Annotated in this window: 48 protein-coding genes and 1 riboswitch (2 of these 49 only partly in view); of the genes, 28 read left to right on the forward strand and 20 right to left on the reverse strand. The window is 40.2% G+C overall.

Features of this window, described 5'->3' with window-relative positions; all coding sequences use genetic code 11:
- On the forward strand, positions 1-902 hold the 3' portion of the coding sequence (locus J8Z25_RS09740; protein ID WP_250660974.1) for a GGDEF domain-containing protein. Its footprint begins 241 nt before the window's first position; only the last 902 of its 1,143 coding nucleotides appear in the window; its start codon lies off the left edge, out of view; it ends in the stop codon at positions 900-902.
- On the opposite strand, the gene J8Z25_RS09745 is transcribed toward J8Z25_RS09740, so the two are convergent.
- Positions 899-1,873 (reverse strand): LysR family transcriptional regulator, encoded by a 975-nt coding sequence (locus J8Z25_RS09745; protein ID WP_130051316.1) that lies wholly within the window; start codon positions 1,871-1,873, stop codon positions 899-901. The genes J8Z25_RS09740 and J8Z25_RS09745 overlap by 4 nt on opposite strands.
- Before the next feature lie 109 nt (positions 1,874-1,982).
- On the opposite strand from J8Z25_RS09745, the gene J8Z25_RS09750 reads away from it, so the two are divergent.
- Together J8Z25_RS09750 and J8Z25_RS09755 are read left to right on the forward strand one after the other, a co-directional pair.
- The gene (locus J8Z25_RS09750) at positions 1,983-2,924 is read left to right on the forward strand and encodes a sodium-dependent bicarbonate transport family permease (RefSeq protein WP_250660975.1); all 942 of its coding nucleotides are present in this window, start codon (positions 1,983-1,985) and stop codon (positions 2,922-2,924) included.
- An 83-nt stretch (positions 2,925-3,007) separates the two neighbouring features.
- Positions 3,008-3,427 carry a hypothetical protein gene (locus J8Z25_RS09755; RefSeq protein WP_239977618.1) on the forward strand — a complete coding sequence of 140 codons (420 nt, stop codon included), beginning with the start codon at positions 3,008-3,010 and terminating at the stop codon, positions 3,425-3,427.
- Between the two features lie 13 nt (positions 3,428-3,440).
- On the opposite strand, the gene J8Z25_RS09760 is transcribed toward J8Z25_RS09755, so the two are convergent.
- The 3 genes from J8Z25_RS09760 to J8Z25_RS09770 all read right to left on the reverse strand — a co-directional run bounded on the left by J8Z25_RS09760 (position 3,441) and on the right by J8Z25_RS09770 (position 4,654).
- Positions 3,441-3,821 carry a hypothetical protein gene (locus J8Z25_RS09760; protein ID WP_130051313.1) on the reverse strand — a complete coding sequence of 127 codons (381 nt, stop codon included), beginning with the start codon at positions 3,819-3,821 and terminating at the stop codon, positions 3,441-3,443.
- Complete coding sequence (locus tag J8Z25_RS09765; RefSeq protein ID WP_167657825.1) at positions 3,814-4,398, reverse strand: hypothetical protein; 585 nt, start codon at positions 4,396-4,398, stop codon at positions 3,814-3,816. The genes J8Z25_RS09760 and J8Z25_RS09765 overlap by 8 nt, the downstream gene beginning before the upstream one ends.
- A 73-nt stretch (positions 4,399-4,471) precedes the next feature.
- A complete protein-coding gene (locus J8Z25_RS09770; protein ID WP_250660976.1) occupies positions 4,472-4,654 on the reverse strand; it encodes a hypothetical protein in 183 nt (60 codons plus the stop codon).
- A gap of 264 nt (positions 4,655-4,918) precedes the next feature.
- Here J8Z25_RS09770 and sbcB point away from each other — a divergent pair, with 264 nt between their 5' ends.
- A complete protein-coding gene (gene sbcB, locus J8Z25_RS09775; protein WP_250660977.1) occupies positions 4,919-6,364 on the forward strand; it encodes an exodeoxyribonuclease I in 1,446 nt (481 codons plus the stop codon).
- 38 nt (positions 6,365-6,402) lie between these two features.
- Here the strand turns inward: sbcB and J8Z25_RS09780 are convergent, their stop codons facing one another.
- Positions 6,403-7,284, reverse strand: a complete 882-nt coding sequence (locus tag J8Z25_RS09780; protein ID WP_130051310.1) for an NAD(P)-dependent oxidoreductase — start codon at positions 7,282-7,284, stop codon at positions 6,403-6,405.
- A gap of 114 nt (positions 7,285-7,398) precedes the next feature.
- On the opposite strand from J8Z25_RS09780, the gene J8Z25_RS09785 reads away from it, so the two are divergent.
- Together J8Z25_RS09785 and J8Z25_RS09790 are read left to right on the forward strand one after the other, a co-directional pair.
- Positions 7,399-7,914 carry a glutathione peroxidase gene (locus J8Z25_RS09785; protein ID WP_130051309.1) on the forward strand — a complete coding sequence of 172 codons (516 nt, stop codon included), beginning with the start codon at positions 7,399-7,401 and terminating at the stop codon, positions 7,912-7,914.
- A complete protein-coding gene (locus J8Z25_RS09790) occupies positions 7,880-8,863 on the forward strand; it encodes a 2-hydroxyacid dehydrogenase (protein WP_250662027.1) in 984 nt (327 codons plus the stop codon). Before J8Z25_RS09785 ends, J8Z25_RS09790 begins: the two co-directional genes overlap by 35 nt.
- Before the next feature lie 106 nt (positions 8,864-8,969).
- Here J8Z25_RS09790 and J8Z25_RS09795 read toward each other — a convergent pair whose 3' ends face one another.
- A complete protein-coding gene (locus J8Z25_RS09795; RefSeq protein ID WP_167657814.1) occupies positions 8,970-10,295 on the reverse strand; it encodes a sodium-dependent transporter in 1,326 nt (441 codons plus the stop codon).
- Between the two features lie 147 nt (positions 10,296-10,442).
- Between J8Z25_RS09795 and J8Z25_RS09800 the strand changes: the two genes are divergently transcribed.
- Positions 10,443-11,180, forward strand: coding sequence for a 4'-phosphopantetheinyl transferase family protein (locus J8Z25_RS09800; RefSeq protein WP_167657813.1), 738 nt, complete (start codon positions 10,443-10,445; stop codon positions 11,178-11,180).
- Here J8Z25_RS09800 and lysC read toward each other — a convergent pair.
- Positions 11,157-12,536, reverse strand: coding sequence for a lysine-sensitive aspartokinase 3 (gene lysC, locus J8Z25_RS09805; RefSeq protein ID WP_250660978.1), 1,380 nt, complete (start codon positions 12,534-12,536; stop codon positions 11,157-11,159). The two genes, J8Z25_RS09800 and lysC, sit on opposite strands and share 24 nt — an antisense overlap.
- Positions 12,537-12,617: 81 nt before the next feature.
- Positions 12,618-12,790: riboswitch (Lysine riboswitch) on the reverse strand.
- Positions 12,791-12,877: 87 nt separating this feature from the next.
- Positions 12,878-14,128 (reverse strand): sodium:proton antiporter NhaD, encoded by a 1,251-nt coding sequence (gene nhaD / locus J8Z25_RS09810; RefSeq protein ID WP_130051305.1) that lies wholly within the window; start codon positions 14,126-14,128, stop codon positions 12,878-12,880.
- 148 nt (positions 14,129-14,276) lie between these two features.
- Between nhaD and J8Z25_RS09815 the strand changes: the two genes are divergently transcribed.
- The 5 genes from J8Z25_RS09815 to J8Z25_RS09835 all read left to right on the forward strand — a co-directional run bounded on the left by J8Z25_RS09815 (position 14,277) and on the right by J8Z25_RS09835 (position 21,564).
- Positions 14,277-15,551 (forward strand): MksB family condensin complex protein, encoded by a 1,275-nt coding sequence (locus tag J8Z25_RS09815; RefSeq protein ID WP_250660979.1) that lies wholly within the window; start codon positions 14,277-14,279, stop codon positions 15,549-15,551.
- A 2-nt stretch (positions 15,552-15,553) separates the two neighbouring features.
- Positions 15,554-16,099, forward strand: coding sequence for a condensin complex protein MksE (locus J8Z25_RS09820; RefSeq protein ID WP_062564547.1), 546 nt, complete (start codon positions 15,554-15,556; stop codon positions 16,097-16,099).
- The gene (locus tag J8Z25_RS09825; RefSeq protein ID WP_250660980.1) at positions 16,099-18,885 is read left to right on the forward strand and encodes an Mks condensin complex protein MksF; all 2,787 of its coding nucleotides are present in this window, start codon (positions 16,099-16,101) and stop codon (positions 18,883-18,885) included. The genes J8Z25_RS09820 and J8Z25_RS09825 overlap by 1 nt, the downstream gene beginning before the upstream one ends.
- A gap of 122 nt (positions 18,886-19,007) precedes the next feature.
- The gene (locus J8Z25_RS09830; protein WP_130051302.1) at positions 19,008-19,562 is read left to right on the forward strand and encodes a DUF4136 domain-containing protein; all 555 of its coding nucleotides are present in this window, start codon (positions 19,008-19,010) and stop codon (positions 19,560-19,562) included.
- Positions 19,563-19,725: 163 nt separating this feature from the next.
- Positions 19,726-21,564, forward strand: coding sequence for a TonB-dependent receptor (locus J8Z25_RS09835; RefSeq protein ID WP_250660981.1), 1,839 nt, complete (start codon positions 19,726-19,728; stop codon positions 21,562-21,564).
- Positions 21,565-21,737: 173 nt separating this feature from the next.
- Here the strand turns inward: J8Z25_RS09835 and J8Z25_RS09840 are convergent, their stop codons facing one another.
- Positions 21,738-21,986: a YkgJ family cysteine cluster protein gene (locus J8Z25_RS09840; protein ID WP_130052277.1), complete on the reverse strand. Its 249-nt coding sequence runs from the start codon at positions 21,984-21,986 to the stop codon at positions 21,738-21,740.
- 158 nt (positions 21,987-22,144) lie between these two features.
- Here J8Z25_RS09840 and J8Z25_RS09845 point away from each other — a divergent pair, with 158 nt between their 5' ends.
- From J8Z25_RS09845 to J8Z25_RS09870, 6 genes are all read left to right on the forward strand, one after another.
- Positions 22,145-23,317: an efflux RND transporter periplasmic adaptor subunit gene (locus tag J8Z25_RS09845; RefSeq protein WP_130051300.1), complete on the forward strand. Its 1,173-nt coding sequence runs from the start codon at positions 22,145-22,147 to the stop codon at positions 23,315-23,317.
- 3 nt (positions 23,318-23,320) lie between these two features.
- On the forward strand, positions 23,321-26,473 hold the full coding sequence (locus J8Z25_RS09850) for an efflux RND transporter permease subunit (protein WP_250660982.1): 3,153 nt from the start codon (positions 23,321-23,323) through the stop codon (positions 26,471-26,473).
- Between the two features lie 158 nt (positions 26,474-26,631).
- A complete protein-coding gene (locus J8Z25_RS09855; RefSeq protein ID WP_250660983.1) occupies positions 26,632-28,248 on the forward strand; it encodes a L,D-transpeptidase family protein in 1,617 nt (538 codons plus the stop codon).
- Between the two features lie 8 nt (positions 28,249-28,256).
- Complete coding sequence (locus J8Z25_RS09860) at positions 28,257-29,120, forward strand: D-Ala-D-Ala carboxypeptidase family metallohydrolase (RefSeq protein ID WP_250660984.1); 864 nt, start codon at positions 28,257-28,259, stop codon at positions 29,118-29,120.
- 111 nt (positions 29,121-29,231) lie between these two features.
- Entirely contained in the window at positions 29,232-30,185 is a 954-nt protein-coding gene (locus J8Z25_RS09865; RefSeq protein ID WP_250660985.1) for an alpha/beta hydrolase, read from the forward strand.
- Positions 30,186-30,207: 22 nt separating this feature from the next.
- Complete coding sequence (locus J8Z25_RS09870; protein ID WP_250660986.1) at positions 30,208-31,650, forward strand: serine hydrolase; 1,443 nt, start codon at positions 30,208-30,210, stop codon at positions 31,648-31,650.
- A 30-nt stretch (positions 31,651-31,680) separates the two neighbouring features.
- On the opposite strand, the gene J8Z25_RS09875 is transcribed toward J8Z25_RS09870, so the two are convergent.
- Positions 31,681-32,619: a LysR family transcriptional regulator gene (locus J8Z25_RS09875; RefSeq protein ID WP_130051294.1), complete on the reverse strand. Its 939-nt coding sequence runs from the start codon at positions 32,617-32,619 to the stop codon at positions 31,681-31,683.
- Positions 32,620-32,721: 102 nt separating this feature from the next.
- Here J8Z25_RS09875 and J8Z25_RS09880 point away from each other — a divergent pair, with 102 nt between their 5' ends.
- A complete protein-coding gene (locus J8Z25_RS09880) occupies positions 32,722-33,378 on the forward strand; it encodes a nitroreductase family protein (RefSeq protein ID WP_130051293.1) in 657 nt (218 codons plus the stop codon).
- 36 nt (positions 33,379-33,414) lie between these two features.
- On the opposite strand, the gene J8Z25_RS09885 is transcribed toward J8Z25_RS09880, so the two are convergent.
- The 5 genes from J8Z25_RS09885 to dapB form a co-directional block, all read right to left on the reverse strand.
- Positions 33,415-34,458, reverse strand: a complete 1,044-nt coding sequence (locus J8Z25_RS09885) for a S66 family peptidase (protein ID WP_130051292.1) — start codon at positions 34,456-34,458, stop codon at positions 33,415-33,417.
- Between the two features lie 119 nt (positions 34,459-34,577).
- A complete protein-coding gene (greA, locus tag J8Z25_RS09890) occupies positions 34,578-35,054 on the reverse strand; it encodes a transcription elongation factor GreA (RefSeq protein WP_054551507.1) in 477 nt (158 codons plus the stop codon).
- 51 nt (positions 35,055-35,105) lie between these two features.
- The gene (gene carB / locus J8Z25_RS09895; RefSeq protein ID WP_130051291.1) at positions 35,106-38,324 is read right to left on the reverse strand and encodes a carbamoyl-phosphate synthase large subunit; all 3,219 of its coding nucleotides are present in this window, start codon (positions 38,322-38,324) and stop codon (positions 35,106-35,108) included.
- Positions 38,325-38,340: 16 nt separating this feature from the next.
- On the reverse strand, positions 38,341-39,477 hold the full coding sequence (carA, locus tag J8Z25_RS09900) for a glutamine-hydrolyzing carbamoyl-phosphate synthase small subunit (RefSeq protein ID WP_055020805.1): 1,137 nt from the start codon (positions 39,475-39,477) through the stop codon (positions 38,341-38,343).
- A gap of 207 nt (positions 39,478-39,684) precedes the next feature.
- Complete coding sequence (dapB, locus tag J8Z25_RS09905) at positions 39,685-40,482, reverse strand: 4-hydroxy-tetrahydrodipicolinate reductase (protein ID WP_250660987.1); 798 nt, start codon at positions 40,480-40,482, stop codon at positions 39,685-39,687.
- Between the two features lie 294 nt (positions 40,483-40,776).
- On the opposite strand from dapB, the gene J8Z25_RS09910 reads away from it, so the two are divergent.
- Both J8Z25_RS09910 and J8Z25_RS09915 read left to right on the forward strand, forming a co-directional pair.
- A complete protein-coding gene (locus J8Z25_RS09910; RefSeq protein ID WP_130052276.1) occupies positions 40,777-42,090 on the forward strand; it encodes a Na+/H+ antiporter NhaC family protein in 1,314 nt (437 codons plus the stop codon).
- A 91-nt stretch (positions 42,091-42,181) separates the two neighbouring features.
- Entirely contained in the window at positions 42,182-42,964 is a 783-nt protein-coding gene (locus J8Z25_RS09915) for a nucleoside-binding protein (RefSeq protein ID WP_130051289.1), read from the forward strand.
- A gap of 75 nt (positions 42,965-43,039) precedes the next feature.
- Here J8Z25_RS09915 and J8Z25_RS09920 read toward each other — a convergent pair whose 3' ends face one another.
- A complete protein-coding gene (locus tag J8Z25_RS09920) occupies positions 43,040-43,837 on the reverse strand; it encodes a M48 family metallopeptidase (RefSeq protein ID WP_130051288.1) in 798 nt (265 codons plus the stop codon).
- A gap of 192 nt (positions 43,838-44,029) precedes the next feature.
- Between J8Z25_RS09920 and J8Z25_RS09925 the strand changes: the two genes are divergently transcribed.
- Positions 44,030-45,220, forward strand: coding sequence for a Bcr/CflA family efflux MFS transporter (locus J8Z25_RS09925; protein ID WP_130051287.1), 1,191 nt, complete (start codon positions 44,030-44,032; stop codon positions 45,218-45,220).
- Between the two features lie 102 nt (positions 45,221-45,322).
- On the opposite strand, the gene grpE is transcribed toward J8Z25_RS09925, so the two are convergent.
- Together grpE and J8Z25_RS09935 are read right to left on the reverse strand one after the other, a co-directional pair.
- Positions 45,323-45,931: a nucleotide exchange factor GrpE gene (gene grpE / locus J8Z25_RS09930; protein ID WP_054551515.1), complete on the reverse strand. Its 609-nt coding sequence runs from the start codon at positions 45,929-45,931 to the stop codon at positions 45,323-45,325.
- 58 nt (positions 45,932-45,989) lie between these two features.
- A complete protein-coding gene (locus J8Z25_RS09935) occupies positions 45,990-46,934 on the reverse strand; it encodes an HrcA family transcriptional regulator (protein WP_130051286.1) in 945 nt (314 codons plus the stop codon).
- A 120-nt stretch (positions 46,935-47,054) separates the two neighbouring features.
- On the opposite strand from J8Z25_RS09935, the gene nadK reads away from it, so the two are divergent.
- The 4 genes from nadK (at position 47,055) to J8Z25_RS09955 (ending at position 50,776) form a co-directional block, all read left to right on the forward strand.
- Positions 47,055-47,939, forward strand: a complete 885-nt coding sequence (gene nadK / locus J8Z25_RS09940; protein ID WP_130051285.1) for an NAD(+) kinase — start codon at positions 47,055-47,057, stop codon at positions 47,937-47,939.
- 94 nt (positions 47,940-48,033) lie between these two features.
- Positions 48,034-48,597 carry a hypothetical protein gene (locus J8Z25_RS09945; RefSeq protein WP_250660988.1) on the forward strand — a complete coding sequence of 188 codons (564 nt, stop codon included), beginning with the start codon at positions 48,034-48,036 and terminating at the stop codon, positions 48,595-48,597.
- Between the two features lie 68 nt (positions 48,598-48,665).
- Positions 48,666-50,339 carry a DNA repair protein RecN gene (gene recN / locus J8Z25_RS09950; protein ID WP_250660989.1) on the forward strand — a complete coding sequence of 558 codons (1,674 nt, stop codon included), beginning with the start codon at positions 48,666-48,668 and terminating at the stop codon, positions 50,337-50,339.
- A 38-nt stretch (positions 50,340-50,377) separates the two neighbouring features.
- On the forward strand, positions 50,378-50,776 hold the full coding sequence (locus J8Z25_RS09955) for a hypothetical protein (protein WP_250660990.1): 399 nt from the start codon (positions 50,378-50,380) through the stop codon (positions 50,774-50,776).
- A gap of 74 nt (positions 50,777-50,850) precedes the next feature.
- Here the strand turns inward: J8Z25_RS09955 and J8Z25_RS09960 are convergent, their stop codons facing one another.
- Positions 50,851-52,320 (reverse strand): hypothetical protein, encoded by a 1,470-nt coding sequence (locus J8Z25_RS09960; RefSeq protein ID WP_250660991.1) that lies wholly within the window; start codon positions 52,318-52,320, stop codon positions 50,851-50,853.
- A gap of 153 nt (positions 52,321-52,473) precedes the next feature.
- On the opposite strand from J8Z25_RS09960, the gene J8Z25_RS09965 reads away from it, so the two are divergent.
- Entirely contained in the window at positions 52,474-53,571 is a 1,098-nt protein-coding gene (locus tag J8Z25_RS09965; protein ID WP_175081192.1) for an ISAs1 family transposase, read from the forward strand.
- A gap of 510 nt (positions 53,572-54,081) precedes the next feature.
- On the opposite strand, the gene J8Z25_RS09970 is transcribed toward J8Z25_RS09965, so the two are convergent.
- Positions 54,082-55,677 carry a type 1 periplasmic-binding domain-containing protein gene (locus J8Z25_RS09970; protein WP_250660992.1) on the reverse strand — a complete coding sequence of 532 codons (1,596 nt, stop codon included), beginning with the start codon at positions 55,675-55,677 and terminating at the stop codon, positions 54,082-54,084.
- A gap of 312 nt (positions 55,678-55,989) precedes the next feature.
- On the opposite strand from J8Z25_RS09970, the gene J8Z25_RS09975 reads away from it, so the two are divergent.
- Positions 55,990-57,671 carry the 5' portion of an ATP-binding protein gene (locus J8Z25_RS09975; RefSeq protein ID WP_250660993.1) on the forward strand. 361 nt of this gene lie beyond the right edge of the window, so only the first 1,682 of its 2,043 coding nucleotides appear in the window; its start codon is at positions 55,990-55,992; the stop codon falls past the right edge of the window.

Genomic DNA, 57,671 nt, shown 5'->3' on the forward strand with positions numbered 1-57,671 from the left:
GAATTCATGCTTATTGCCAGTCTGACAAAAAATACCAAAGTGCATGTGCATTCGTGCTAGTTTCATCTTCTGCCATATTACTTCCTCTTTATAATCTGCCAATAAGTCAGTTGCTCACAACGGCCATCATTGCAGTATGCTTTGGTTATGCTGCTTTCGCGCTTAAAGAGCTACATGTGAAGCGCATTATGCATTTAGCATTACTCAAGGTATGCTTTGTAATTCATTCTTTAATCATGGCTATACAGTTTTTGCTGCTACTTTCTGATTATCTAGGTTTGTTAAACATAGACTTAAACCAAATAATAGCTGTTATTCTGATAAGTCATATCATTATCACTACCCTAACAGCCATGATTTGGCCACTAATAATGTTTCTAGAATCTGAGCAAACATTGAGTGACCTTGCTAATCGCGATCCATTAACTGATTTATTAAACCGCCGGTCATTTATAACTATTAGTAACAATTATTTAGAAAAAGCAAATAGCAGCCTTACAGAACTCTGTGCTTTGATGATTGATATCGACTTCTTTAAAAGAGTAAATGACCTACATGGTCACGAAACAGGTGATGAAGCACTCAAATGGGTTGCGAACAAGATTAAAAGCCAGCTTCGTGAACACGACTTAGTTGCTAGAATAGGTGGTGAAGAGTTTGCAGTAATACTACCCAATACCAGTCAAGTTAAGGGTGAAATTTTATCTGAAAGAATTCGCTTAGCCATCCACAACGATAGCTTTCACCATAACAACCAAGAAATTAATCTGTCTATTAGCATTGGTATAATCACCCACAAGTCGGGTACTAATAATGTAAATGAACTACTTGCAAAGGCCGATAAAGGTTTATACAAAGCTAAATTAAATGGCCGAAACCAAGTTGTGACAATGGCATTTTAATGGTGCCTTTTTTCTAGCTGAACATTAATGCTCGCATTTAGCTGACTCAGCTCATTATTTACCCACTCTTTGTCTAAGCATTGCTCTAAATTTAACTCGGCAAATTTTAAAAAATTTCGCGCAGCATGCGACAAATGGCGATCGGTTCGCACCACAAAATACCAATGACTCGCTAAGTTCACATCTTGCACATTTAGCATACAAAAGCTGCTATCGTGTGGTGGTAAGACATGACGAGACACGACTCCCAGACCCATGCCAGAGCCGACAGCAACACGAATAGCTTCATTACTTGCCATTTGCACTGTATTACTTAATACAACCCCCCGACTTTGTAGCTCGCTTTCAAACAGCATTCGCGTGGCAGAGCCCTGCTCTCGAAGTAAAAATCGTTCTGAGATTAAATCATGCAATGTAACGTTGTTTTTACTTACAAGCGGGTGATTAGTTGGCGCAATAAATACCAATGGATTTTGTAAAAACCGGCCAGCCTTGGCGTGCTCTAATGAGGGGGGATGACTAAATACATAGATATCATCTTCGCCTCTTTCGAATCGAGCAAGCACCTCAGCACGATTACCAATTTCAAGTGGCAGCTCAACATGAGGGTGTAAGTTACTATAAGGACCTAATAATTTCGGCAAAATATATTGTGCAGTATTCACAATTGCAATTTTACAGCGACCGCGCTCACCACCTCTGAGCTCAGCTAAGTAATCTTGATAATCATCAAAATGACCAAACACCTGCTGACAAGTTTGAAATAACGCGAAGCCAGCTTCAGTAACATGAAGACGCTGCTGGTTAACCATTACTAAAGGTTCATTAACGGTTTCTTGTAGGCGCTTAATTTGTTGCGATACAGTCGGTTGAGTTAAATGTAATTGCCTTGCTGTCTCACTAATTGAGCGTGTTTTTACTACGCACATAAACACTTCAAGTAAACGAAAAGAAATATGTCTCAAGTCCATTAACAAACACCTATAGATAATTATCTATAAAATATTATCATTTATTTAATTATTTACTATGTGAATTTTTAATTAGAATAGCGTCGCTTTTAACCAAGAGGAGAACAAAGTGCCTGATATTGTTGTAATGTTTTTTGTTTTAGGACTCACAGCTGGATTACTTCGCTCTGACCTAAAGATTCCGCAAGCGACTTATGAAACCCTTAGCCTATTGTTAATGCTCACCATTGGTTTAAAAGGTGGTATGGTGCTGCATGGCAATTTGCATTGGCAACTTTTACCTGAAATGGGTGCCGTTTTACTACTTGGCGGTTTGATCCCACTAATGCTTTACCCTGTTTTAAACAAACTGCTTAATTTATCTGTTGCTAATAGTGCAAGTATCGCTGCACATTATGGTTCAGTAAGTGCAGGTACATTTGCGGTCGCTTTAGCTTATGCCGAATCTAACTCGTTAAATGTTGGTGCGGAAGTCACTCTTTATTTAGTAATGCTTGAATTACCAGCGATCATCGTTGGCTTATTACTATACCGTCGCCTTGGGAATGGCTCTGGGCAAAACCTCTCGCTCAAAGCGCTTTGGCATGAAACACTGACGAACAAAAGCGTGATACTCCTTGTTGGTGGTGTAATTATCGGCATGATGTACGGTACACAGCAAGGTAGCCAAGTAACAAGCCTTTTAACAAACAGTTTTAAAGTTGTTCTGGCATTATTCCTACTGGAAATGGGTTTAATGGCTGCGCAAACACTGCGCCCTATTCCATGGCATCACTGGCGTTTAGCATTATTCGCACTTATAACACCAAACCTATTAGGAGCCATTGGCGTCGGTGTTGGTACAGCTCTACAACTGGAATTAGGCTCTGTAGTGATATTGGCAAGCCTTGTTGCAAGCGCTTCTTATATTGCAGCTCCTGCGGCTATTAAAGCAGCTATTCCAGATGCAGACATAGGTTTAGCCATGTTATGTTCCTTAGGGATCACCTTTCCTTTCAATGTATTACTTGGAATTGGTTTGTATCATCAAATAGCATTATTCATGAGTTAAAAATTTAACTCACAATCACTTTATGCATGAGATTTTTTTAAAAGTCGTTTAATATAAATAAAAAAGCAGTGCAAGGACATGCTATGTTCAATCAAACGCTCAGCGCCGAGCAACAGCATGTAAGTGATATTTTTATGCGCTTATGTAAGCTTTGTGAGGTGCAAAACAATGCTGAGTTAGAGCAACATTTATCGTTAACGCCTGGTTTTTGTGTGCAAAGTATCGAACTTGCTTCAGTGCCTTATCAATTGATTGATAAAGTAGCTAAAGCTACGCAAGTTAGCTTTGATTCATTACTTAATGGTTACGAACATAAAACGCTCGCGCTCGATGGACCACTATTAGAAGCAGTTAGTAGCGGTATTATCAAGAGCATAAAAAAGCTATCTATAGCGGGGTTAATTAAGGGTGATAATCAAACTCAAGAAGCACTTAGTCAACTTGCAGAAATTCAGCTTGAACAAATAGAAAAAGAGCTAAAAATACAAAGCCAGGTTAAATAACCTGGCTTTTTAATTAATTCTTACCTTTGTACATTTTGTCGTAAATGTCGGAAATGTTGTTTTTCTCATCATAGTATCGCTGTAACTCTCCAAGCGATAACTCCTTTAGGCTTTCACTATCAAAACCCATTGGCTCTACCAATTTAAAATGAGCTGCTGTTGGAGAATTTTCAATTAAAGCCGCAACCTCATTTTTTAATTCTTCAGCTTTATTAAATAGTTTAATTGCTTTGCTAATATCTGTTTCGTGCTCGGCTTGCAACGTGCACCAAACCACCTCAACAGACTTTGACCTGATTTGATCTTCAAAGATATTCTTGCGCGCGATCAACCATGTACTTGCAATCAGCAAGATGGCTAAAACAGCAATGGCTATATAAATTAGTTCAAGCATTACGATCCCTCGGTAAACTAAATGTTACTATACACCCAAACTTGGTCCGTAATACATCAGGAAAAAGCATTATAAATGATAGTACAAGGCTGATATACAACACAATAAAGCTGTAAACATAATGTATCTGGGCAAATTCTTGCTGCAAATCCAGAACAACAAATTTCACCCAAATAATAAAGTGAGACAGTGTAAGAATAAAGAAAAGCTTTGAAATCTTGAAAAATAAATCATTAAATTTATAACTAAAAATTGTATGAAGTTTATACATCATAAAAAGCATGACTAAATTTGCAATTACAAATCCCAAATAGACATTTTGTGCGCTTGCTGCTGAATTATGATTTTTCACATACTCTAAAGCATATTCCATCATTAAAGCTGTGAACAAATAGTTAGCGCAAACATTTGCAATAGTGATGAAGTTACTAAAAAATTCTTTTTCCTTTAGAGCTTTTCGTAATGAATTAACTAAAGCTATCAAGTAACTAGTTGCGATTACTGCTTGGAAAGAAAATGTATCCGTATATGGCTTAATAACGAGCCACTTATTATAAAGCTCTTGCAGAAACTCCACAGGCGAAAACTCTTTTTTCTTTCATATTAGAATGTTAGATGAAAAAAAACCAGCTCTAGGCTGGTTTTATATATTAGTTTTCTTTCTTTTTAGGATTTAGAATGATGATTCCACCTGAGTTATTCAAATTTTCTTCTTTTTTCTTAGGGTTAAGAATTATGATTCCACCTGAATTTTTAATTTGCTCAACTGAGTTGGTTGAAGCTGGTACAGCGTCGAATGCTAAAGTAGATAGTAATAAAGCTGATAAAGTCATTTTTTTGTTCCTTCATTGTTAAAGATAGTTTTCGTTAGCAAATACCGAGCCACTAAAATACAAATAAGGTAAAAACTAACGACTAGGCTCTATATAAGCATAAAATTAGGCTTTTAGGCCATTTTTTATACTAACCATGTATTTAAAACATACACTGAACAGCCTCGACACCTTTAGCCCTATAATCTAACAAGCCTCTATGCCATAATTCTGTTAATTCAAAAAATAAGTCAAAGCGGCCCGACGCTTAGCAAGGTTTAATGCATGGCATATCCAGAACAACAGCAACCAACAATTTACTGGCACGACTACGAAACATTTGGCGCAAGCCCGCAAAAAGACCGCCCGAGTCAATTTGCAGGTATTCGTACTGATCTCGATTTAAATATTATTGGTGAGCCGTTAATTGAGTATTGTAAGCCAGCGGCTGATTACTTGCCCCATCCTGAAGCGTGTTTAATAACGGGCATCACACCGCAAGTTGCGATGCAAAAAGGCTTGATTGAAGCTGAGTTTATGGCAAAGATCCATGCTGAGTTTAGTCAACCGAACACCTGTGTAGCGGGTTATAACAGCATTCGCTTTGATGATGAAGTCACGCGTTACAGCTTATACCGTAACTTTTATGACCCTTACGAGCGCGAATACAAAAACAATAATAGCCGCTGGGATATCATTGATCTGGTACGAGCATGTTACGCGTTACGCCCACAAGGCATTGAATGGCCGCTTAAAGAAGACGGGTCACCGAGCTTTAAACTTGAACACCTTACTGTTGCCAATGGCATTGAACATGCTGCCGCTCACGATGCATTAAGTGATGTAACGGCAACTATAGCCTTGGCTAAATTAATTAAAGAAAAGCAGCCTAAGCTATATCAGTTTTTCTTTAGCTTACGCTCTAAAAAAGCGCTGGCTGATTTAGTCGATGTGTTTAACATGACACCATTGGTGCACACCTCATCGCGAATTCCGGCAAGTCAAGGCTGCACAAGCTGGATTGCTCCAATGAGCTTTCACCCTGTCAATAAAAACGCCATTATTTGCTTTAATTTGACTGAAGATCCGCAAGTCTTATTAGATTTATCTGTTGAAGAGCTGCGCACGCGTCTTTACACAAAACACAGTGATCTTGGTGAAGGTGAAGCACCTGTAGGCTTAAAGCTCGTGCATTTGAATAAATGCCCTATTCTCGCACCAGCAAAAACCTTATTACCAGAAAATGCAGCTCGATTAGGTATTGACCGCGAAAAATGCTTACAAAATCTCGCCATTTTAAAAGCCAACACTGAGCTTCGCGACAAAGTAACCGAAGTGTTTAATGAACAACGTGATTATGGCGAAACAACAAACCCTGACTATCAACTTTATGATGGCTTTACCAGCCACGCTGATAAAGCTAAATTTGCCATTATTCGAGATGCAAGCCCTGAGCAATTAGCCTCAATGCAGCTTGATTTTGATGATAAAAAGTTTGCTACCTTATTATTTAGATATCGCGCTCGAAACTGGCCTCAAACACTCAGCCAAGATGAACTGGCAAAGTGGCGCCAATATTGTCAAAACAAACTCATGCATGGCGAAGATAACCCATCAATTAGTGGGCAAGATTTCATGATCACACTTGAGAATCTGGCTCATGAAAATGATGATAACGAGAAAAATCTGCATATTTTAAAAGCCTTGTACAATTACGCACAAAGCATGTAATTGAAAACGCGACAATCATTGTCGCGTTTTTATAGGTATTACTTTTTATGTAACGCTTCGATGCGCGCTAATAAACTTGAGGTGTCGTATCGGCCACCACCTAAAGCTTGTACATCAGCGTAATATTGATCAACTGTTGCCGTCATCGGCAAAGTTGCGCCGTTTGCCTTTGCCTCATCAAGAGCAATGCCTAAATCTTTACGCATCCAATCAACAGCAAAACCAAATTCGTATTCGCCAGCCCACATGGTTTTGTAGCGGTTTTCCATCTGCCATGAGCCTGCTGCACCTTTAGAGATGGTTTCAATGACCTTTTCACCATCAAGGCCGGCTTGTTTTGCAAAGTGTAATCCCTCGGCTAAGCCCTGCACCACACCGGCAATACAAATCTGATTAACCATTTTACAAAGTTGGCCAGAGCCTACTTCGCCTAATAATTGGCTAAAGCGACTAAAAGCAGCCATCACAGGCTGAACAACATTAAAATCAGCTTCATCGCCACCAACCATCACGGTTAACACGCCATTTTCTGCACCAGCTTGACCACCAGAGACCGGCGCATCTAAAAATGCAATACCCTGCTGTTTAGCTTGAGCTCCTACTTCACGTGCAACTTCAGCCGACGTTGTGGTGTGGTCTACTAAATAGCTCCCCTCATGCATACTTACAAGAACACCATTTTCACCATAAACAACTGAACGTAAATCGTCATCATTGCCTACACACATGAAAACGATATCAGCACCTTTAGCTGCTTCACTTGGCGTTTCACAATAACTACCTTGATATTCTGAAACCCACTTTTGCGCTTTAGCTGTTGTGCGGTTGTAAACTGTCACGTTGTGACCTGCGTTAGCAAGGTGACCCGCCATTGGGTAACCCATTACACCTAATCCGATGAAGGCGACTTTCATTGACATAAAACTGACCTATTTGAGTGATAAATTAGTAACAATTTCATTATCTCAACCGATTAACTAAAAAGCGAATGAAAAAAAGTTCATTTAAACCAGTCAAAAACACACAGGTAACACATGGATAGTATATATCGTTTCAACGCCCAGCTTGCATCTGGTGAAAATTTTAGCCTTGAATCGCTACAAGGAAAAACAGCGCTTATCGTCAATATTGCCAGTAAATGTAATTTTTCAGTGCAAATGGCAAGCCTTGAAAAGCTCTATCAAGACTATAAACAGCAAGGATTTACTGTGCTTGGGTTTGCATGTAATCAATTTGGCCACAATGAGCCCCTTGATGGCAATGAGCTACAAGCTTTTTATCAGCAGCACTTTGATGTTAGTTTTCCTATTTTTAACAAAGTATTAGTTAACGGCCCTGATGCCCACCCTTTATTTAATCATTTAAAGTGTCATACCCGTGGAATTGCACAAAACCGCGCAATTAAATGGAATTTCACCAAATTTCTTATAAACTCAGAGGGTCAACTCGTTGCGCGATATGCCCCGCGTACCAAACCCGAAACCCTCAAAATGGTGATAGAGAGTAATTTAAATGATGAAACTGGCCTTATTCAGTGCGCAAAAATATGAGCAACCGTTTTTTGAAAGGAATCTAACTGAATTCGCTGACTCTGTTTCGCTCAGTTATTTTGAGCAGTCTTTAAACATCAATACAACTCCTCTTTGTAAAGGCTTCGATGCGGTGTGCGTGTTTGTAAACGATACTGTCGACAAGCACGTCATTGCAGATATGGCAGCTGTAGGCGTAAAAGCAATCTTATTACGCTGTGCAGGTTTTAATAATGTAGACCTTGATGCAGCCAAAGAGCATAACATCAAGGTTTGCCGCGTCCCGGCTTATAGCCCCGAAGCTGTCGCAGAGCATTGTATTGCTCTAATGCTAACGCTCAACCGTAAAACCCACAAAGCCTTTAACCGTGTACGTGAAGGTAACTTTGATTTAAACGGCTTACTTGGCTTTAATCTGTTTAAAAAAACCATTGGGATTATAGGCTGTGGCAAAATCGGTTTAGCTTTAGTGAATATTTTAAATGGCTTTGGGGCTAAAGTACTCGTTTGTGACCCAATGGCAAGTGAAGGCCCTTATACTTTATGTGATTTAGACACATTGCTCACACAAAGTGATGTCATCTCTTTACATTGCCCACTCAACGAGCACACCCATCATTTAATTGATGCCAGTGCATTTAAAAAAATGAAAGACGGTGTTATGTTAATTAACACCTCTCGTGGTGCACTTCTCGATAGCCAAGCATGTATTCAAGCGCTTAAGTCTAAAAAGCTCGGACACTTAGGACTTGATGTGTATGAGCAAGAGTCAGAGTTATTCTTTAAAGATCATCGCGAAGAAATCATGCAAGACGATATTTTCTCACGCCTTATTAGCTTTCCGAATGTGTTAGTGACAGGCCACCAAGGCTTCTTCACCCAAGAAGCGCTTAGCGAAATAGCCTGCACCACACTACAAAGTGCTAATGAAATAAGCCAAGGCTTACCATTAACTAACGAAGTTAGTTAATGAGTGCGTACCTTAGACTAAAAAAGGCGTGAGGTTTAAACCCCACGCCTTTTTACTTTTGTCTTTTACCTCGAAACTAAAAACTTGTAACTCGCAGCTCAAGACTCTATTTCAACAACGCCACGTTCACAAATACTGCTGTCATTAATAACGGGCACACAAAGCGAATATACTGAGCAAACCAATAATGAGGGCCGCTCGAGACTTGATGCAATTTATTACCACGTTGCCATAACCAGCCTACAGTAATGAAATAGAACAGTCCCATTAAAGGAAGTTGGTACTGCGTAAGCACCATAATCACCAAACCAAATAACCAGTCAAAATTTAAGATAATAACTGACGAAGCGATAAAGACGATTAAAGTTACAAATAAAGTCGCTTTTTTGCGCTCTATACTGTGGTTCTCAACTAAAAATGCCACTGGAATTTCAGTTGATGAAATTGTTGATGTAACAGAAGCTATTGACATTAACACGAAGAACAATAAACCAACGAGTAAGCCCATTTGCCCCATAGTACTAAACAGCTCAGGTAAAATTGCAAAAATTAACTGCCCTTCACCTACTAATTTACCGTTGCTAAACACTTCTACACCGTTATGCTGAGCAACAAAAATAGCTGGTATAATCAATAAACCCGCTAAAAAGGCAACCCCCGTATCTAGCAACGCCACTGTTCCGGTTAGTTTAGGAAGGTTCGCATCAGGCTTTAAATATGAGCCATAAACCATCATACAGCCTACACCTAACGACAATGAAAAGAACGCTTGCCCCATTGCCGCAATAATTAAGTTTGCATCAAGAATTTGACTAAAATCTGGCACTAAGTAGGCTGCAAAGCCATCCATCGCACCATCTAGGGTCGCGATATAAGCAATTAAAGCCACTAATAACACTAGCAATAATGGCATTAAACGGCGTGACCAAGTCTCGATTCCTGATTTAACCCCTTTTAAGATAATACTCGCAGTTAGAATAAGCATCAGCGGCGTAAACACAAAGTTGCGTGCCATTGAATCACTATGCAAAAAGTTACTTAACTCAGTAAAACCCAAGAAGCTAGCGATTGGCTCAAGTGCATACGCTAACATCCAACCTGCGACTATCGAATAAAAACTTAACATCACAATTGCACCAAAGAGGCCAATATAGCCTGCTGCAGCGCCCACTTTAGGAGCCGTATCTTGCCATGCATTGGATAATGCTTTTACCGGATTAGCTTGCGCTTGGTGGCCTAAATACAGCTCAGTATAAAGGGCTGGAAGCGCTAATAAGAAGATAACAATGAAGTAAACAAGTAAAAATGCACCGCCGCCATGGTTTGCCGCTTGTGTTGGAAAGCCCCAAATATTACCTAAACCTACCGCCGCACCTGAAGCGGCTAATACGAAACCTAGTCGGCTGTGAAAGCCGTCACGAACTTGTGCCATACATCTATAAATCTGTTATTATTTTTCCTCATTAAACCATAATTACAGCCAACTGCGTAAACTATTTGAGTTGTTCGTGCTCTTACAAGTTCATTTGCTGTAAAAATAAACAAAACTAAATACGAACCCCCGTATAAGCGTTAAATCATGAGCAGCCACTATTTTTCAAACACCTTAGTTATTAATCTGCAGCCGAACAACACGGCACAGCAAATTATGCTTATGGAAGCATCAAACATCGATATTTCAAGCTTAGCTATTGAAAAATTGCTCAGTGAGTTTGAATTATGTGTACTTGAAAAACGCAAAGTGCCCGCAGCTAAACAAGAGTATTTAGCGACTCGCTTAACGTTAAAGTATTTATACAAACATACTTACCCTCATGATGATTTAGCGCTCAATGAAATATCAAGCCAATTTGATGACAAAGACAGTAAGCTGAAACTACATACACCCGTTAGAGAGTCTGTTTGGGCTTGCTTATCTCATTCAAATGGTTTGATAGGTGCTGCCCTCAACCCAGCTCAGCAGCTGCTTGGTTTTGATATTGAACAAAGCAACAAACCTCGCCCTTTTATCAAGCTTGCAAAGCATTTTTATCATCAAGATGAAGTTGACTTAATCAGCAGTTTTGATGCACCCGATGAACAGGCACAGTGTTTTTTTAGAATTTGGACATTAAAAGAAGCCCTTGCTAAGGCAAGTGCTCAGCCGATTGCGAAACTGCTCGCTCCCAATGTATTTGAAGAAATACGTAAACATAATTTCTGCGCTAGCAGTAATTGTATTGAAGGCTTTGACATAAGTGTTGTGGCACAAAAAAGCACTGACTGGCAGTGCTCTTTTATTAGCTTTAGCGACTTACGCCGCGACTTGGCTTTCTAATAATCGGCTGTGAATTGCCTGCACAACGTCATCTGACTCGCTTTGCTCCACCAAAAAGCACAGGTTATGTTTACTTGCACCGTGGCAAATTAAACGAATATTAAAGTCGCTTAATACCTGCATTAAATTCATTTCTTGCTGACGTAATTGAATTTCAGAACCAATTAAAGCCACCAGCGTTAAGTTATTCTCGACCGACACATGACAAAACTCAGAAAGCTTATCTAAACAAGCTTGATCCAGCTCTGGACGTGATGCATTTGGCGCGTTATCCAAAGTAATTGCAACACTAATTTCTGAGGTTGTAACCAAATCAACTGAAATATTAAACTCACTTAAAATGGTGAAAACACGCGCTAAGAAACCACTAGCAAGGAGCATTTCTGGGCTTTTGACTGTTAATAGAATTTGGTTTTTACGCTGTGTTACTGCACGAATACCTGGTTGCTGAGATTTTTCTTTTTCAATCCATGTACCACCTAATTTTGGCTCACGGCTTGAACCAACAAACACACTAATATGACTACGGCTCGCAGGTAAAATGGTTGCAGGATGCAGTACTTTTGCACCAAACGTTGCCATCTCTGCCGCTTCATCAAAACTCAAGCGTGCAATTGGGCTTGCTTTAGCGCATAAACGCGGATCAGTACTGAAAATACCCACAACATCAGTCCAAATATGCACGCTTTTTGCGTTAATTGCTTCTGCAAGTAATGCCGCGCTGTAATCTGAACCTCCACGCCCTAAAGTGGTTGTTTGATTATGTTCATTGCTACCAATAAAACCCTGAGTTACTACAACGTGGTCAGCAAGTAGCGGCACTAAATGCTCTTTAGCAGCCGCAGCGGTTGCTGCAACATTCGGTGTTGCTTTAGCAAATTGGCTATCTGTTTTTAGCACCTTGCGTACATCAAAACGCACCGCATCAAGACCTTGCCCACGCAATACTTGTGTAAATAAATACGATGATAAACGCTCACCAAAGCTAAGTAGCTCATCTTGCTCCGCTACTGACTTAACCCCTTCTGATGCCAGTTTTTGAAAGGCTTTGAGGGTTTCATTAAAGCCATGAGCTAAGTCAGCATCAAGCGATAGCTCAGCTAAAATAGCTTCTTGAATGGCTACCACACCTGTGATGTGCTCGTCACGCTCAGCCGCGCTCAAATCAGCTTTACACAATGCAACTAAATGATTTGTCACGCCAGCACTGGCACTCACAGCAACAATACGAACTTGATTATCAGCACAAATGATTTCTGCGCAGCGGCTCATAGCATCAAAGTTAGCTACACTGGTGCCACCAAATTTTGCAACAACGTAATCTGATTTTGTGTTGGCGGCTAATTGGGTATTCATGTCGTCTCCTTTTGTGGAAAACTATCCACAGTAATTCAAGAAGAACTCGGCAAGGGGGTGCTTTGAAAATAAAGAGTAGTCCATGCCAGAAGCTCTCCACCTAGTTTGGTGACAGTTTTGAGGATTCAGCCCCATAAACCGAAAAGTAACCGTGACGTCCGGCTAATTTTCTCGGCGAGTACTTCCCTCATTAATGGTCATCGGCGTTCGTCACCTCACATTAACTACCTAAGTATCGCACCTCTTCTGAATGTTAAGTTAACACCTGGTTAAAATAACAAAGCCTGCTAAAAAAGCAGGCTTTGAAAGTTAACGTTTAGACGTCTAGCTGTCAAGTTGTTTTATGAAATTAAACTGCCTGCTAAGTGCGACCCGTAATAGCCAACGGTATAAGCAATTAATAAATAAACCGACATTTTAAGATAGCTCATAAAGGTCAGTGCTTTTACTTTACTCATGGCGATAATACCTGCCGCAGAGCCGATAATAAGCATTGAACCACCTACCCCTGTTGCGTATGTAAACGACAACCACTGCTGTGGACTCATCACAATATCTGCTTTTAAAAGTGCTGCAGTTAAAGGTACGTTATCTACCGCTGCTGATAATAGCCCCATCATGTAGTTTGCATACTCAGGCGCCATCAACTCATATAGGTGAGTAAACTTAGCAAGCATACCTACTTCTTTTAATGCACCAACCAGCAATAACACACCTACGAAGAACAATAAGGTGTCGTACTCAATCTCACGAATATAATCGATAATTTTTTTGTTGACGTCTTTTTTGCGCATTAAGAATTGCGCAACCAAAAACATTAGTGATAAACCAAATAAAAAGGTTAAAAGCGGTGGCACATTATAAAGCACACTCAAAGTTAACGTGGCAATAATCGTCGAGAAGAAGATAACCGCAATGGTAATATCTGTTTTTTCAATACGACGAGCTGTTTGCTTTTCAAATACTACATTACCCGACATACCTACAGATAACATTGCCGCAAGCAGTGCAACACTTGTCAGTGCAGGCGCAATTAATAATAGTAAATTAGCAATGGTGACCTTTTCGTCTAAGAAAATCATCAGAGTTGTAACATCACCCGTGATCAACGACACCCCACCCGAGTTAACACTAAATACAATCAAGGTTGCATATTTTATTAATTTTTTAGGATCTAATTTTAGTGACATCACCACCGCAAGTGAAATTAAAGTCGCAGTTATATTGTCTGATATCGATGAAAATAAGAAAGAAAAGCCACCAATCAGAAACATCAACTTTCGTTCACTGATTTGATTTGGCATAATTTTATGAACAATATTCTGGATAAAGCCTTTAGAGTTTAAATACGCAACAAAGGTCATCGCTGCCATTAAAAACAGCCACAAAGTCGCGATCTCTAATATATTGTGATCCAGTTGATGTTGTATGGTTTCTGGGCTTTGCCCATGAATTGGAGAGATAAATAAGATAATCCAGCATAAAGTGCCAAAAAAAAGCGTCGTTTTGGCCTTGTTTACATGGATAATATCCTCTATAACGATAAGCAAAAATGCCACCGCTATCAGGGTTAGGATAAGTGGGGTTACCATGGTGTTTGAACAACCTTTATAATAATGTAAAAATTGTAAGTCGAGTGTTTCGGCGCGGATTCTAGCAGCATAGAAAGCATAAAACTATTATCAATTACATAATTTACTACTAATCGCTAACACCTAAGTCTGAATTTACTGGAGCCTTATGATCCCAGCTAAAAAGTTATTAAATACCCTTACTGGACATTGGGGGGTGTTAGAACTGCTATTTAAACGTTTTAAGATGGCTGATTTCAGTTTGAAAGACGTACAAAATGCGATAAAACAAAAACAACCTTCATGGTCAAATGAACGCATTTATAAGGAAACAAATCGTTTATTAAATCAAGATATTATCATTCCATTAGCGAAATCATCGCAATTAGAAATCAATCGAGCGATTGCTGATTTTGCGACTTTCTTGCTACAAGAAGAACACCTAGGTCTTGCCCAAGAAATTAGTGTACTAGTTGATGATTTAGCTCGCCTTGGTAGTCGCTTGGCTAAAGCAGGTGAAATTGAAGATTACGACGAGCTACGCCGCTTTAGCCGTATTATGGATGATCGGGTACGTAAAATAATGAAATTGTTTGCCCACAATGAAAACGCGATTTTAAATATTGTTGAGCAAGCTAAAGCAAACAACGCCGTGCAATCTTTGCAAAAGCGCTATCAAGCAGTGATCGAAGCGTTTGATGAATACATTGAACCTATGCTTGAAATGGTTGATATACGTGGTGACTTCCACGCTTGCTTTAACACCATCGAAACGCAAATAAGCGCACAAATCGAACAAATTGACCGCCTAGGTAAGTCATATCAAGACAAACGCATGCTTGAGCAATTGCGAACCCGTATTTTAGAAATGCATTTAGTTGGTCGTGAAAGCTTACGTAAAAGCGCCGATATGCTAATGCCGCTACGTGAAGAATTACGCCGTAACAACCTAATTACTCGCCAAGCAGCCAAAGTACTTGGTTTAGTGCGTAAAAATGGCGTCGATAACATGCTAAGTGCGGTACAACCTAACTTTGTCTCGGATGCACAACGCTTTTCACTTGGTCAACAACGTCATATCGTGGCCTATATGGCAGGCTTAGTCGACTTTGAGCACGATGAATATCAGCTACCAGAGCATGATGATGTGCCCGCCTATCAAAGCCCGCATATCCCTGATTACAACGACGTTAAAACACAATTTAGAAAACGCTTTAAAAAAGCCAGCAAAAAAGCTCAGCCGCTGCTTAGTTTCTTAGATGAAAGCTACCCAGATCTAGAAGCTGACGAAATGCTGTTCTTGTATCAAAAATTAATTAGCGATGGCGACCTTGAAATTAGCCAAAGCCAAGAGAAAGTAAAAATAAAAATTGCCCAGCAACACTTCTCTCTTTACCCATTTAACTCATCGATTGCTGACGATAAAAAAGCAACAGAGCAATAACCATGACAGATATTAATTTAGATGATTTAACGCATCTGCAAGCTATTAATAAAAAGCTCACGTCAGGCTACCACATTAGTGAACAAGACACGCTGATGTGGCAAGAGCTTGACCAACACATTGATGCCTACCGTGCCCTTTTTAATGCACTCGGCCATGACCTACAGCATGATAGCCGTGGCTATTACTATTTTGGTAGTGACGAGAGCACCCCAAACATGGGTAAAATTTCACGTGCCATCGCGCTGACTATCTACATCTTGATTGAGCACTATGCCAATACTGGTAAAGATCCTATGCGTGCCTTATTTGACGAGGTAAACGACCTTGAACTGATGCAAACCTTAGTGCAAATCAACAAGCACTTGTTTGATCAATTAGAAATATTCTCTGGCTCAGATTTACGTAAAGATGTGTACCTACGTATGGTGCGTTTAGGCCTTGCTCGCGAAGTAGAAAATGGCTTTATGCTGCAAGCGCCAATTTATCGTTATATCGATGCATTAATGGAAGTAAACGAAGAAACCTATCTAGGAGATGACGAATAATGCAAAGCCAAAGCCTTTACGGACTCAGCAAACTTGCGCTTTTAAATACCGCAGGCTATGCAAAATGCGTGATCCCACTGGATAAAAGTAGCTCAATTTGTGCACCGAATAATACCGGTAAAAGCTCGGTTATTAATGCCCTGCAATTTCCGTTAATTAATGATTTACGCTTAACAGAATGGGATGGCCACGATTTAGACGAAACTCGTAAGTTCTACTTTTCGTCAGATCAATCCTATATTTTACTTGAAGCTGACCTACCTAATGGCCCTGTGGTTATTGGTGTTGCTGGCCTTGGTAAAATTGCTGGTTATGCGCATCAGTTTTTTTGCTATCAAGGTAAGTTAAACCTAGAACACTACACCCAAGGCAAGACAATTGTTAAATTCACCAAGCTTTTTAATCACTTAAAAGAGCAAGGTTTCAACCCAATTGAATTAAAAGCGCAAGAGCTGAACGCCCTACTTACTGGCGGCGCAACCCCGTTTGATGGCGATATCAATTTAAAGATGATCCCACTCAATAACGTGCAAGACTCTGCAATTTACAAAGAAATTTTCCGCCGTATTCTTAACTTGCACAAGTTAGGAGCCAGTGATGTTAAGCGCTTTATGTTACGTGTATTTGAGCGTCATATGTCAAATTCACGGGTCGATTTTTATGAAGTATGGCGACGTTCATTCGATAAGGTAAATCGCGCTAAACGTGAATTAAAAGCCCTTGAGTCAATGCAAGAGCCTATCGCAGCCCTTGAATCTATGCTTGAGAATCAAACGGTTTTAAAAGGCAAACTTGCCGCCTATGCGCCAAAAATTGACCAAGCACTGATTGACTTTGAAACCTATCAACAAGAGCAACTCACTGAGCTAAATATTGCCCTTGAAGATATCGAGCACGAAAAACATGAGTTCGACCAAAAGCAGCAGCTGTATATTCAGCAATCACGTGACATTGAGCGTAAGCAAACTCAAATTGAGCAGTGGTTTTTAGACTATCGAGCACTTAAATCTGAGTTTGAACTAGTTAACAAAGCCACCTTAAAAGTAAGCCTTACGCAGCTTAAACAAGATTATGAGTCGCTTTCGCATTCATTAAGCAGTGCCCAAGGTCAAAGCTTACACACGCTTGATTACCGTATTAGCGAAACACAAAAGCAAATTAAGAGCTTAAAACTACAGCTAAAGAACCTCGAGTTCAATTTATTCACCCGTATGCGTGAAGATTTATCTTTAAAAGAAGTTGAAGAAATTTCGCGTATTTTAAACCCAGATATCTTATCGTTTGCCACCACCAGCAATGGTGATGTTGATATCACAGACGAAGATGCCTTCGGTGAGTTTTTAGAGCAGTTATCGGCAAACGTAAAAGGCGGTGTACTGACTCTTCCTGGTGCGACGATTAAACTAAAAAAGCTAAGCCCTGTGCAAATGCAAACGGGCGAAAACAAAGAGCAATTAACTGCGCAACTCGCTGCACTTGAAAACTCCCTGAAAGAGTTTAAACAACAGCGCGAAGTAGCTGCTAATGTCGCTGAAAAGCAAAAAGAAAAAGATGCCTTGTATGATGAGCTAATGGCCTCTGAAGAAGCATTAAAACGCTTTGAACAATTTGAAGTGATGCAGCAATCTGTCGATGCTCAAACTCTGCTAAAAGAGCAATTAAATGCAGAACGCGAACTAGTTGACGACTACCTGCAAGACATTCAAAAGAACAGTGGCTCAATTAGCGATCGTCGCTCAATTATCAAGTCGAAAAAAGATTTGCTTGCGCGCCAAGCTGACCGCTTACGCCAAGTTAAATCTGAACGTATCGATCACACACTTGATTTTTACTCAGGCAAAGTCACACCATACATGATTGAAATCAGTATTGATTTTGATAACTTAAGTGACCTCATTCATCACTTTAACAAAGACTGCCAAGAGCTACGTAACTTTGATATCAACGTACGTAACACCTACATGCATATTTATAATGCGGGTATTACTAAATTTGATAACGAAAACGATGAGTTTACTAAATACGAAAAGCTTATCAGCGCGTTTCATAACATTGATAACGAGCGCGATGCTGTTGAGCGTCAAGGCCGAGTTGCATTAACCGAAGTGGCAGCTACCATTAAAGGCTTGCGTGAAGACTTAGACCGCTTGCGCCGTGAAATGAATAGCTTTAATAAAGGCATTAGTCAACATCGGATCTCTAACCTTCAAGCATTCAAAATTAATGTTATCCCGCGCAAGATGCTGGTTGATAGCATTGATACCATCATTAGTACCTCAAATCAGTTTGAGCAAGGCGATACCCTCGACTTATTAAGCCAAGAGCCTTATAGCGAGTCTGCGGTAAACGAAGCAAAAGATCATTTAATTAAGCTTGCTTCTGAAAAAGCAGGTTTAACACTGACAGACTTGTTCGATATTCGCTTTGAAGTGGTAAATCGTGCTGGTGACACTGAGCACTTCGAGAAAATCGACTCAGCCGGCTCTAACGGTACCCGGATTACCATTAAGCTACTTTGTGGCATGCTGTTTATTCGTTACTTATTAAGCGATCAAGAGCAAAACCTGTATCGTATTCCGATTTATATCGATGAAGCTGCCGATATCGACCCGCAAAACCAAAAAGCAATTATCGAAACAGCACTTAGCTTTGGCTTCGTGCCGATTTTTGCCTCAGTTAAACCACAAGTTAGCTGTGATTACATTGTCCCTATTCGTACTGTCAAAGATGGGGTGCAAAACTGGGTCGATGAAAAAGACTGGATAGAAGTTGAACACAGTGCTTAATTACAAACTATTACAGTACTTATTTGTAAATGTGCCATAGTATTTAAATAATCATTCAGTTGAGTATTATTTGTGTTATGTTATCAATCAAGTAGTGGAAATTTTGCCAAGGAGCAAACAATATGAAGAACTTATTAATCGCGACGGCTGTATTATTTTTAGCGGCTTGTGCTAAAACGCCTGATTGGGATTACGACAAATCTGCAGATTTTAGTAATTATAAAACCTTCTCTTGGGTACCTAATGCCAGCTTGACTAAAAACGTAGCGAACTACCAAATTAGTCCTTTAATGGAAAAACGTGTGCGTGAAGCAGTTAATGCCGAACTTGAAAAAAGCGGTATGAAGCTTGTTGATGTAGCGCAAGCAGATGTACTTATTAACTATCATGCATCAGTTGATACTAAAATTGATGTAGATACCTTCAACGTAGGTTACGGTGCACGCTGGAATTACTGGGGTATGGGTTATAACACACAAACAACAACTCGCGAATACGAAGTCGGTACGTTAATTTTAGACGTAGTAGACCGTGCTTCTAACCAATTAGTTTGGCGTGGTGCTAAAGAAGGTCGTTTGCAAAAGAACCAATCACCTGAAAAGCGCACTGAAGTTATCAAAGAAACTGTTGCTAACATTCTCAGTAACTTTCCACCGCAATCAATTAATCAAAACTAAATGCCGTTTTAGTAAAAAGACCGCGCACTTGGCGCGGTTTTTTATTGCCTGCTGAAATCTGGTTGGAGTGGTATAACTCAGTGATTCAGATACAATACCCGCAATTTTCAGTGCGCCTAACTAGCCCACTACCCCAGATTAAACAAAATCAAGAGAGTTTTAGATGGTACGCGCAGTACAGCTTACACTTCCCGCTTTATTCGTCACTTGCTCAGTGCTAGCAGAAGACACCAACAATATTGAACAAATCACCGTTGAAGTTTCAGCAACCGCAAATAAAGAACCGGTTGGTACTTTTGATGCGCCGGTATCAAACTTAGAATATGACCCACGTGTCGATTTGCAATCACGCAATATGGCTGAAGCACAAGCTGATGTCACTATTCGTGGTGGTATCTTCGAAAATACTGGCTTTCGTGTCGGTAGCAGTACATTATTTGACCCTCAATCTGGTCACTACTTTGCTGAAATTCCTATTGCCCCACAGATGCTAACAGGCCCTTCAGTACTTACAGGGGCTGATAATGCCCTTTATGGTATGAATAGCTCGGTTGGCACGGTTTCATTTGGCTGGCGCCCTATCACAAGCACTGGCAGCGTTTCACTTGGCACAGGTACGAATGGCTTTAATTTACAAAGCATTCATGCTGCCCATAGCCAAAAGCTGGATAGCAAACCTGATTGGCGATTAGGTTTTGAGGGTGAATACTCGCACTCAAAAAGCGATGGCTCAATTGATAATGGCGACCACGACTTTGAACGTGCCTCAGCACGCGTTCAACTTGCAAGCGATACCTCGCAAACTGATTTAATGTTCGGACGCCAAGAAAAATTTTTTGGTTGGCCAAATCTTTACACGCCATTTAACTTTAACGAAACCGAAGATCTTGAAACCAAGCTTTTCATGCTCAATCACAAGCAAATGTATGGTGATAGCAGTACCTTTGAAGTGACTGGTTATTATCGTAAACATAACGACCATTATGTATTGTCTCGTGAAAACCCAGCTATTTTTGAAGCGTTTCACGAAACCACCGTTAAGTCATTGGCACTCTCTGGACGTCACCGTTTAAATAGTAGCTATGCAATTAATTATGCTGGGCAATTTATTGCTGATGAGATTGAATCAACGTCTCTTGAAAACAACTTTACGTCGCGCAATTACACTAAGCTAAGTATCTTGCCTGAATACAAGATGGCCCTTACAGCTAACAAAGAGCTTACGGTTCGTGTTGGTGCTGCTTTTGATGATACTAACCGTGATAGTTCAGATACCTCCTTTATTGCAGATGCAAGCCTTAAAGTAGCTAATCAAAATGACAGTGAACATACTTGGTACGCATCATACGCCGAAGCAACACAAGTTCCCGGTTACACCGCAATCGGCGGCAGTGAAACGGGCGGGTTATTCAGAAGTAATTACAGCCTTGAGCGCGAAACCACCGATAACCTTGAATTAGGTTTACTAATTGAACAATCTTCGTGGCGTTTAGATTCAGCTATTTTCTACCGCAAAGATAAAAACCTTACGGATTGGACATATCGCTTTGATGCAACTTCAGCACGTTTTGCAAACCCGGTTGATATAGACACCTTAGGCGTTGAGTTTTTAGCGAATAAATCGTTTGAAAGCGCTGAGTTGATTGCCAGCTACACCTATTTAGAAAAGTCAGAAGACTATGGCACGGCAGATATTGATGCGAGCTTTTATGCGCTTAACTACCCTGATCACCGTGTAACACTGGGTGCAGTATGGCAACCAATGGATGTGCTTGAGTTGCGTATCGATAACGAATGGCGTAAACAACATAGTAACCGCCTACGTAGCTCTGATGATGAAGCCTTCTTCACGCAGTTAACAGTAAAGTTCACGCCAGCCCAGCTTGATAATGTGTTTGTTACCTTTGCAGCTGACAATATTTGGGATGAATCATTCGAAGAAGTCCCGGGTACCCCTGGTCGCGGCGAGCAATATACTCTTAGCGCTACTTATACGTGGTAAGTAAAAACAACAATGCCAGTCAATTGACTGGCATTGTTGTGACACGTTTTCTTCTAAGATCTTTAGAACACCACAGTCAAATTTATTTAAAATGCCATAGCGAAAACTGTGACTTTAAAAAATAACCTAATTTATCCCAGTAACTGTTAAAAAATGTTAAGGGTTTAATTTTTTTAAGTCATCTGCTCAAGTTCGGTAATTAAATACAATGCTTGTTCATTTGTCGTGCCACACACATCAATAGTGGCAGAAAAATCACTACACACCTTGGGCCTTGATTCATCACCAAATAATTTACACAGGTTATTATTATCCAGTTGAATACAGCGCTCTCCCGCCGCTTTCCCGTTGGGCATTCCTGGGATCGGTGAGCTAATACTGGGTGCAATACAACAGGCGCCACAGCCTAATCTACATGCCATTTTATCTGTCATTGAGTACCTCTTATAGAACCTTTGTAGCGCCTTTGTAATATGTGTAATGGTTTGTTACATCTTCGAACGCCTTGTAAACACTTTATTGCGTATGCTTAGCCTATCAAATTTATTTTTAATTACCGTCAACCGTGAGGGACTATCCCGTGGCTAGTAAAAAACAAATCATTCTCCCTATCGCCGTATTAGTCGGCGGACTTGGAATGGCATTCGCATTTGCCTCTATGAAGCAAGCGCCGGTCGAAAAACCAGAACAAGATTTGCGACCGCTTGTATCAATTAAACCGTTAAGCTTTGACGCCATTACCCTTGATGTAAAATCATACGGTATCGTTAAACCGAAAAACCAAACTGAACTTGTTGCGCAAGTGAGTGGTCAGGTTGTCTCGCTGTCAGATCAATTTGTACAAGGCGGATTTGTTAAGCAAGGCGATATTCTAGCACGTATTGACCCAAATGATTACGAAGCTGCACTCATTGAAGCAGAAGCAGGTCTAGCGCAAGCAAGCTCTGCTCTTGAAATTGAACGCGCGCAAGTATCTGTTGCACAAGCTGAGTGGGACCGCATCAAAGGTGACTCAAACCAAGTTATTCCATCTGAGCTGTATTTACGTAAACCGCAACTCGCTGAAAAGCTTGCAAACTACCGTGCTGCTCAAGCCAGTGTAAAACGCGCAAAACGTAATCTTGAGCGCACATACATTAAAGCGCCATACGATGCCATTATCGACGAGCGCCTGATTAGTTTAGGTAGTGTGGTAAACCCGGGTAATAGCTTTGGTAGCCTAAGCTCAACATCACTGGCTGAAATTCGTTTACCTGTTGCTGATAAAGATCTGCAATACCTAAATAACCAAGGAATTGGTGCAAGCGTATCAATTAATGCTGAATTTGCAGGTAAACAAACAACGTGGCAAGCGACTATTGTACGCAGCGAAGGGGTCGTTGACCAACGCAGCCGCATGAATTACCTAGTAGCACAAGTAGCAACGCCTTATGAGCAAAAACAACCACTGCGTTTTGGCTCATACATTAATGCCACTATCGAAGGTCGAGCGCTGGACAATGCGATTGTTGTTCCGCACCATTTAGTTAAAGACAACAAGGTAGCTGTTTTACAAGATGGCGAAACACTTACTTTTAAAACACTTAACATTGTGCGCGAACAAAATGGCATGGTGATCGCCGATAATGGCCTTGCTAACGGTGAGCAACTTATTACCTCAGCACTTGAATACCCAACTGAAGGCATGGCAGTCAAGCTAGATGACGCAAAACTAAGTGTGCCAACAACACAATTAGCGTTAAAAGAGGAATAAGCCATGACCACGCACAGAGAAAAAGGGCTTATTGCCTGGTTTGCACGCAACCCAGTTGCTGCAAACTTACTTATGATCTTTATTTTAGTGGGCGGCTTATTGACTGCAATGTCAGTGCGTAAGCAAATGTTCCCACAGTTTGAAAGTAACTGGATCAGTATTCAAGCTGTCTACCCAGGGGCTGCACCACAAGAGGTAGAAGAAGGCATAACCATAAAGGTCGAAGAGTCTTTAGAGGGCCTCGAAGGCATTAAACGTTTAATTACTTATTCGAACCGTGGTTTTTCACAAGCTTGGATAGAAATCGAAGAAAAGTACGACCCGCAAGAAGTACTCGATGAAATCAAGATGCAGGTTGATTCAATCAATACCTTCCCTGCTGAGATGGAACGCCCAATTGTTCGCCGTGAAAAGTTTGAGCAAGAAGTTATGATACTCGCGCTGTATGGCGATATGAGTAACTACCAGCTCAAAGAACTTGGTAACGACATAAAAGATGAACTACAAGCTTTACCACAAATTAACTTGGTCAACTTTTACAGTGGCTTAAACTACGAAATTGGCATTGAAATCAGCCCAGATAAACTACGTGAGTATGGTTTAACTTTCCGTGATATTGCCACAGCTGTGCGCAGCTTCTCTGCAAATATGTCAGCAGGTCAAATTCGCTCTGAAAATGGCTACATTTCAATGCGTGTTGAAAACCAAGCGTATCGTGGTAAAGAGTTCGAAAAGCTGCCTTTATTACACTTACCTGATGGCGCCCAAGTTTTCTTGGGTGATGTGGCAACAATTAACGATGGCTTTGAAGAAGGCCTGCAATATTCTAAGTACAATGGTAAAAATTCACTGACTTTTGAAGTAAATGCTTCGAAAGATCAAGACATCACTAAGGTTGCTGCAGTATTAAAAAAATACCTAGCAGATAAAGCGCCACAGTTACCAGCAGGTGTAAAGCTATCGCCAATTGTTGATTTAACTTATTACCTTGAAGGTCGTCTAAACATGATGATCGACAACATGATTTGGGGTGGTATTTTAGTTATGGTGGTACTTGCCCTATTCTTGCCACTGCGCTTAGCGTTTTGGGTCATGATGGGTTTACCTGTATCATTCCTAGGTGCATTTTTAATGATGCCACTTGGCTTTATAGACATCACTGTTAACTTAGCTTCTTTATTCGCATTTATACTGGTGCTAGGGATAGTCGTTGATGATGCTATCGTCGTAGGTGAATCAGCCAGTGCTGAAATTGAAAAGCACGGTCATAGCCTAGATAATGTAGTGCGTGGTGTAAAACGCGTTGCAATTCCTGCAACCTTTGGTGTATTGACTACTATCGCCGCATTCTTACCGCAAACACTGGCATCAGGGCCTGGTTCTGCCTTTTCTAAAGCCATTGGTGGCGTAATTATCCTATGCTTAGTTTTCTCATTGATTGAATCAAAACTGATTCTACCGGCTCACTTAGCGGCCATGAAAAATAAACCTGCGAACCCTAAAAATCCATTACACCGCTTGCGTTTAGGTATGGATAATGGCCTGAAGAACTTTGTCGACAATTACTACACACCATTTATAGGTCGCTGTATTCATTACCGTTATACCGTAATTGTTGGCTTTATCTGTGTACTTATTGTCAGTGGCGGTATGTTCGCTGGTGGTTTAGTGAAATTTGTTGCGAATCCTAAAATTCCACATGATTTCCCACGTATCTCAGTTGAAATGAACTTATCTTCTTCTGAACAAGCGACTCTTGAAACAGCACAAACAATTGAAAAACTGATTTTAGATGTCGATAAGCAACTTGAAGAGCAATATGGTCAAGCGATGATCCGTGACTTATCGGTTAGCTTACGCGGTCGTACAAGTGCACGCATTATGGCGATTTTAGTCGAACCAGACTTACGCCCTATTGATACTTTCCAATTAAGTGCAATGTGGCGCGAACAAATGCCACCACTGCCAGGTGTGAAAACGCTTAATATTGAAGACAGTATCATGAATGGCGGCCGTGATGATGGCGATGTTAGCTTTCGCTTAGAAGGTAAAGATATCAATAAACTAAAAGAAGTTGCAGCTAAATTAAAAGAAAAGCTAAATAGCATGCAAGGCGTAGGTGATGTAAATGACTCACTACAATCTGCAACTGACGAAGTTCAACTTGAACTTAAACCACTTGCTTACAGCTTAGGCTTAACCTTATCGGATGTGGCATCACAAGTTAGCTTTAGCTACTACGGTTTAGAAGCACAACGTATTTTACGTGACGGTGAAGAGATTAAAGTAATGATCCGCTACCCTCGTGAATCGCGAAATGCGGTAAGTGACATCACTGATGCGCGTATCATTACGCCAACAGGCGTTGAAGTGCTTCTTGCAGAAGTAGCGAAGGTCAACATCGTTGATGGTGTGAACCGTATTCGTCGTGAAAACGCAAAACGCACTGTCAACGTTTGGGCTGCGGTTAACACTGATCAAGCAGAACCATTTGCCATTGCAAAAGAAATTCGTGACGAGTACTTACCTAGCCTATTGAAAAGCTACCCAGGTGTAGAAAGTAATGTGGCTGGTCGTATTCAAGAAGAAATGGATAGTGTGGCAGAACAAGTACGTGATTTTGCTTTGTCTATGATGATTATATTTGCGTTACTTGCTATTCCACTGCGCTCATACTCGCAGCCATTCATTATTATGTCGGTTATTCCATTTGGTGTAATTGGCGCGATGTTCGGTCACATGATCTTAGGTATGACAATGAGTAGCTTATCGGTATTCGGTATCATCGCTGTTGCTGGTGTAGTAGTAAACGATTCGCTAGTAATGGTTGACTTTGTCAATAAGGCCCGCGCTGAAGGTGTTGCAATCAAAGAGGCTGTGATGCAAGCCGGTGCTCGTCGTTTTAGAGCAATATTACTAACCTCAATTACGACCTTTATTGGTGTATTACCAATCATTATGGAAACAAGCTTACAAGCAAAAATAGTTATCCCAATGGCTGTATCTCTAGCATTCGGGGTGTTATTTGCGACTGTCATTACACTTATTTTAATCCCTTGTCAGTATGTTGCGTTAGAAGACTTTAAACGTTTAATTGGCAAGTTTAGAGGTAAAAAAGTAGAGTCAGAAGCAAAATTACAAACAACCAGTAATTAAACCCCTCTCAAAATCCCAACCGAACGCTTGGCAAACTCATTTGCCAAGCGTTTTTATTTAAAAAATATGTTCCTATAAATTGTATTGCTTTGCTAAGCTTAAATGAGCAAAAAAGAAACAATTCAAGCAAATTACAAACTTGTTATAGGGACATAGCTATGAAGATTCTGCGCTACACCATTTTGGTCAGTTGTTTATCCATTTGCATGCCTGTATTGGCTGAAAACCAATACTTACAACAACAGTTAGAACCTATCCTGATTGGTGAATCTCACAGTATTGAAAGAGAACACATCCATTCTCCTGACATGACCGTTGCCACCTATAAAGCAAATGGTTTTGAACGTGTTTGGAATGACACCAAATATGCAAAACAAGCTCTCAAGTTAATTGCTCAATCAGAGCTTGAAGGCCTCTCACCCAATGACTATCACTTTGATACATTAATGGCGCTGGCCAACGAAATAGATAAACGCGGAGCAGAGGCTGTCGAAGCTCAGTTTGATGTACTTATGACAGATGCTGTCATGACGTATGCAAAACACTTAATACGCGGAAAAATAAACCCAAAACAACTTACTGCCACATGGAATTATGGACAGTTTGACGTTAGTCCTGATGCTGCAGCTGCCTCTTTACTTAAACACGTTAAGTCTAAAAGCCTTGATAAAGGCCTTGAAAACCTTAAGCCCGTATTACCTCATTACAAACGCTTAAAAGATGCTTTAGTGTTTTACCGAGAACTTGATGCAACTGGCGAGTTACCTGCCATCACATTGCAAAACAATATATTAAAACCGGGTCAATCAGACGCAGCTGTACCGCTGTTAAGACAAAAGTTAAAGCGCTTAAATTATTTTCAAGGCAGTGGTAGTGATGATACTGATTATGACAACGAGCTAGTTGCAGCAGTTAAGAATTTTCAGAATGCTCATCAAGTTACTGACGACGGTGTGATTGGTAACGCAACGTTAAAATTACTCAACAAAGATTACAGTGAATACATTGATGATATTTTAGTAAACCTAGAGCGTATTCGTTGGGTTGATAATACTCTCACAGAGCGCTTCTTAGTGGTAAATATCGCTGGTTTTAAACTATTTTTATTTGAAGACAACAAATTAAAATGGCAAACCAATGTGGTCGTTGGCAGAAACTACACCAAAACCCCAATATTTAAAGGGCAAATGAGCTATATCGTGATGAATCCAACATGGACAGTACCGCGGAGTATTGCAGGTGGCATTATCAAAAAAATGAAAGAAAACCCAAACTACTTAAACGAGAAAGATTTTGTTGTGGTTGATAGTCGCCGTAACCCAGTGGATAGCAAGAGTATTGATTGGGCAAATGCTAGTCGTAAGAACTTTCCGTACTGGTTTGTACAACAACCTTCAGAGAATAATTCATTGGGACAAATTAAATTTATGTTTCCTAATAAATACTCAATTTATTTGCACGACACCCCTGCAAAAACATTATTCCAGCAAGACCAACGTGCATTTAGCCACGGCTGTGTAAGAGTTGATGACCCATTCACCTTAGCTGAGAAAATATTAGAAACGTCAGATAATTGGAGTCGTAGCGACATTGATGACGCCATTGCTGCAAAAGAGACTACAAAAATCAGCTTATCAAAACCGCTAGATGTACTTTTAATGTACTGGACAGTCGCAGGTGACGACGAGAGCTTACAATTTTATACCGATGTCTATAATCGCGATGGCGCGTTATTAAAAGCACTCACCACGCCATTAGCAAACAATACAATTTAGAGGTCACTATGTATTTCAGCCGTATTATTTTAAGTGTGTTCTTAGCGTTAACTACATGCTCTGTTGCTGCCATTGAATTAAGCGACTCGCTGCACAGCATTGTTCTTGATGCAAAACAGGTTCTAACACTTGATAACACGGCTGATTTTGCTCCAACTACAGTATCAGACGTTGAGACAGAGCGATTAGGGCCAAATAGCATTGCAATTTACGCCCCAGAAAATGCAGGATTTTATAACCTAGTATTGAGTAACGATGAAACCAGTAAACACCTACTTGTGATTGTTAAAAAACCATTCAATGCAAACAATAAACAGTTAAATAATTACCAAATAGGCCTCTACCCTACGCCCTATAAAGGCTACACACAATACAGTGCACCAAACGGGTTTATTGAAATTTTTGAGAAAGACTTATCACGCCAGCTGACTCCTCATGTGCAAGTTAAAAATATAATTTGTAAGCAAGTGAGTGGCTTTCCAAAATATATTTATGTCAACAACGGTGGCTTGATGATGCTCGAAGAACTACTCAAGTTTGTACAAAGTGAAGGGATTAAAGTCAGCAAGTTTGCCTTTATCAGCGGCTATAGAACACCCCACTACAATCGCTCAATTGGTAATGGCAAACATAGTCGACACCAATATGGCGATGCTTTCGATTTATACATAGACGAAGATAGTAATGGCCGAATGGACGATTTAAATGGCGACGGCAAACTGACAGTTGCAGATGTAGATGTACTTTATAAAGTGTTCGAAAAATTTCAAAAACAAAGCCGTTATAATGGTGGTATAGGGCGCTATAGACCCGCCTCCCATCACGGTGGTTTTGTACATATAGATAACCGAGGATTTACCGCGAGGTGGTAATTGGTGATTTTCAGGTAACTCTCGAACAAATATAATCCGATTGCATTATCGGCTCATGATTGCTAAGTTATTGTCAATAATGGAAATACTACTATAATTATAAAGGGAATTATGCGTTATATCCTCTGCTCTTTTTATATTTTACTTCTCAGTGGTTGCCAGAGTTTTATTGCTTATCAAATCACACAACCTGCACAAGAAGTACCATTTGACGGTATGGAAAACATGGTCATGTTTTCGGGAGCTGTACAGCATACATGTACCAAAGACAAGCAATGCTTACATTTTCGATTATTTTCGCAAAGCGATTTGAATAGTTACTTTTCAAAAGAGAGTTCGCTCGGTTTAAGTTTAATCGTTAAAAGTGGTAATAAAACAGAAGAGTTTAGTTCTCAGCTAGATTTGAATAACCAAGCAACTCCAAACTCATCATCTGTAATTGTGCTATTTCCAGGTTATGGTTTAAATAGTATGGGGTATAGCTTTCAAGCTCGTTGGCTCAGCCACTTTACTGGCAAAGATGTCATAATCATGCCAGCGAGCAATCAGTATAATGAGTTCAAATTTGGTCTAAACAATCTTGATGTATTAAAACATTACCTAGATAACAGCCAATACCAACAAATTGATATTTTGAGTTATTCAATGGGCTGTATTGCTGCTATGCAACTTGGAAAACAAATGCCTAATGTAAAGCAACAGATAATGGTTGCACCAATGGTGCATTTTGACTCAGCATTAATGTCCGTTACTAAACGTTATTACCCAACTTTAAGCTACTTTGTCAAAGATGATGATTTTAAAACCGCAGCAAAAAATGTAATTCAAAACAGTGGTATTGATGAAACACAACTTGATTTAATCGCCCTACTCAATGACAGACAACCATCAGTTAGTACAACTCTCTATGTCAGTAACGGTGATCTAATAAGCCCCGCTGATTATTGGCAAGCACTTCAAAATGAGAGTGTCTCTGTTGTGCATTACAGTGATTTAGACCACACAAAAATGGTAAGCCTTATCAATCAAGCCATGCGCAATGAGGTTTTACATAGATTAATGTAACCAACAAATAACAAGGATAGCAATGAACATACACTTTAAGAAATTAAGATTGCTTGTAGTTTTTTATTTACTCGCAATTTCAAGCCTTGCCCATAGCCAAAATATGCAAACAGAGATGGCCGACTTTATTCAAGGCTTTCATGAATACAAGCAGTTTAACGGCAATGTATTAGTTGCAAAGGATGGAAAAGTACTGTTTGAAAAAAGCTTTGGCTATGCCAACTTTGAGTGGGATATAAAGCATAGTGATAAAAGTAAGTTTAGAATTGGCTCAATAACCAAACAGTTTACCGCCATGTTAATCCTGCAATTGGCACAAAATAATAAGCTTAAACTCGATGATCATCTTGCAACATACCTTCCTGAATACAGACAAGATATTGCCAATAAAATTACTCTTCGCCAAATACTTAATCATACCTCTGGTCTTGGTAATTATACCCAAGCAAAATCGTTTCGTGATGAGTACAGCCGAAACCCCTACAGTGTTGATGAATTTATTCGCTTGCTATGTAGTGATGATCTAGTGTTCGAACCTGGCACTGAATTTCGTTATAGCAATTCTGGCTATTTTATTTTGGGTGCGGTAATTGAAAAGGTAACTGGCCAAAAATATGAAGAGGTATTACAGCAGAATATTTTAGACCCACTTAAAATGAAGGATACAGGCTATGATTCCCACAATAAAATCATTAAATTTCGCGCCTCTGGATACGACAACGGGCTAGCTGGTTATAGCAACACCGATTATTTAGATATGTCTATCCCGTATGCAGCTGGGTCAATGTATTCAACAGCGCGGGATTTACTAAAATGGGATCAAGCCCTTTACTCAGATAAGTTATTAAACGACGCATATAAAAAGCAGATGTATCAAGTTTCTGGGCAAAGAAATTATGCGCTTGGTTGGGAAGTAACAAAGCTCGATAAAAACATTTACGGAAAACCCCTAACACGTATTCAACATGGCGGTGGTATCAATGGTTTCAATGCGTTTATAAGTAGAATTATCGAAGACAAATTACTTATTGTCATTCTAAATAACACGGGTGGTGCACCTCTCACCCCCATGACTAACGGTCTCTTGGCAATCTACTATGACAAACCTTATGAAAAAGCGACAGAACATGTAGATAGCAAGCTTTATAAAGCATTTAAAAGTGAAGGTATTAAAGGGCTCAAGAAAACCTATAAGCAAATGGTGAATGATGGGAATACGCCAAGAGAAAGGTCGTTAAACTACTTGGGTTATGAATTAATGCAGATGAAAAAACTAGATGCCGCAATTACTGTATTTGAACTCAACAATCAATCTTATCCAGAATCAGCAAACACTTATGACAGTTTAGGTGAAGCATATTTAGCAGTCGGCGATAAACAAAAAGCATTGGCAAGTTACAAAAATGCTCTTAACTTGAATCCTGACAGTGAAAGCGCTAAACAAGCAATTGAGAAATTACAATAAATAAGCCTTGTAACTCAATACCTAAAATAATTAGTTATCGAGTACCCGCTTATCTAAAATGTCTTTTTCAATCAGTTGAGTGAGAATCGCCTTGGTTTTTGCTCGACATATATCACGAACTAAACGAACCGCAGGTGTTATAGATTGTCGACTTGGACAGATTAACCAAAGCTCGGCACATAAGTGAGGGTAATTTTGCATAACCGGCACGACCCGACCTTTAAGTAAATCATCACTGATATCAATGCATGATTTAACAGCTAGACCTTTACCAGCCACACACCAACGTCTTACTAAATCTCCATCATTAGACGCTCGGCGGCCTTGCATTTTCACTTTAAAACGCTCTGTTCCATCGGTAAATTCCCAAACATTGTTGATGATATCTTGAAGTTGATAAAATAAACCTTGATGCTGGTTTAATTCATCAGGATGTGTCGGCGCTCCATATTCGGCAAGGTACTCTGGGGTTGCACATAACAACCGAGGAACATTACAAATTTTAAAGCCATATAAGTTCGAGTCTGATGGCGAGCCATATCTGAGCGCAAAATCAACAGAGTCTCGGTAAAAGTCGACATTACTATCGCTAATATGAGGACGCATACTCAGCTTTGGATATTCATCAAGTAACTCATCTAACCAAGGAATAATAATGTTGCGGCCTAAATCTGAAGATAATGCAACTCTTAGTTCACCTTCTATTTCATCATGCTCGCCTTTTAAGGCAAGTGTCGCTTGCTCTAGCATGAGCACCGCTTGCTGACACTGAGGCAAAAAACGCTCCCCTGACGCCGATAAACGTAAATGGCGAGTAGTACGAACAAACAATTCAGTACCAAGAGCTGCTTCAACGCGCTTAATTGCTGCACTAGCGGTTGCAGCACGCATGTCTAATTTTGCCGCAGCGGTTGTAATACTGCGAAACTCTGCAACCTTGAGGATTAATTTGAGATCTTCAACCAGCATATTAACTAAAAATTTTTGATAATGTTTATTCGATTATGCGCTTTATCGTAAAGTATGCAAAGCGTAAACTGCACCTAATTGTTATACATGCGGGAGCAAATCATGACACACCCTATTATTTCTGACTTACAACGCCGATACACAAGTAAGCGCTACGACGCATCAAGGCAAATTAGCCAAGCAGACTTAGCTGTAATTTTAGAAGCTTTACGCTTATCGCCATCGTCTATTAATTCTCAACCATGGAAGTTTATAGTCATCGAATCAGAGCAAGCAAAACAACGTTTCCACGATAGTTTTGCAAATAAGTTTCAGTTTAATCAGGTACATGCAAAAACTGCATCACATACTATTTTATTTGCTTATAACCCAAGTTATAAACGTGATGACTATGAAAAAGTCATCGATGCAGATATTGCTAATGGTCGCACAAAAGCTGAAAACAAAGAGCAGGCGTTTGGTGCGTTCGCATTTGTTGATTTAAATACTGATGACCATGGCGATAACGCTGCTTGGACTAAATCTCAAACCTACATTGCATTAGGTAATACTATGCATACTGTGGCTCGTTTAGGTTTAGATTCAACACCGATGGAAGGCGTCGATAAAGACTTACTCGGTGAACTATTTGCTGATGAGTTAGATGGTTATGTATGTGAAGTGGCACTCGCTATTGGTTATCACGAACCAGAGCAAGATTATAATGCTACATTACCAAAATCTCGTTTAGATAAAGACGCGGTAATTACTGTAGTATAAAACCTATAAATTATGCAGGCTTTGCCTGCATAATTGTTATTTTAAGTCTGTCTTTACAATGATATTACTCGCCATACCTTCACATAAGTCTGCAGTTATTGTGGCAACTGCTCCATTTATTAATGCTAAATTAGGGGCAACGTGACCAATGTCCGCATCAACAATAACTGGGAACAAATTACCTTTAAATGCGAGTTCGATTGCTTGGTATTCATCAAAATAGCAGTCGTTATTAATTGCTGGACTGCGGCCGAATACCACCGCATTTACATCGGTGAATACATCATTCAACTTTAACGATAACAAACAACGTGCTAATGCCATCGGGCTGAGCTCTGCATTTTCTAAATACAAAATTAAGCCCTCTGGTGCATACTGCTTTTTAAATTCATGCAATGCATAGTAATTTGAGGGTAGCAACAAGCCAAGAGTATCTAAGCAACCGCCGATTAAACGCCCTGAAACTTCAATCTGGCGTTTATCTTTATAGTTAATACAGCGCCATTGACTCGGGGCTGTATAGTCAAATTGAGCTTGCGGATCGGCTTTATAATCAATTGGTTTTTGCTGATAATAAGGAGACGCGACTTGGTGCAGTTGCTGTTTTTCTTCAAGTGACATTGCACTGAATATATTTGCTAAATAAACATCTGAATCGTCAGGGTGAATTTGCATTAAATTCGCAGCGTGCAAGGTTGCCCAGCCACAACGAGTTGTTAATGCACATGCAAAAGTGCTTATATCTGAAAAGCCAACCAACCATTTAGGCCTTGCTTTACTTATCGCATTAAAGTCGAGAAGCGGTAAAATCTCCATGGTGAGATCGCCCCCCCAAGGTGGCATGATGGCTGCTATTGAATCATCAGTTAAATACTCCATTAGCTCATCAGCACGTTGCTTTGCACTATTGTGTGACTGACGCAAGCAGGCACCCTCAATGACAGTAAAACCTTTGGCTGTTAAGCCATTAAGTACTAAGTCTAAACGCGTATGAAACGCTGTATCTACACCTGATGAAAAAGCACATATGGCTATTTTATCGCCTTGAACAAGCGGTTTAGGATACTGAATTTTCGCCATTATTACTCCTTCATTACGACTGTCTTGTAGTCAACGTACCGAATAAATCCACGCATGTAAACAGGTATAAAAAAACCGCAGTATATAACTGCGGTTTTTATCAATGCTTGGTTAAGCTACTAAATATACTCAACTTCAATGATTTCGTACTCTACTTCACCGTTTGGCGTTTTAATGATAACGGCATCATCTACCTCTTTACCAATTAAACCACGCGCGATTGGTGAGTTAACAGAAATCAGGTTGTTTTTGATATCTGCTTCATCATCGCCTACGATTTGGTATTTTACTTCAGCATCGGTTTCAACATTAACGATAGTGACCGTTGTGCCAAAAATAACTTTACCTGTGTTAGGCATTTTAGTTACATCAATGATTTGCACATTTGAAAGCTTCGCTTCAATTTCTTGAATACGGCCTTCGCAGAAACCTTGTTGCTCACGAGCAGCATGGTATTCAGCGTTTTCTTTCAAATCACCGTGCTCACGTGCTTCAGCAATATCAGCAACGATTTTTGGACGGGTAACTGTTTTTAATTCGTTAAGTTCTTCGCGCAGTAATGCTGCACCACGAACTGTCATCGGAATTGATTGCATATTATTCTCACTTAATCCCAAGGGCGATTGCCTCGCCCTTGGCACATTTCCTTAGTTCATTCGCTGGTGTAGTTCCTGAACTGACGTCACCTTGCTACGGTCGTCTGCTTGGTTTGCAGTACAGTTAGCAAATGCCGCGTTCAGAGTCGTTGTGTAGTTAGTCTTATGCTGTAACGCACCACGACGTAACACCTTCGAATCTTCAATCGCTTGGCGGCCTTCAGTAGTGTTTACAATGTAGCTGTATTCACCATTTTTAATTCTATCAAGAATATGAGGACGACCTTCGTATACCTTGTTCACGCGACGAACTGCAATGCCTGCTTCTTCAAGTGCTTTTGCAGTGCCACCTGTCGCATCTAGCTCGAAACCAAGTTCAGTCATGGTTTTAGCTAGTTCAACAATACGTGGTTTGTCACTGTTGCGTACCGATAGTAACGCGCGACCACCGCGTGGTAAAGTGTTGCTTGCACCTAATTGTGCTTTAGCGAATGCTTCGGCGAAAGTTTCACCAACACCCATTACCTCACCCGTTGAGCGCATTTCAGGGCCACGGATTGGGTCAACACCTTGGAACTTAGCAAATGGCAGTACCACTTCTTTTACGCTGTAGTAAGGTGGGATTACTTCTTTTGTAATACCTTGACTTGCCAGCGACTGACCTGCCATACAACGTGCCGCTACTTTAGCAAGTGCAACACCTGTCGCTTTTGAAACAAACGGTACTGTACGCGCAGCACGTGGGTTTACTTCGATTAAGTAAACTTTACCGTCTTTCACAGCAAACTGAGTATTCATTAGACCTACTACGCCAAGCTCTAGAGCCATATCAGTCACTTGCTTACGCATCACGTCTTGCACTTCGGCTGTTAATGAGTGAGCTGGTAATGAACACGCTGAGTCACCTGAGTGAACACCTGCTTGCTCGATATGCTCCATGATACCACCGATGATTACTTGCTCACCGTCACAGATAGCGTCAACGTCAACTTCGATTGCGTTATCTAAGAAATGGTCAAGTAGTACTGGCGCTTCATTTGATGCAGATACCGCTTCAGTCATGTAACGACGTAAATCGTCTTCATCATAAACTACTTCCATCGCACGACCACCTAGTACGTACGAAGGACGTACTACGAGTGGGAAGCCAATTTCAGCAGACTTAACAATCGCTTCTTCTAAAGAAGTAACCGTTGCATTCTCTGGTTGAAGAAGGTTTAGACGCTCAACAAGCTGTTGGAAACGCTCACGGTCTTCTGCACGGTCGATTGCATCTGGTGAAGTACCAATTACTGGCACGCCATTCGCTTCAAGTTCACGAGCAAGTTTCAGTGGAGTTTGACCACCGTACTGAACGATAACACCTTTTGGCTTTTCAACACGTACGATTTCTAATACATCTTCTAGCGTGATTGGCTCGAAGAATAGACGATCAGATGTATCGTAGTCAGTTGAAACAGTTTCAGGGTTACAGTTAACCATAATTGTTTCGTAGCCATCTTCACGTAAAGCTAATGCAGCGTGAACACAACAGTAATCGAATTCGATACCTTGACCGATACGGTTAGGGCCACCACCGATTACCATGATTTTATCTTTGTCAGATGGATTCGCTTCACACTCTTCATCATAAGATGAGTACATATAAGCTGTGTCAGAGCTGAACTCTGCAGCACAGGTATCAACGCGCTTGTATACAGGCACGATATCTAACTGGTGACGCTTCTTGCGAATTTCTGCTTCAGAAACACCTGCAATTTCAGCGATACGCGCATCAGCAAAGCCTTTACGCTTAAGCTTACGTAAGAACTCAGCATTTAAACCAGCCATACCTACTTCGCTGATTGTTGCTTCGTCTTTTAAGATGTCTTCGATTTGCACTAGGTACCAAGGGTCAATCTTAGTTAGTTCGAAAACTTCTTCAACGCTCATACCGTGACGCATTGCATCTGCTACGTACCAAATACGCTCAGCACCTGGCTCACGTAATTCACGGATGATTTTTTCTTTTGCTTTCGGATCATCCAGGGCTACAACTGGGTTGAAGCCCGTTGCGCCTACTTCTAGGCCACGTAATGCTTTATGCAGTGACTCTTGTTGGTTACGACCAATCGCCATAACTTCACCCACAGATTTCATCTGTGTTGTTAGACGGTCGTTTGAACCTGCGAATTTTTCGAAGTTAAAACGTGGGATCTTAGTAACAACGTAGTCGATCGACGGCTCGAAAGACGCTGGTGTTTTACCGCCAGTGATGTCGTTTTGTAGCTCATCAAGCGTGTAACCAACAGCTAGTTTCGCTGCGATTTTCGCAATTGGGAAACCTGTTGCTTTTGATGCTAGTGCAGACGAACGCGATACACGTGGATTCATCTCGATGATAACCATACGGCCATCAACTGGATTCACACCAAACTGTACGTTTGAACCACCTGTTTCAACACCGATTTCACGAAGTACCGCCATCGATGCATTACGCATGATTTGGTATTCTTTATCAGTTAGTGTTTGCGCTGGAGCAACCGTGATTGAGTCACCAGTGTGAACACCCATAGGGTCAAAGTTTTCGATAGAACATACGATGATACAGTTGTCGTTTTTGTCACGAACAACTTCCATTTCGTACTCTTTCCAACCGATTAATGATTCATCGATTAAAAGTTCATTTGTTGGTGATAAATCTAAACCACGCTCACAAATTTCATCAAATTCTTCTTGGTTGTATGCAACACCACCACCAGTACCACCCATAGTGAATGATGGACGAATGATACATGGGAAACCGATGCGACTAAGAACATCGTGTGCTTCTTCCATTGAGTGAGCGATTTCTGCACGCGGACACTCAAGGCCAATGTTCTTCATTGCTACGTCAAAACGCTCACGGTTTTCAGCTTTATCGATTGCATCAGCAGTTGCACCGATTAGCTCAACACCGTGTTTTGCCAGTACGCCGTGCTTATCTAAGTCAAGCGCACAGTTTAATGCTGTTTGACCACCCATAGTAGGTAGTACTGCATCTGGCTTTTCTTTTTCAATGATTTTCTCTACCACTTCCCAGTGAATTGGTTCGATGTACGTCGCATCCGCCATTTCAGGGTCAGTCATGATAGTTGCAGGGTTCGAGTTTACAAGAATTACTCGAAAGCCTTCTTCTCGTAGTGCTTTACACGCTTGTGCACCAGAGTAGTCAAATTCACAAGCTTGACCGATTACGATCGGGCCTGCGCCTAAGATAAGAATGCTTTTTATGTCGGTACGTTTTGGCATTGTTACTCCGGTTAAATTAGTTAGAACGTGCTTGCATCAAGTCGATGAAGTGGTCAAATAATGGCGCCGCATCATGTGGACCTGGGCTTGCTTCTGGGTGACCTTGGAAGCTAAATGCAGGCTTATCTGTGCGGTGAATACCTTGTAGGGTGCCATCGAATAATGAAACGTGAGTTGCACGTAAATTCGCTGGTAATGTTGCTTCGTCAGCTGCGAAACCGTGGTTTTGCGCTGTGATCATTACAACATTGCGGTCAAGGTCTTTAACTGGGTGGTTACCACCGTGGTGACCAAACTTCATTTTCACCGTTTGTGCACCTGAAGCAAGTGCAAGTAATTGGTGACCTAAACAGATACCAAAAATTGGCGTGTCTGTTTCTAGGAAAGTTTTAATGGCTTCAATCGCGTAAGTACACGGCTCTGGATCACCAGGGCCATTTGATAAGAAGATACCGTCTGGGTTTAATGCCAGTACATCTTCTGCAGATGTTTGTGCAGGAACGACAGTTAATTTACAACCGCGGTCAACTAACATACGTAAGATATTACGTTTAACACCGAAGTCATAAGCAACAACGTGGAACTTCTCGTCTGCTGCTTCTAGCGTTTTAAAGCCTGAACCTAAAGTCCAGCTTGATTCGCGCCACTCAAAATTTTCCTTGGTTGAGACAACTTTTGCTAAATCCATGCCTTTTAAGCCTGGGAAGGCTTGCGCAGCTTCAAGCGCTTTATTCTCATCTAACTCGTCGCCTGCAATGATACAACCATTTTGAGCGCCTTTATCACGTAAGATACGTGTTAATTTACGAGTGTCGATGTCTGCAATACCTAAGATATTGCGTTCTTTTAAGTAATCACTTAACGATTGCTCGTTACGGAAATTACTTGCTAGCAGTGGCAAATCACGGATCACTAGGCCTTTAGCCCAGATTTGACCCGCTTCTTCGTCTTCGCTGTTAGTACCCGTATTACCGATATGTGGGTACGTCAAAGTTACGATTTGTTCCGCGTATGAAGGGTCAGTCAAAATTTCTTGATAACCAGTCATAGACGTATTGAATACTACTTCACCGACTGACATGCCGTCAGCGCCGATTGCAGTACCGCGAAACACTGTGCCGTCTTCTAGGACTAACAGAGCGGATTTAGTCAAGTTAACCTCCTAACAGTAAAAAACGGGAGTAAAGTCATTTGCTCTACTGCCCGTTTAAAGCGATTGGAAACACGCATTTATGAATTTTTGGCAAATTGGCACTATTCTACAGTAAATTAGCTTTCAGATCTAATCTTAATTAATAAAATAGTAAAAATAAGCGTTATTAACTAAAAATTCACTGAAACTGCCAAAAAAGAAACTAAACTACTTCAAGTCAAGCACATCTTGCATGTCATAAAGTCCAGCTGGTTTGTTTTTCAACCAGCCCGCAGCTCTTACAGCACCTAACGCGAAGGTCATTCTTGAACTTGCTTTATGAGTTAATTCTAGCCTTTCGCCAGAAGTTGCGAAATATGCGGTGTGTTCACCTACTATATCTCCGCCTCTCATGACCGAATAACCGATTTCATTTTGCGATTTTGCGTGTTCGTCATTGCTTCTATCAAAACGCGCGACTTCATCATGCTGCCAGCCTTTTGCCTCGGCAATAGCTTCACCAATTGCCAATGCAGTCCCTGATGGCGCATCAATTTTATGACGATGATGGGCTTCAAATATTTCAATGTCCATGTCATCACCAAACTTCACAGCCGCAGTCTGCACTAAGTTAAGCAGTAAATTCACACCTACGCTATAGTTGCGAGCAAAAACAATCGGAATGTGTTTCGCTGCTTCATTGAGGGCATCAATATCATCTTGGTTGAGGCCCGTGGTACCAATTACCATTGCGATATTTTTTTCGACCGCTATTTGCAAGTGGTTGCGCATTCCTACCGGTAAGGTGAAATCAATTAATACATCAGCATCTTTTACTTCTGTTTCTTTACTAAATGATACATCCGCTGATGCAGCACTGTTTAATTGATTAACCGCTATATCTAAAAGTGGCGAGTTATCACGCACGTACGCGCCCGTTAATGTTGCGTCATTTTTTTTTGAGACTGCTTCTAAAAGTGCAAGTCCCATGCGGCCGTTTGCGCCAAATACACCTATGCGGTTCATATAGTTACCTTATCTATTCTTCTTAGCTGGCTGGATTTTATCGAAAACTCATGTAATAGTCAGGTTAGCTTATAAAAAATACAGAGCTAATTTTAGATTTATTAATAGAACAACAATAATAACAGATAGTCTTTGCATTTAGCCATCTATACATTTAAACTTCTTCCTTTGCGCCGATTTGGTCTTTGGCTTGCGGGCGCTGTTGCAACAGCATTGTCTTTTGAGAATGCAGGCAACTAAATACAGCTAAAAGAAGTATTTGGCTGTGTTATTGGTTATCTAACGAGGAATATGATGCAGCCATCATTTAATAAAACAAAAGCAAAACTTTCTTTGCTGCCGCTTTTGGTGTTTGTCGGCTTATTTTTAGGCGCTGGCTTATACTTACAGTCTCAAGGTGTCGATTACGCCTTCTATCAATTGCCTGCCCCGGTGGCAATTTTACCTGCCATCATGCTGGCTTTTATCTTAAATAGAAATACCATCAACCATAGTGTTGAAACCTTTATTAAAGGTGCGGGCCATAGCAACATCATCACTATGTGTTTGATTTATCTGCTTGCCGGTGCGTTTTCTGCCGTTGCAGGTGCAACGGGTGGTGTCGATGCCGTTGTTAATGCGGGTTTATCACTTATTCCGCCAGCTTTATTACTACCTGGATTATTTTTAATCGCTGCGGTTGTGTCGACTGCAATGGGTACTTCAATGGGGACTATCGGTGCTATTGGCCCGATTGCTTATGCAGTCGCCCAAAAAACAGGCATTGATCCATCATTGATGGCAGGCACGATTGTATCGGGTGCAATGTTTGGTGATAACTTATCAATCATTTCTGACACAACTATTGCTGCAACCCGTACGCAAGGCTGTGAAATGAAAGATAAATTCCGTGAGAACTTAAAAATTGCCTTACCCGCTGCAGCATTAACTATCGGTTTGTTATTCTTCTTAACGCCTGCAGCTGAAGCTGTAGAAACACAAGATTTCGATATTTTATTAGTGTTACCTTATGCCTTTATCTTAGTACTCGCAGTAATGGGCTTTAACGTCTTTGTGGTGCTGTTTAGCGGTATTATCTTCGCTGCACTAATGGGCTTTACTGGCAGCTATGAAGGTGCCAGTTTTGTTAAGGATGTCTATAAAGGTTTTACTGATATGCAGGAAATTTTCTTGCTATCGATGTTTATTGGTGGCCTTTCAGAGTTTATCCGTATTAATGGTGGACTTGATTATATTGCTAACAAAATTCAAGCAATTACGAAAATCATTGCAAAATGGCACCGTAAGGTCGCGGATCAATTAGGTATTGCGGCACTGGTGATGACCAGTAACTTATGTATTGCTAATAATACGGTATCAATCATTGTTGCTGGCCCAATTGCTAAAAAATTAGCGGATGATGGCGAAATTACTGGTAAGCGTTCAGCAAGCTTACTTGATATTTTTGCTTGTGTAACACAAGGCTCACTACCTTATGGCGCACAAGCGTTACTTCTCGGTGCGACTTTCAAAATTAGCCCTTGGCAGGTGTCTACTTCATCTTACTATTGCTTTATTCTTGCCTTTACAGCTGTGGCTGTAATTTGCTTACGTCGGAATAAAGCTTAAGTTAAATAATTTTTGCCAAGATACGCCCAATTTAGGGCGTATCTGCTATAATCCTCCCTTTGTATCCCCTTTACACCATCAATATTGAGATATGAACTTGAAAAAGATCCTTTCTGTTGCTGCGCTATGTGCAGTAAGTACTTCAGGCTATGCCGCTAATTGGAGCTCTACGCAATTACACGTTAATAACGGTGAACACAAAAATCCGTTTTCATTAACTAAGTCAAATACCACGGTTGTTTCATTGCAACACGCTTCTGGTTACGACTATGGCGATAACTTCTTTTTTATTGATTACAGCAATGACGACCGTCAGGATGGCTATCAAGATAAAGACTTTTACGGCGAGTGGTACTCAACATTCAGCTTATCAAAAATCTCTGACAGTGACTTCTCATACGGCGCAATTGCTGATGTAGGTTTAACTGCAGGTTTTAATGCTGCAGGCGATTCTAAAGTTCTTAAGTATTTACCAGGTGTAAAACTTAGCTGGCAGGCACCTGGCTTTAGCTTTTTATCTACTTTATTTACCGCTTATATCGATGACAGTGAAGGCGTAGCACGCGGTGGTGCCCCCACTGAAACAAATAGCTGGATGATTGATGTTGCATGGGGCTACCCATTCACTATCGGCTCACAAAAGTTCAACGTAACGGGCCATGTTGAATACATTGCTGAGCGTGAAAACGAATTTGGCGAAGATGTTAAAGCGTGGATTTTAGCGCAGCCAATCATCACGTGGGATTTAGGTCACGCAATGAGCATGAAAGAAAATACGCTACTGCTAGGCCTTGAGTGGCAATACTGGCACAACAAACTAGGTACAGACACAACTGAATCAGTACCACAACTTCACGTTGAGTGGACGTTCTAATAAGCTGAAAGCTGAAAAAATTAAAGCCTGTAGTCAGCTAGACTACAGGCTTTTTTAATTCCTAGATAATTTTTATTACAGTTTACACTGTGGGTTTTTGCCTTTTGCTTTAGCAGCTTTTTGGGCTTTTAATGCATCCGACATATGCTTTTGTAGCTCTTTAATTCGGTTACCCGGTGCTGGGTGAGTCGACATAAACTCTGGGGTGCCGCTACTGCCTGCTGCACTCATATTTTGCCAAAGCGATACTGATTGCTCTGGGTTAAACCCTGCTTTTGCCATTAAATCTAGGCCGACAATATCTGCTTCTGATTCATGTGAGCGGCTAAACGGCAGCACTACACCAAATTGGGCACCTAACCCCAAAGCTTGCATAATTTCGCCTCGATATTGCACATTACCCATATCAAGTGCTGCACCACCAACTTGCAGGCCTGTTTGTAACAGTGCATTTTGTGATACACGTTCATTAGAGTGCTCAGCAATAACGTGTGCTACTTCGTGACCTAGTACTGTTGCAAGTTGGTCTTGGTTTACAGCAACTTTTAATAAACCTGTATGAACGCCAATATAACCACCTGGTAATGCAAATGCATTCGCTGAATCTTCTTCAAACACAACGACTTCCCAAGACTGCTTTGCATACTCGTTAGGTAAAACTGCAATAACATCATCAGCAATACACTTCACATAAGCATTGACACTTGGATCAGTATTAACAGGTTGCGTTTTTTTCATTTCAGCAAAACTTGCTTGACCCATTTGACTCATCTGTTGGTCTGAATATAGCGCGATTTGCGTGCGCCCTGTTGGAGAGGTTTTACAGCCAGCTAAAACAGCGGTGGCTAACACTGCCATGATTAACTTTTTCATACTAGTCCTTCAAATACTTAGTGTAATTTTGATCAATATAGCAAAGCATTGCTTAATTTTATATGAAAATGAACAATCACCCACTCAGTTGTTATTATTTAGTTAATTCTTTTACTTAGCAGGCAAACTAAGTTCACCACAGTGATTCACACTGCTACAATAGTGACCTAATGTTTGATGAATGAGTAAACAATGCCTTCCCCTGAGACTTTAAATAAACGCATTTTATTGCCTTTACTGGCAAGTATTGTCGCGATTACGCCTTTGGCAATTGATTTATATTTACCGGCAATGTTGGTAATTGCCAACGACCTACAAACAACCATGCCAAATGTGCAAATATCACTCAGTATTTATTTAGCGGGTTATGCCCTTGGTATGCTGTTTTTTGGCCCGATAGCCGATGAACTTGGCAGGCGATTACTCGCTAAGGTTGGCTTAGCACTATTTGGTATAAGCTCATTAGCACTGGCGTTTTGTTCTAATATCGAATTATTTTTATCTCTCAGGGCGGTACAAGCATTCACTGGCGCCGCTGCAACGGTCGTTGTGCCGGGTATTATTCGCCACATTTATCGAGAAAACACCGCCAAGGGTATGTCTTACGTATCAATGATCATGATGGTTGCCCCGCTCATTGCTCCTACTCTTGGCTCATTGATCATGGGTATTTCAACCTGGCAGGTCATTTTTATTACCTTAGCTGTCTATAGCTTTGCAATTTTAGCTTTAGTGCAAATTCATTTAATCGATATTCCAATCTTTAAGAGTCAGCAACGTGGCTTGGCACTGTTCTTTAATAGTTATAAAACGGTATTTTCCCGTCGTAGCGCCCTTGCCGATATTGCCAGCTCAATGTTTGCCTCATTTGCATTCTTTTGCTTTTTAACATCGGTACCTTATGTATATCTCGATTTTTTTAAAGTAGATGAGCAATTGTTCGGGGTGTTATTCGCCTTTAACGTGTTGGCTTTAATGTTCGGTAACTTTATGAATACACGTTTAGTGCCGCGCTTGGGTTCTCGTAAGCTTTTATTTATTGGCCTTGCCATTGGCTTCGTTTCTGGTGGGGCATTACTGTTATTCAGTGTGATGCATTTATCATTGTATTTTATCGTTGCAAGCATCGCACCACTGATGATGAGCTTAGGTATTGTAGCGAGTAATGCAGACTCATTGATACTAATGCAGTTTGAGGAAAAGTCAGGTACTGCAACAGCCGTTATTGGTACATTAAGATTCGGCAGTGGCGCTTTAGTTGGTCCTATCCTTGCCTTTGTTCACCCTCAAAGTGCCATTCCATTTTCTGCGATGATGTTCAGCGCACTGATACTTATCTTACTAGTGCAGCTTTGGCATCGAAAACGATACCAATCGACTTAAATATTTAACCATCCTAGCGAGCTAAATGGTCGGTAACTTAACACGATTGCTATCAAAAAAAATGCCTGTAATTAACAGGCATTTTTTATATCTCTTTAAAGCTTATTCAGCTTCTTTCGATACCATAACCATTGCTGGACGTAATAAACGGCCATTTAATGTATAACCTTTCTGCATTACTGCAAGAACAGTATTAGGTGCTACATCATTGCTTGGCTGAATTGACATTGCTTGATGGAATTCAGGATTAAATTGCTCACCCTGAGGGTTAACAATTTCAACACCGAATTTTGATACTGCATCATTAAAGCTTTTAACTGTCATCTCGATACCTTCAAGGACAGGCTTAAGCTGCTCATTTTCTTTATCAGAAAACTCAATAGCACGCTCTAGGTTATCGATAACTGGTAGTAATTCGTTAGCAAACTTTTCAAGTGCAAACTTATGCGCTTTTTCTACATCTTGAGCGGCACGACGACGCATGTTCTCAACATCTGCTGCAGCACGAACAACACTGTCTTTTTGGTCGTTAATCGTTTGTTTAGCTGCCTCTAGTTCGCTGTGTAGTAATGCAATTTCAGCTTCAGGGCTCATTTCTTCGCCATCAACTTGCTCAGCTGCTTTTTCTGCAGCTTCTACTTCAGCTTGCATTTGCTCAAATTCTTCGTTTAGTTCAACTTCTTGCTCTGGTGATTTTGTCTGCTCAGACATAGCTTACATGCTCCAATTCTTTACAACTGCGGTAATTATGGGGATTGAATTAAAAGATTCAAGAGGCTGATGAGCCGATTAACTTAAATTCTTGGATGATTGCTTCTATTTGCGCTGATTTTGGACAAATTACACAAAATCGACTCTGGTATTCATGGTTATTAAAATATGGAACGCTGATCACCATCAGCTCATTACAATCTGTAAATGGTAATTGTTCTGTATTTAAAACCGATAAACCATTTTTAAATGCGAGTTTATCTTCAACAAAATTTAAAAATGATACACCTATATTTAAACTGGTCTGGCAATCAACTTGGCGGTAAAGGTAGTTTTCACCCACTACAATGCTATTGTCTGAACCAAGCTTTTGACTTAATTGCCGAGTCCATTGTGTCAGTGAGTCATGGCAATTATGTGGTGCAGTGCCTGCCATTGCCTGCATACGATATAAACCTTCCATTAAGGTTTGCTGGCTAAATACAGTATTGAGCCAAGTGGCAAACTGATAGCGAACGGCATCAGATGAGTCTTCAGGTTTGGTAATACAAATATTATGGCTCTGCCCTGCTCTATCAATTAATAGAATAAGCCAATTACTACCATCAAAATCTAGCACCTCTACTCGGAAAACCAGCTGTGAGCTGACTTGAGGTAATCCCACACAGCAACACACTTTATAGCGTTGACTTAAACCATGGGCAAGCTCAACTAATTGTGCTTGTTCAGGCTGCCAATATGTTGCGATTTCAGGCAGAGCAAAAAACTCTGTGAGCCAATAATCAAACCCAGCATTGGTAGGCACACGGCCTGCTGAAGTATGGGGCGAATATAATAAGCCCACTTTTTCAAGCCGTGCCATTGCATTACGCACTGTAGCTGAACATACTGCCATACCTTTTTGTTTGGCAATACGAGTTGAGGCAACAGGCTGACCTTCTCCATTACAGTAAAGGCTCATTACAGCTGAAAAAATTTGTTGGTCACGCGGATTTAATTTCATAATTTATTCATTTAGCTTCTTGCCAGTGGATATTTGGGCGCATCAAGTTTATTTCAAGTTATTTTCAAAGCATTAATTTTTAATGTAATCTAGCGATATGAAAGTTTAAGTGCAAATAACATGGATTCACCGTTTAAAACCATAGGTCTAATTGGCAAACCTAATCACAGTGCCGCGGCTGCCACACTTGGTCGCTTGCACACATTCTTGCGTGCGTTAGGATTTGAAGTACTAGTAGAACAACGCACTGGCCGCCAGCTTGAAGACGTACCTGCTGAAAACCTAGTTAAATTGGTAGATTTAGGTGAACGTGCAGACTTAGCCATAGTAGTGGGCGGCGATGGCAATATGCTTGGTGCAGCAAGAGTTTTAGCACGTTTTGATGTAGCCGTAATAGGTGTAAACCGTGGCAATTTAGGCTTTTTAACCGATTTAAACCCTGAAGGTTTCGAAGCCAGCCTTGAACAAGTGCTAAGTGGCCAATTCCTCGAAGAAAAGCGCTTTTTGCTTGAAGTTGAAGTATATCGTCATGCTGAACTAAAAAGTGCGAATTTGGCGGTTAATGAAGCTGTATTACACGCCGATAAAGTCGCTCATATGATTGAGTTTGAGGCCTTTATAAACAACGATTTTGTGTTTTCACAGCGCTCTGATGGATTAATTGTATCAACGCCAACGGGTTCAACAGCTTATTCACTTTCTGGTGGCGGTCCTATTTTAACTCCAGAGCTGAACGCAATTTCACTCGTTCCGATGTTCCCGCACACTCTATCGAGCCGTCCCCTTGTGGTTGATGCGGATAATGAAGTGCGCTTAAAACTTAGTCTTGAAAATACCGATAGCTTACAAGTCAGCTGCGACAGTCATGTAGTTTTAGCTGTGTTACCTGGTGATGAAGTGGTGATAAAAAAAGCAGATAAAAGACTGCGTTTAATACATCCAAAAGAGTACTCTTACTACAACGTACTTAGAAAAAAGTTAAACTGGGGAAGCCGCTTATTTTAAGCGGCTTTTTTATCTTAAATGATTGCCAAGGCGCAGTGATTAGCGCAAAATAATCAAACTTAATGCTGTATTTTTTTAAGGATTATAAGGCAAAATGAGCTATATCGTTTTTCTTGCTCTATTATTACTGATCACCTTACTAGGTTGCTACTGGATGGTTGAGAGCAACCGTCGTAAAGCTATTGAAGCTGAAAAAAAACACTTTAATCAGCGAGTAAAAAAAATCAACAGTGACTTTAAGGATAAATTAATTGATTTTAGCGAAAGTAAGATAATTCGTCCGAAGAATATTCAACGCTTAAGTATGATCACCAGCAATTATTTTGTTGTTCAAGCTCATAATGAAGAAAACCTGACCTACCTTGAGTACATTAGCGATTTACTGCTCAACACTATCATTATGGAAGCCAGCAAAGCACAAAGCCCTGAGCAGATTGATCAGCTTGCAGACAGACTACAATATTTTATGGCTGAATTACCTTACAATGGCATTGAATATAACAAATCGTTTTACCAAGAAGCCCTACCATCACTGATTGAAGTAATTAAATATCAGCCTCCAGTGGATTTACAAGACGATCAGCTGCCAGCCCAGAGCACACAAGCGCCAGATGATTCCACACCACAAAATCAACCGTCAGAATTAAGCAAAGCTTAAAAATTTAATTTGCAAAACCCGAAAACACTGTATAAATTAACAGTTAATTAGCTGGATGGATAAACAGTATGTTAATCGGGTTAGAAATTAAAAACTTTGCCATTGTAAGTAATTTAAGTACTGAGTGGCACAATGGTATGACAGCCATTACAGGTGAAACAGGTGCGGGGAAATCAATTGCAATTGATGCCCTCTCTTTATGTTTAGGCGAACGCGCTGATGCTGGTGCTGTTCGCCCAGGTACTGATCGTGCAGAAATTTGTGCACAATTTGATATTAGCCAACTCCCTCTTGCCCAACACTTTTTAGAGCAACATTTACTTTCAAACAGTGAAGGCGAATGTTTACTACGCCGTGTTATTTGCAAAAATGGCCGCAGCAAGAGCTATATTAATGGCAGCTCAGTTACAGCTGCACAGTTAAAAGAGTTAGGTCAGTATTTAATTTCTATTCACGGACAACATGCCCATCAGCATTTATTAAAAGCTGAACATCAATTACATCTGCTTGATGCCTATGCTGGCCACAATCAATTATTAGCTGATGTTAAAGAACGCTATAAAGCCTACCAAGCATTACTCAAAGAGTTTAACCAGCTTGAGCAACAACAACAGCAACAAGCCGCTCAAAAGCAATTACTTGAATATCAAGTAGCTGAGCTAGATGAATTTGCCCTGCAACCTGGCGAGTTTGAAGAGATTGAAGCTGAGCATCACAAGTTAAGCCATAGTCAAACCATCTTAGAGTCATGCCAACGTGAGCTACAACACTTATACGAAAGTGATGAACAAAGTGCTTGTTCGTTATTGCAACACAGCGCACAGCAATTTGCTGAGCTTGCGAACTACGATGAAAGCTTATCAAGTATTGCATCACTACTAAGTGAAGCTGCAGTGCAAGTTGAAGAAGCAAGTCGTGAAATTCGCAGCTATGTTGATGTTACTGACTTAGATCCTGCCCGTTTAGATGAAGTAGAAACCCGCTTAGCAGGTGCTATGGACCTTGCCCGTAAACATCACATAAAACCTGAAGAGCTTGTTAAATTTCATCAGTCGATTGCAGAAGAGTTAGCATCAATCAGCTATAACAGTGACCGCCTTGTTGCTCTTGAAAGCGAAATTAGTTCTGCCCTTAAGCAATACAAACAAGCAGCTCAACTATTGAGTGAAAGCCGTCATAGTTACGCTGAGACACTTAATCAGCTAATCAGCGATAGCATGGCGAATTTATCTATGGAAAACGGCAAATTTGCGATTGATATTCAACAAACTACCGATAAAGCACCGAGTGCAATGGGCTTTGATACGGTTTCGTTTTTGGTGTCGACGAACCCAGGTCAACCAATGCAAGCCCTCTCTAAGGTAGCCTCTGGGGGTGAGTTATCACGTATTAGTTTAGCTATTCAGGTTATTATTGCTCAACGTATTACTACGCCTACACTGATTTTCGATGAAGTAGATGTGGGGATTTCAGGCCCAACCGCCTCTGCTGTCGGCAAGCTTTTACGCCAACTAGGTAAATCAACTCAAGTTATTTGTGTGACTCACCTTCCGCAAGTTGCTAGCTCTGGGCATCAACAATTTTTTGTAGCAAAAGAAATTGCAAATGGCGAAACCTTTACGCAAATGAATAAACTTTCAAAAGATGGTCGTATTGATGAAATTGCACGACTACTCGCAGGCGATAACATTAGTAAAATGGCAAGAGCTAATGCCAAAGAGCTTATTAGCGCACATGCATAAATTGGTAGTTAAGTCTGTTTAGAGTTTAGAGTTTATAAATGAGTATTAAAAATATATTTACTGTTGTGATACTTGGATTGATTTCGCTAAGTTCAAGCCATACTCAGGGTGCTACTACAAATTCAGCTTATCAAAGTACGCAATTATTCATTATTTTATTTGAATGTATATTAGTTGCACTCCCTACAACCGCTTTTTTGTTGGTTGTTTGGAGTCGCTGGAAACATTTGCGTTTTAAACAGTTGCTACAAGCCGTGTTAAATTCATCTTTGATTTTAATGCTACTTAGCATGGTAACAGTTACTCAGTTAACACAAGGCTTATCGTCATGGTTAATTTTTTTTGCAATCAGTCATACATTACTTGTTGGTATTAATTATTTATTTCTTAGACAGCATTCTAATAAAGTAAAAAATACCCTTACAGGCTGCTGGTAATAGAATCAACGTTAGTTTTATAAAAAATCGCGAAGCTTTTAACACTTCACGATTTTTACATAACTTGGCAATAATTAATCTATCTCACTGGCATAGTTAAACAAGTTCATTAATAGACGATCCGCCATACTTGTCACTTTTGGGCCTTGTGTAATATTTTCTAATTTATATTGAATTGTTAGCATTCCACTATCAGCCAAGATAATATCGCCTGTAGCAGGGTCTTTTACGATAGTTGGCAAGCCTTGTTGGTTTACAGCTAAGACTTGGGCCCCCGCAGGCATCTCTGAAAAATAACCTCTTGCTGTACCTGATTGATAAAACTCAATTACCTCTCCAAATGGTCCTGCGAACATTCTTTGCTGTGCTTTGGTACTCTCTCCTGCTGGATTAGGCATACTTGGTCCATCAATGTAACCTTCTGCTGTTACTTTATAACCCCATCTTGTGTATATTTTTTCCTCTGGGTAATCAGCATCACCAGCAATAATGGCAACATTACCTTTCTTTAATGACCAATTATAGGCTTCATCGAGCTCTGCATCTGTAAAATTACTTAACCTGAAACTACCAATAAAAAAGATATCGGTGTTGTAATTATTTAACGCTTCCTCTGTAATTGAATTTGCCGCTGCAAAATCATGATTTATTGATAGAGGTTTACGAACAACACCATTTTCACCGAAATTATCTGTACTAGTTAACTTTTCTAAGGCCCAAAGCATTAGCAAGCCGTTAAGCGTATACCCTTGCCAAGTGGCTTGTCTGTTTTGGTCAATGCTAGTGATGACTATCGATTCTGGCTCAGTGCTACATGTATACTTTTTATTATAGCAAGCAACTGGTTTTATCGTATCCATAGCTAAATCATTGACACGCACTGGGAATGAACCTACTTCACAAGTATTACCAGTTTCGATAGATGCCTTATAAAGTTTGGTAAGATTGAAGTGTCCTTGATCATTAATTACTTCACGAGAAATCAATAATTCACCGTTTTGATCTACCGCAGCGCCTGTTACAGTTACTAACCCATGATTTGATATTCGAGTTAATTGTAATGTTGATAAATCAAGTGAGAAGATACTTTTAGAAGAGATCAAATAAATCTTTGAATCTTTTATAACTATGTCGCCCCGAAGGATATCAGAGCTGCTACCATAACCCGTCATTTCACCTACGTACTGAGTCTCTCCTGAATCAGGGTAGATAATGTAAAACTTGCTACCCTTTGAGCCATACATAACATCTCGCTCAGGATCATAAGCAAGTCTTGTCATTGGGCTGCTACGACCAACTTCTACGTGCTCACCAGTTGCCATATCCACATATGCAAGTTTGGTATATTTAAATTTATTACCTTTAATCGGTAACACTTTTAGTTCTTCATCGGTCAAATTTAAAGAGCCAGGATCTAACTGATATGTAAGTGGTCTAGGGGCAGATACATAATATAAACGGTTACGAGTACTATCAAACGCCATAGCTGCTGAGGAAAACTTAGCTTTCGAATGAATCGCAGCACTTTGATCTTGTTCATTCAAGGAAAAGACAATCCCTAAGTCACCTCGCCCAGAATTAATTCCATATAGCTCACCGGTACACGCACGGCGGGATCGCACTTTGTAAAAAGGCTTTAACATCCGCCTCTTTTCTGATCTAATAACGCCCATATTGTCACTATCTACTTGTTAATTATGTCGTTATTTAGCCACCTTGAACTTGTGGAAGATAAGCGTTCTTTCATCAATCAACATCATGACCTTACTGATGTCTTATTTCTTATCATTTCGGCGGTTTTATCTGGTTGTGAAGGCTGGAAAGATATCGAAGTGTTTGGACACAGCAAGCTGTCTTGGCTCCGACAGTTCAGAGCATTTAAACATGGTATTCCAACGCGACATAGTATTGCTCGTATTCTTAAAACAGTGGAAACTGACTCTCTGATTTTGGCCCTGCTTAGTTGGGTTAACGAGCAACGAACTCAATCTGACAAGCCAATTATTGCATTTGATGGGAAAACTCTGCGTGGTGCCAGTAAAAAGCGTGAGGATAACTTACACTTGGTGTCCGCTTTTGATTGTGAATCTGGTTTAACTTTGTATCAGCGTACCGTAGAAAGTAAATCTAACGAGATCCCAGCAGTTAGGGCCTTATTAGATGTGCTCGATATTTCAGACTCTATCATCACACTAGATGCACTACATTGTCAGAAAGCGACACTCTCAGCACTGACTTCAAGAGATGCGGACTATTTGGTTCAGGTCAAAGCAAATCAGAAAACGCTTTATAAAGCAGTCGCTTCATGTTTTGAAAAAGCTTTTGAAGAAGAGGGAGATTTGCCTGAGGACGTACAAACCAGCAATGGGCATGGACGTCAGGAAACACGGATCACTTACGCTCTAAAAGCAGACAAACTGCCTAAAGAGATAAAAGAAAAATGGCCAGGGCTTACTTCGTTGGTCGCAGTCGAAAGGCACAATAAGTCCGACTCAATAATAAAAATAGACACGCACTTTTATGTTACTTCTGTCGAGCCAGATGCACAGATGTTGCAGAAAGCAATCCGCCATCATTGGCACATAGAAAATCAGCAGCACTGGGTGTTGGATGTCGTCTTTAAGGAAGACGCTTGCCAGATAAGCGAGCCGATTTCGGCGGAGAATATGGCGCTGTTCAGACGGGTTGTTCGCAACCTGGTAAAACAGCACAAAGGCCGTAAAGACTCGATACGCAGTAAGTGTGTTAGGGCTAGTTTTGACGATGAATTCAGGGCTGAGCTTATCTTTGGTTAATACTTGTTAACAAAGTATGCTCTCACCCTGCCGGTACACGTATTTGCGTAGACACCCGACGAAAGTACAGTGCAAAGTGTCATTATCGATAACATAGAGATTTTCATTTTATATTCACCTAAAAAGATAAAATCAAACTTATTTACTAACAATTAAAAATAAAAAGTTAGCAAATATTAATTTGTATATATAGCACAAGGTAAATACTTACTTTTAAATCACAACAAAACAATAGGAAAATTTTGATTTTAACAACAATTCATAATAATCAATAATTAAAATTGATAAAACAAAAATAAAGTAACAAAAAAGAACCATTCGAAAGCAAGACTTTAAAATCAAGGCTGCGCTGTAAATAAATCATAAAAATAAGCGCACACCAATTTAAATCAGATTAAAAAGAAAACTAAACACTACTATCATTTATTAGAATGAATTTATGATGGGAGACGATTTATATAAATTACCATCGTGAAGTAAATGACTTCACGATAGTTTAAATAAGGATAATTAATCTATATCACTTGCATAGTTAATTAAGTTTAAGAATAGCCGTTCGGCCATGCTAGTTACACCTGTACCTGGAGTGTAGTTCTCAACTTTATCTTGAGTGTTAACAATACCATTATCAGATAATAGAATATCGCCAGTTTCTGGGTCCATAACAATTGTAGGCAGACCATCTTGATTAACTGCTAATACTTGAGTACCTGCTGGCATTTCAGAGAAATAGCCTTTCGCACCACCCGCTTGATAAAAACTCGTTACACCACCAAATGGGCCAGCAAAAATAGCCTGCTGAGCATGAGTACCCACACCATCAGGGTTTTGCGTATTTGGGCCGTCGACATAACCATCACGCGTGACAGTATAGCCCCACTTCGCATACACTTTTTCATTCGGCAAGTCAGAGTCAGCTGCAATAATAGTTACGTTACCTGGTTTCTTTGACCAATTGTAAAGCTCTGAAACTTCAGCATCTGTGAAATCTGTATCATGAAAACTCCCCACAAAAAAGATATCTGTGCCATAAGAATCAATTGCAGCTTCTGTAATGGAGTTTGCAGCGGCAAAGTCATGATTAATTGTAAGTGTTTTATTTACAATTCCACCTTCACCAAAATTTGCTGCACTCTTAAGTTTTGCGACAGGTTTATCAAATAAATAAGCATTCAATGTGTAATTTTGCCAAGTCGCTTTTCGTTGCTTATCAATACTCGTGATAACAACTGACTCTGCACCGGTACTACAGGTTGGTTTGGTATAACAAGCAACTGGTTTAAGTGTGTTTAACGCTAAATCATTAATACGCATAGGATACGTACCCATTGCACATGTTTTACCCGTTTCAATTGATGCTTTATACAGCTTAGTTATATTGTAATTACCTTGATCGTTAATAATTTCTCGAGCAATAATCAGCTCACCATTTTGATCAAGCGCAGCACCGGTCACTGTCGTTAAGCCATGTTCAGATTTTTTCGTTAACTCAAGTGTAGAAAGGTTCAAAGAGAAAATGCTTGTTGCAGAAACTATATAAACTTCTCCGTTTTTAACAATCATATCACCACGAAGAATATCTGAACTATTCCCATAGCCAGTCATATTACCTACAAACTGAGTTTCACCAGAATCTGGGGAAATAATATAAAACTTACTGCCTTTAGAGCCGTAGATAACATCACGATTTGGATCATAAGCTAATCGAGTCATCGAATTAGAGCGACTAAACACTGTGTGCTCATTTGTATCCATATCAACGTAAGCGAGACGAGTATACTTATACTTTTCACTTTTAATTGGCAGGTCAGCTAGTTCATGACTTGCTAAATTAAATTCACTTACATCAAGCTTATACGAAAGCGGTCGTGGAGCTGAAACGTAATAAAGTCGGTTTCTTGTACTATCAAATGCTATAGCTGCTGACGAGAAAGCAGCTTTTGAATGAATCGCTGCACTTTGCGTATGTTCATCAATAGAAAAAACGAAACCTAAATGGCCTCGACCAGAGTTAATACCATACAGCTCGCCTGTGCAGCTATTTGCCGAAGCATCTGCAGCCACGGCTCCGCATACCATCAATATTGACAGGATAGATTTTTTCATTGTATTTCACCTGAAGAATTAACTAAAACTTTATCATTAACAGAAATAGCAAATAAATTATTTACTATTAATTTAATGGAGCATAAATTATCCAAATCTAGATTTTAGGATTCCGTAGGTTGAATACAATCAGAAATTTTTGATACTGAGACAAAAAGATGAAAAACCATAACATCTCAGGTGTAACTGAATTAAGGATAAAACTTTATCATTAATTGAAGTTTAGTTGTGATAAACGCTAACTAATAACTCCATAATTTGCACACATTTGCTGGTTAGTATAAGCACACTTTAAGCTTATTCTAACTGCAAATGAAATACTCTTTACTTATCGCTACATGTTTACTGTCTTTTTCCTGTGTAGCAACCTCACTACCAAGCTCTCTATTAAATCAAGTCACTGACCTTGAGAACCAAGGCAAGCTCATTGAAGCGCTCACTATTCTAGAGCAATACAAACATAAAAATAGCGCTACATCGAGCCCTGTAATTGTGATGGCACAAGCGCCTCTGTTACGTAAACAAGGTCATTACAACAAAGCGATTGAACTATTATCGCCATTACAAAAGCTTGCTAGTTTAAGCAAAAAGGACCAATACCACATCCAAAAAGAGTTGGGGATCAACTATCGTCGCCAATTAAAAACAATAGAAGCAAAAAAACACTATATGGCAGCCTTAGCGCTTGCAAACGAGCTTGAAGACAAAAACCTACAAGCACAAAGCCATAGCAATTTGGGTTCACTATACGACACACTAAATGATCTTGAACAATCAATGCATCATCAGGTAAAAGCACAAGCGTTATTAGAAAACAGCGATAATTATGAACTTGTTGCCACTAACTTTTATAACTTAGCAAACCTTGCTCACAGGCTTGATGACCTCACGCAATCTGAGTACTTCTATAAAAAAGCACTCGAGTTTGATATTAAAACCAAAAACCAAATGAATATTGCTGATACCAGTTTACAACTTGCCAAGCTGGTGTATAAACGAGGCGATTTAGAGCAGGCTCTTCCCTTATTAAATAACGCCTTTACCCGTTTAGCCGACGTCAAAGCCTATGAAAATATGGCGACGGCGAAGCATACGTTAATGCAATTGTATTTGAAAATAGGCAACCAGCATATGGCTCTCAGTAGTGCTGAGTCTGGGCTCAATGCAGCGCTTAAATCTGGCTCGGCGTTAAGTAAGATCTACTCTTACTTTAATTTAATTGAATTGCATTTAGTCCTTAAAAACCCTGAGCTAATTGGTCTTTATTTAAGTCGAACAAAAGAGTTGTTACTAGGTATCAATAACCGATTATTGAATCAAAAGCAGCACGGCTATACCGCAATTTATGCTGAATTGATAGGTGATTACAAGCTAGCAGCTGAGCAGCTAAAGCTTGAAAATGAACTGGCCGAGTCTTTGTTTGAGGAACATCTAAATCAAGCTGTCGAAAAGAATAAAAAGCAATTAACAGCAATCGAGCAACAGCAACGAATTGATGATGAAATACAAAAAAACAAACTCGCAACTGCACAAATGAATAACCAGCGACTAGAAAAACAGATTTGGTTGTTGTCTGCTGGTATTGTTTTGTTGTTTAGTATCCTTGCGTTAGTACTCTATTACTTCAAGCATCGAAAAGCGTTATTTAAAGCCAAGCTTTATCAATATAACTTAATTGAAAAAGACAAAATGCTCGCTGATATCTCTCATGAATTACGCACCCCATTGAGCGTATTGAAACTGCATATAGAAGCGCTTGAGCTCGATATTCAAGAAAACCGCGATCTCGCCTACAGCAAAATTAATGGCAAGATAGCACAACTTAATAACTTAATTTCAGATGTATATCAGTTATCGCAAGCTGAAAATAAAACCCTTACATTGAACCTTCAACAATATAATGCCGCACAAATTTTTGCTGAATACGAGCAAGACATGCGCCGTTATGTTTGCAGCCATCAGCTAACTTTTTTGGCTGACATTGTTATTGCTAA

Origin of the sequence: Pseudoalteromonas sp. SCSIO 43101 (assembly GCF_023650775.1) — a bacterium.
In the GTDB taxonomy this organism is placed as follows: Bacteria; Pseudomonadota; Gammaproteobacteria; order Enterobacterales; family Alteromonadaceae; genus Pseudoalteromonas; species Pseudoalteromonas apostichopi.

Coding starts and splice junctions, on each gene's coding strand:
- J8Z25_RS09755 (WP_239977618.1), top strand. CDS start 3,008: ATGTTCAATCAAACGCTCAGCGCCGAGCAACAGCATGTAAGTGATATT.
- J8Z25_RS09925 (WP_130051287.1), top strand. CDS start 44,030: ATGCCTTCCCCTGAGACTTTAAATAAACGCATTTTATTGCCTTTACTG.
- J8Z25_RS09800 (WP_167657813.1), top strand. CDS start 10,443: ATGAGCAGCCACTATTTTTCAAACACCTTAGTTATTAATCTGCAGCCG.
- J8Z25_RS09965 (WP_175081192.1), top strand. CDS start 52,474: ATGTCGTTATTTAGCCACCTTGAACTTGTGGAAGATAAGCGTTCTTTC.
- J8Z25_RS09920 (WP_130051288.1), bottom strand. CDS start 43,837: ATGAAAAAGTTAATCATGGCAGTGTTAGCCACCGCTGTTTTAGCTGGC.
- J8Z25_RS09825 (WP_250660980.1), top strand. CDS start 16,099: ATGCAAAGCCAAAGCCTTTACGGACTCAGCAAACTTGCGCTTTTAAAT.
- J8Z25_RS09865 (WP_250660985.1), top strand. CDS start 29,232: ATGCGTTATATCCTCTGCTCTTTTTATATTTTACTTCTCAGTGGTTGC.
- J8Z25_RS09840 (WP_130052277.1), bottom strand. CDS start 21,986: ATGGCATGTAGATTAGGCTGTGGCGCCTGTTGTATTGCACCCAGTATT.
- greA (WP_054551507.1), bottom strand. CDS start 35,054: ATGCAATCAATTCCGATGACAGTTCGTGGTGCAGCATTACTGCGCGAA.
- J8Z25_RS09955 (WP_250660990.1), top strand. CDS start 50,378: ATGAGTATTAAAAATATATTTACTGTTGTGATACTTGGATTGATTTCG.
- J8Z25_RS09850 (WP_250660982.1), top strand. CDS start 23,321: ATGACCACGCACAGAGAAAAAGGGCTTATTGCCTGGTTTGCACGCAAC.
- J8Z25_RS09820 (WP_062564547.1), top strand. CDS start 15,554: ATGACAGATATTAATTTAGATGATTTAACGCATCTGCAAGCTATTAAT.
- J8Z25_RS09815 (WP_250660979.1), top strand. CDS start 14,277: ATGATCCCAGCTAAAAAGTTATTAAATACCCTTACTGGACATTGGGGG.
- J8Z25_RS09970 (WP_250660992.1), bottom strand. CDS start 55,677: ATGAAAAAATCTATCCTGTCAATATTGATGGTATGCGGAGCCGTGGCT.
- J8Z25_RS09785 (WP_130051309.1), top strand. CDS start 7,399: ATGGATAGTATATATCGTTTCAACGCCCAGCTTGCATCTGGTGAAAAT.
- nhaD (WP_130051305.1), bottom strand. CDS start 14,128: ATGGTAACCCCACTTATCCTAACCCTGATAGCGGTGGCATTTTTGCTT.
- grpE (WP_054551515.1), bottom strand. CDS start 45,931: ATGTCTGAGCAGACAAAATCACCAGAGCAAGAAGTTGAACTAAACGAA.
- J8Z25_RS09945 (WP_250660988.1), top strand. CDS start 48,034: ATGAGCTATATCGTTTTTCTTGCTCTATTATTACTGATCACCTTACTA.
- J8Z25_RS09860 (WP_250660984.1), top strand. CDS start 28,257: ATGTATTTCAGCCGTATTATTTTAAGTGTGTTCTTAGCGTTAACTACA.
- J8Z25_RS09875 (WP_130051294.1), bottom strand. CDS start 32,619: ATGCTGGTTGAAGATCTCAAATTAATCCTCAAGGTTGCAGAGTTTCGC.
- J8Z25_RS09870 (WP_250660986.1), top strand. CDS start 30,208: ATGAACATACACTTTAAGAAATTAAGATTGCTTGTAGTTTTTTATTTA.
- J8Z25_RS09790 (WP_250662027.1), top strand. CDS start 7,880: ATGAAACTGGCCTTATTCAGTGCGCAAAAATATGAGCAACCGTTTTTT.
- J8Z25_RS09780 (WP_130051310.1), bottom strand. CDS start 7,284: ATGTCAATGAAAGTCGCCTTCATCGGATTAGGTGTAATGGGTTACCCA.
- dapB (WP_250660987.1), bottom strand. CDS start 40,482: ATGAACCGCATAGGTGTATTTGGCGCAAACGGCCGCATGGGACTTGCA.
- J8Z25_RS09885 (WP_130051292.1), bottom strand. CDS start 34,458: ATGGCGAAAATTCAGTATCCTAAACCGCTTGTTCAAGGCGATAAAATA.
- J8Z25_RS09770 (WP_250660976.1), bottom strand. CDS start 4,654: ATGACTTTATCAGCTTTATTACTATCTACTTTAGCATTCGACGCTGTA.
- carB (WP_130051291.1), bottom strand. CDS start 38,324: ATGCCAAAACGTACCGACATAAAAAGCATTCTTATCTTAGGCGCAGGC.
- J8Z25_RS09855 (WP_250660983.1), top strand. CDS start 26,632: ATGAAGATTCTGCGCTACACCATTTTGGTCAGTTGTTTATCCATTTGC.
- J8Z25_RS09910 (WP_130052276.1), top strand. CDS start 40,777: ATGCAGCCATCATTTAATAAAACAAAAGCAAAACTTTCTTTGCTGCCG.
- lysC (WP_250660978.1), bottom strand. CDS start 12,536: ATGAATACCCAATTAGCCGCCAACACAAAATCAGATTACGTTGTTGCA.
- J8Z25_RS09830 (WP_130051302.1), top strand. CDS start 19,008: ATGAAGAACTTATTAATCGCGACGGCTGTATTATTTTTAGCGGCTTGT.
- J8Z25_RS09745 (WP_130051316.1), bottom strand. CDS start 1,873: ATGGACTTGAGACATATTTCTTTTCGTTTACTTGAAGTGTTTATGTGC.
- J8Z25_RS09935 (WP_130051286.1), bottom strand. CDS start 46,934: ATGAAATTAAATCCGCGTGACCAACAAATTTTTTCAGCTGTAATGAGC.
- J8Z25_RS09795 (WP_167657814.1), bottom strand. CDS start 10,295: ATGGCACAAGTTCGTGACGGCTTTCACAGCCGACTAGGTTTCGTATTA.
- recN (WP_250660989.1), top strand. CDS start 48,666: ATGTTAATCGGGTTAGAAATTAAAAACTTTGCCATTGTAAGTAATTTA.
- J8Z25_RS09880 (WP_130051293.1), top strand. CDS start 32,722: ATGACACACCCTATTATTTCTGACTTACAACGCCGATACACAAGTAAG.
- J8Z25_RS09760 (WP_130051313.1), bottom strand. CDS start 3,821: ATGCTTGAACTAATTTATATAGCCATTGCTGTTTTAGCCATCTTGCTG.
- sbcB (WP_250660977.1), top strand. CDS start 4,919: ATGGCATATCCAGAACAACAGCAACCAACAATTTACTGGCACGACTAC.
- J8Z25_RS09915 (WP_130051289.1), top strand. CDS start 42,182: ATGAACTTGAAAAAGATCCTTTCTGTTGCTGCGCTATGTGCAGTAAGT.
- nadK (WP_130051285.1), top strand. CDS start 47,055: ATGGATTCACCGTTTAAAACCATAGGTCTAATTGGCAAACCTAATCAC.
- J8Z25_RS09835 (WP_250660981.1), top strand. CDS start 19,726: ATGGTACGCGCAGTACAGCTTACACTTCCCGCTTTATTCGTCACTTGC.